Consider the following 55,979-nt stretch of genomic DNA (forward strand, 5'->3'; position numbering starts at 1 on the left):
CAAGCCGCCGTCCCACCGTCGAATTCAAATTCTGCGTAGTGAATCACTTCCGAACCCATCTCTCTTTCTTCTCCATCCTGCGCCGAATTCCACGGCAGGTCACTGCAAGTCACTTCAACAACCTCGCCAGTATGTTCAACTTTGATCTGCGCTGTCTGGTGACTCTGGATGCTCGCCATGCCACGCCTTCCTATGTGTTCGCTCCACGTTCGGCATGCTCGCTGACGCAAGCATGCTGCATGTTCGTTATAATCGAGTGGCGTCCGTTGTAATCACGTCTTCGTCGCGCTCGTAATCGGCTTTGCGGAGCGACTATCGTCCACCACGAGGCTGCGGGAGAGAACCTCGCCTGCCTCTACGCCATGGTGGCTACCTGCGAGGCCAACGGCGTTAATCCCGAGGACTCCCTGTCCGACGTGCTTCTGCGCGTGCAGACGCATCCCCACTCGCGCATTGGTGAGCTGCTACCCCACGAGTGGATGCGGCGACGCGCCGCCGTTCCGCCCGATTCGCCCCTCCAGCCCAGTCTCTGAACAGCTCGCTCCTCGCGGTGCTCGACGAGCACGGTCCACGTCTGTCATCAAGCCTCCCGGCACGTCATTGGCCGGACAGTTACGCCCGAGGTGTTGCTCAATGCGTGCCTACTGCTCATCGTGCGCTATCGCGTGCGTAGCAAGCGGCAGTTCTGCGAGCGGCTGGAGTACGACCTGCTCTTTCGCTTCTTCTTGGACATGAGCCTGGATGAGCCGAGCTTCGATGCGTCGAGCTTCGCGAAGAACAAGCAGCGGCTCTCGGAGGCCGACGTGGCTCGGCACTTCTTCGAGGGGGGCCAGACCCGAGGGCAGGGGCTGATGTCGGCGGAGCACTTCACGGTGAATGGCACGCTCATCAAGGCGTGGGCGGGCGTGAAGTCCTTCAAGAAGAAGGGCGGCAAGGACGAGGGGCCACCGGACGACAAGGGCAACCCCACTGTCAACTTCCATGGGCAGAAGCGCGGCAACGCCACGCACGAGTCGACAGCGGACCCGGAGTCGAGGCTGGCGCGCAAAGGCGGCAATGGCGCGAGGCTCTCCTACTCGGCCAGCGTGCTGATGGAGAATCGCAGCGGGCTGGTGGCGGATGTGGCGGTGGAGCTGGCGACGGGCGAAGCGGAGTGGGTGGGGGCTCTGCGGATGCTCGACCGTCAGAAAGACAGGGGGCGGGTGCCCACGACGCTGGGGGCGGATGCCGGGTACGACGTGCAGCGCTTCGTCGAGGCCACGCGCGAGCGCGGGGTGACACCCCATGCGCCCAGACGCGCGACGTGCGCCACGCCAGCCGAGTCGGCGCACGCTACCGCAGCCAGGCGAGGACGGGCCTCTGCGCCTGCTTCGTCGCCGCCTACAACCTGACACGCATGGCCCGAGTCGGGCCCACCTGACACGTCGCACGCCCCGCCGGGCAGCAGCTCGCCCCGGAGGAGGCTTGGGGGACACGGTCGCAGCCGCCGCAGGGTGCCTGCCCAGTCGTCAGAAACCTCTCGTAAACCTCGCATTGACGTGCCGGGCACGCTCGGAGCAGCGCGCCCGGCCCGAAACCGACCTCTTCAGCAGCCTGCTAGGCTCCGCTGGTCCCGGCGGCTAGCCCTTTTAGTAGGTGCCCCACCGCGAAGGAAGCGGCCCGCTCCACTGCGTCTGGCTCCCCGGGGTCGTCAACGGCGCGGTGCCGCTGATGCGCATGACGCTGGAGCTCGCGTTGAGGTCGGACCAGTTCACGGCGATGTTCCGGCAGTAGCGGTCCTTCGCGAAGCCGGTGGTCATGTCGTGGATGCAGGGCGTGGCATCCCAGACGCGGTCCGCTTGCAGGCGCTGGACGGCGGTGACGACGCTGGCGGGCATCTCGCCGGAGGCCCGGACGAAGGGAACGCCATCGACAGGCACGCCCTTCGACGACAGCAGCTCGAACACCTTGCCGGAGTAGCTCAGCGTGCCCGCCATGCTGAAGTCCCAGGCGCTGGCGCTGAAGGGCTGCGCCTGCCCACAGGAGGCCGGGTCGCCGGGCGCGTCCGTGCAGGCGCCGCCGAGGTGCAGCACCAGCACGGCGCCCGTCTCCACCGTGTAGCCCTGGGGGAAGGTGAAGGCGAAGTCGGAGTTGGTGAGCTCCTGGAGGGAGATGCCGCTCAGCGTCCCGCCGGAGACGGCCACCAGCTCGATGAGGTCCTGAGGGGCGTCAGGGTTGATCTCGGTGATGCGGAGCGAGGCCTCCGGCGGAGGCTCCCCCGCATCCGGGGAACCCGCGTCGCCGGAGCCCGCGTCGGGAGTGCTGGCGTCCACACCCGAGTCACCCGTACCCGCGTCCCCGGCCCCCGCGTCTGGCGAGGGTCCCTGGACGCAGCGCTCTTCCACGCAGACGATGGCGGGGCCCCGGGACGCACAATCCGCCGTGTCCGTGCACTCGGGGTCGGAGCAGGCGGAGACGAGCGGGAGCAGGGCAAGGGCTGCGAGTCGCGAGTGGAGCATGAGGCGGACCTGGAGGCGCGGTGGGGGAGCGCCCTGAAACATAGGAGAAATGGGCGCGCGGGTGAGGAGCAGAGCGCTGGCCCGGCTCCTGGCCGCCCGTCACCTGGAGATGGAAAGTGGCGTCGCGGCCCGCCGAAGTACAATGAGACACTGGTTTCGACTCGCCTCACCTTCCTTCGACCTGCCCCCTGGAGCCCGTGCGAGCCGCCCCCCGCATGACTTCCGTGTGATGTCACGACGCATGACATTGGCGCTGGGCCTGTGCGCCCTGGCGTTCCTGGGGGCGCTCCTGCTCATCCGGTGGCACGGCGGACGCGGAGCCCCGGCCTTGGCCCGGCCGGGAGCGGCTGTCCCACCGGAGGTCGTACCGCGTGTGGTGCCGCCGGCATCACCGCGCGAGGGCTTCCTGGGCGTCATCGTCGCCAGCGGCAGCGTGGACGTGGCCGCCCGGATGGAGGGCACCCTCGAGCGCATGAACGCGCAGGTCGGAGACACCGTGCGCCAGGGCGCGGTGCTCGCCCAACTGGACACGCGGGCCCTCCAGCGCGAGCTGGCGGTGGCGCAGGCGTCGCTCCAGGCGGGGGAGGCGGAGCAGCACATCGCCACCATCGCGCTCACGGAGATGCAGGAGCGGCTCCAGCGCCGCTCCGACCCGAAGCAGCGGGCCCTGGGCGCCCTCTCCGAGGAGGAGCTGGCCACCGCGCGCTTCCAGGAACAGACCGCCGTGGCCCGCCTGCGCGCGGCGGAGGCGATGGTGGCCGAGCGCAAGGCGCGCGTGGCGCAGATCGCCCAGAAGATCTCCGATGCCTCCGTGCTCGCGCCCTTCGACGGACAGGTGGCGAACCGCTACCTGGACACCGGCGCGATGGTGGCCCCCGGCCGCGCCGTCTTCCACCTCATCCGCTCCGGCTCGCAGCAGGTGCGCTTCGCCGTCCCGGAGGACCAGTCGGCGGGCCTCACGGTGGGCACGCGGCTGTCCGTGGAGCTGCCGTCCCTGGGGCAGGTCCTGGAGGGCAGGGTGGAGAACCTGGCGCCGGAGGTGGACGCGGCCTCGCGCATGGTCCTGGCCATCGCGAGCGTGCCCCGAGAGGGCCATGCGCCGGTTCCCTCGGGGGCCGTGGTGCGGGTGTTCGTCCAGAAGGACGCCGCTTCCCAGGCGGTCACGCCATGACGCCCAGGCCGAGCCCGTACCGCAAGGAGGCGCTGGAGTACCGGCAGCAGGCCCACGTGGAGTCCGGAGGGGACGTCCTGCGCATCAGCCCCGGGTGGACCCGGTGGGCCTACTGGGTGCTGCTGGGTGCGCTGGCCTGTGCGCTGCTCTTCTTCTGCGTGGGCACGCTCTTCGAATACGCGGCGGGTCCCGCGCTCATCCGCGTGGAGGGCAAGACGGACCTGACGGTCGCGTTCTCCGGCGTGGTGCTGAGCGTGGACGTGCAGCCTGGCCAGCGCGTCGTCGCGGGCCAGCCGCTGGTGCGCTTCGCGTCCGAACAGGAGCAGGGGACCCTGGCGCGCATCTCCCGCGAGTTCGAGCTGCAGCTCGTCCGCTACCTGCGAGACCCCTCGGACGAAGGGGCCCGCCAGGCGCTCACGGGCCTCAGGGCCGAGCGCGAGCTGGCGCAGGCCCGGCTGGAGGAGCGCACGCTGCGGGCGCCCCACGCGGGCGTCGTCGGGGACCTTCGCTTGCAGCCCGGCCAGTACATCTCCTCCGGCATGCGCGCGCTGTCGCTTTGGGGAGACGACGCGACGGTGGCGGTGCTGGCGTTCCTGCCGGGCCAGTACCGGCCGCTGCTCGTGCCGGGCATGGACCTGCGCCTGGAGCTCCAGGGCTTCGCCTACGAGTACCGCGACCTCGTCATCGAGTCCGTGGGTGATCAGATCATCGGGCCCGGCGAGGCGCGGCGCTACCTGGGGCAGGAGCTGGGGGACGCCATCCCCCTGGAGGGAGCGCTGGTGCTCGTGCGCGCGCGGCTGCCGCTGCGGACGTTCGTCCGCGAGGGGCGGACCTTCAACTACTACGACGGCATGCCGGCGCGGGCGGAGGCGCGGGTGAAGTCGGAGAGCATCCTGCTCACGCTCGTCCCCGGACTGAAGGAGCTGCTCCCCCATGGCGGATGAATCCGGGCGGGGGCTGGTGGAGCGCTTCCCCGCGCTCAGGAGGCTCCAGGAGGCGGTGCGCGGCCAGCGCATCCCGGAAGTGCGGCAGATGACGCCGGCGGAGTGCGGCCTCGCCTGTCTGGCCATGGTGCTGGGCTTCCACGGCCGGGGCGTGGGCCTGGACGACCTGCGGCGCGTGATGGGGACCGCCCAGGACGGGCTCGCGGCGGCGCACCTGCTGACCGCGGGGCGCGCCTTCGGCCTGCGGGGACGGGGCGTCTCCGTGGACCTGGACGGCGTGCCCCTCCTGCCGGAGGCGTCCGTCCTCCACTGGAAGTTCACCCACTACGTCGTCCTGGAGCGGTGGGCCCCCGACGGCGTGCACATCGTCGACCCGGCGCAGGGCCGCCGCTTCGTGTCCATGGAGCAGTTCCGGCAGTTCTTCACCGGCGTGGCGCTGCTCTTCGAGCCCGGCGAGGGCTTCGTGCGGGCCCCGGGCAAGCCCCGGCGCAGGTCGCGCTACGTGGAGAAGTTCGCGCGCCAATCCCAGACGCTCACGCGGGTGTTCGTCCTGTCGTTGATGTTGCAGGTGCTGACGCTCTCCATCCCCTTGCTGACCGGCCTGGTGGTGGACCGCGTCGTCCCCCGGGGGGACTACCACCTGCTGCTGGTCCTGGGGGTGGGCCTGGGCGCGCTGGTGTGCTTCCACCTGCTGACCTCGCTGGTGCGCAGCCACCTGCTGCTGGAGCTGCGCACGCGGGTGGACTCGGACATGACGCTCGGCTTCCTCGAGCACCTGGTGTCGCTGGCGTACCCCTTCTTCCAGGTGCGCGCCGCGGGCGACCTGATGGCGCGCCTCAACGTCACCGCCACCGTGCGCGAGGTGCTCTCCTCCAGCCTCGTGTCCACGCTGCTGGATGGCGTGCTGGTGGTGCTCTACTTCGCCATCCTGACCGTGGCGAGCCCCGGCACGGCCCTGCTGGTGGGCGCCCTGGGCGCGTTGCAGGTCCTGGTGTTCGAGGTGTCCCGGCGCCAGCAGCGCAGCCTGCTCGCGCGCAACCTGGAGCTGGAGGCGCGCAACCAGAGCTACCAGATTGAAATGCTGACGGGGATGCAGACCCTGAAGGCCTTCGGCGCGGAGCACCGCGCGGTCCAGCACTACTCCGGCCTCTTCGTGGACGTGCTCAACGTCTCCCTGGCCCGGGGCCGGCTGACCGCCTGGGTGGACGCGCTCACCGGCACGCTGAAGCTGAGCGCGCCCCTGCTGCTGCTCTGCCTGGGCTCGCTCCAGGTCCTGGAGGGGCGGATGAGCCTGGGGACGATGCTGAGCCTCAACGCGCTGGCCGTGGCCCTGCTCACGCCCCTGGCGAGCCTGGTGGCCACGATGGGCCAGTTGCAACTGGTGGGCAGCTACATCGAGCGCATCGACGACGTGCTGGACACCCCGGTGGAGCGCGAGCCGGCGCGGCCGGAGGCGAGCGCCCCGTTACAGGGGCGCATCGAGATGGAGCGCGTGTCGTTCCGGTTCGGTCCCCTGGCGCCGATGATCGTCCAGGACGTGTCCGTGCGCATCGAGCCCGGGCAGCTCGTGGCCATCGTGGGGCGCTCCGGCGCGGGGAAGAGCACGCTCGCGAACCTGCTCCTGGGGCTCTACCTGCCCACGGGGGGCCGGGTGCTCTACGACGGCGTCGACCTGGAGCAACTGTCCTTGAGCGCGGTGCGGGAGCAGGTGGGCATCGTCCTGCAGGAGGCCTCCTTCTTCGGGGCGACGCTGCGCGCGAACATCGCGCTCGGCGCCCCCTCGGCGCCCCCGGAGCGCATCGTCGCCGCGGCGAAGCAGGCGCAGATCCACGACGAGATCATGGCCATGCCGCTCCAGTACGACACGCCGCTGGCGGACCGGGGGATGTCCCTGTCCGGAGGCCAGCGGCAGCGGCTGGCCCTGGCCCGCGCCCTGGTCCGCGACCCGAAGATCCTCCTCTTGGATGAAGCGACGAGCGCCCTGGACTCCGTCACGGAGCACCGGGTCCAGGACGCGCTGGCCTCGCTGAACTGCACCCGCATCGTCATCGCGCACCGGTTGAGCACCATCCGCAAGGCGGACCTCATCCTGGTGATGGAGAACGGGCACATCGTCGAGCAGGGGAGTCATGAGACGCTCCTGCGAACGGACGGGGCCTACGCCCGGCTGGTGTCCGCCCAGCTCTAGCGTCCGCGCGTCATGACGCCGCCCTGCTCCAGCAGCCCGAAGAGCTCCAGCAGGGCCTCCACGGGAAAGACATGGCCGTACTCCGCGTGGGCCGCGTCGCGGATGTCCGCCACGGAGCGCTTGCCGTCGGCGTAGCTCGCGAGCGCATCCGCCAGTTGGTAGAAGCGCAGCTCGCTCTCCCCCTGCTCGCGCAGGGCCGTGGCCGCGGCGCCCATGGCGGCCTTCACCGCGTCCACCCGGGGCTGTGCACCGGGCATCGCGCGGCGCTCCAGCTCGTCGAACGACGCCAGCTCCTGGCCCTTCACGCGACGCGGAACGAAGGCCCGCGCCTTGCGCTCGGCTTCGCCCGGCGCGGGCTCCTTCAGGGACACCCCGCGCGCCTTGCCGTCCGCCTCCAGGCGCTTCAGGGCCTGGGACTCGGCGGTCTCCAGCGCCTGGACCATCGCCTTCACCGGCTCCGCGGGCGCGCCCAGGGCCAGGCAGGAGCGCAGGGCGTCGCGTTCACGCTGGTAGCCCGCGCGCACCCCGGCGCGGGCCAGCCGCGCGAAGCCGGGCACCTGCGCGGCGGGCGTCGCGGCCAGCTCGCGGCGGGCCCGGAACTCGTCCTCCGCCACGCGCTTCGCGCCGTGCACCGCCACCAGGCGCGCGAGCTCCAGGGCGCCCGTGCCTTCGGTCCACGCGGCGACGGTGATGCCCGCCAGCCCCGCGAAGGCGGCGCGGTGCAACTGGGTGGGGTCCACGTTCTCCGGCCGGTCTCCGCTGGTGTGGTAGCCGTCATCCGGCCACGTGGAGTAGGCGACGCCAGGGATGCCGTGGTCGTTGAAGAGCTGGTGATCCGAACCCCGGCTGTAGCGGTCCATGTGCGCGTCCATCGGGTCCTGCGAGCCGGTGACGGACCCGATGCGGAAGTCCTTCCTCCGCGGGTAGGCCACCCCGTTGAAGCGGTTCATGAAGGCCACCGTGGACTCGGACACGGCGTTCACGAAGCTGCCGTTCCAGTCCGGCGTGTACGAGACCTGGAAGCGCGAATGGGCGTGGGTCATGCTGGCGCCGAGCATGTCGAAGTTGAACTGCGCCACCCGCCGCACCGGGTCCGCGCCGTGATGCGCGAACCACTCGCGGGTGCCCTCGAACTCCGGCAGCCACAGCACGCGCAACGTGCGCACCGGCGGGGGCAGCACGCCCCGGCGGATGAGCATGGTGTACGTGCGCACCAGCTCCAGCAGCGTGGCGGAGCCGGAGGCGTTGTCGTCGGCGCCGGGCTTGTAGTGGTCCAGGTGGGCGGTGAGGACGATCTCCTCTGCGGCGAGCGTCCCGGGGATGACGCCGCTGACGATGCTGAGGTGGCCCGTGGGCGCTTGCGTGGCGACGCTCACGTCCACCTTCACCGGCCCTTCCTGCAACTGGGCGCGCAGCTCGCGCCCCTGGCGGTCGGACACCATGAACAGGAAGGGCGTGCGTGCGCCCTGCGGCATCAGGCTCCGGGGGACCAGGGCCCAGCCCACCTGATCCGGGAAGTCGCCGTCCATGCGGTGGGGCGCGTTCCACGGCGGCGTCGTATAGGACGACACCACGCCCACGGCGCCCAGCTTCACCACGGCGGTGCGCAGCGCGGGCACGGGGTGCCCCCGGGTGAGCACCACCTTGCCCTTCAGGTCCTTGCCCGCGAACTCCGCGTCCTGGGTGCCCGTGCCCACGTCGACGAGCTCCAGGTCCTTGCCCTCGAAGCTGCCGCTGCCGATCGCCAGGGACATGGGCAGGTCGGCGTAGGACGTCACGCGGTGCCGGTGGGGACCGGCCACCCACAGCTCGCCGTGCGTGGCCCGCCACTGGGGCCCATCCTTCATCGCCTCCAGGCGGACGTCCTGGAGCCCCGCGGCCTCGGCGGCGGCCTTCGTCCAGGCGGCCGCCTCCGAGTAGCCATCCACGCTGTCGCGCGCGAGCAGGGACAGGCGCTGCACGCCGTCATGGATCCGGTCTCCCGAGCTCTCCTGGATGAGGGCGCGCACCACGTCGTCCCGGAGCACCATCCCGGTGGTGGGCGAGATGGGCCCCAGAGGGGACACGGGGGCCTGGGCGGAGGCGCCGAGCGATGCGAGCACGGCGAGGAGGGCGAAGGGCAACGGGCGGAGGGGCATGGCTTCGCCGTTCTATACCGTGCCCCGCGTGCTCCCCGTCAGCCCAGCGTCAGCAGCGCGCCGCAGACCATCATCCCCACGCCCACGACGAGCTTCCAGGACAGGGGCTCTCCCAGCAGGCCCCACGCCAGGACGAGCGTGAGGGCCAGGCTGAGCTTGTCGATGGGCGCCACCCGCGAGGCGGGTGCGAGCTGGAGCGCCCGGAAGTAGGCCAGCCAGGACAGGCCCGTGGCCACGCCGGAGAGCGCGAGGAAGAGGAGCGTGCGGCGGCTGAGGTGGGGGAGCGCGGCCCCCTCTCCCCGGGCCAGCGCGAGCGTCCAGGCGAAGATGAGCACCACCGCGGTGCGCAGGGCGGTGGCGAGCGTGGACGGCACGCCCTCCACCCCCACCTTCGCGAGAATGGCGGTCAGCGCGGCGAAACCCGCGGAGGCCAGGGCGTAGATCCACCACGTCATGTGCGCGACTCCAGGGACGGAGGACAGTGGACACCCAAAACAGAAGCCCAGCAACCCGGTGGGGTTGCTGGGCCTCTGAGCACCGGACTTCCGTGAGGACTACCGGACGACGGTCAGCGCCGTGTCGTCGATGAAGAAGCTCGTCTGCAGCGACGAGTCCTCCGTGCCGTTGAAGTAGATGCGGACGGTCTGGCCCTTGTACGCGGCCAGGTCGAACGTCCGCTGGACGTAGGCGGTGCCCTTGTCCAGGTTGCTGTACGTGGCCAGCGTGGCCAGCACCGTGCCCGCGCTGTTGCGGACCTGGACGGCCAGCTTGTCGTAGGCCGTCGTGGTCGTCGTCTCGGACGTGGTGATGCGCGCCCAGAAGGTGAACGTGGCGCTGCACGCCGTGGCGGGGATGGTGACGTCCTGGTAGGCGAACTCGGTGCGCGTGGCGCCGTAGCCGTTCAGGTAGGCCTTGTACGTGCCCGTGCGCGGCGCGCTGCCGGACGTGGTGCCGTCGATGACGCCGGACGACGTGGTCCAGCCCGTGTTGCCGCTCTCGAAGCCCGCGTTGGCGAGGAGCTGCTCGGTGATGGAGCAACTGCCCGTGCCGTTGTTCACCGTCACCGACACCGTGGAGGACGTGCCCACGTTGTTCGCCGCGTCATACGCCTTCGTGGTCAGCGCGTAGGTGCCGTTGGCCACCGTCGCCGTGTTCCAGGAGATGCTGTAGGGCGAGGCCGTCGCCGTGCCCAGGAGCGTGGTGCCCGCGTAGAACTCCACGCGCGACACGCCGACGTTGTCGGTGGCGCTGGCGCTCAGGCTCGCGGTGCCGCTCAGCGTGGCGCCGCCCGCGGGCGAGGTGATGGACGTCGTGGGCGGGGTGGTGTCACTGCCGCCGCCTCCGGTGATGAAGAGCGTGTAGAGCAGCTTGTTGGGCGAGCCCGTCCCCGGGCTGGTGACCTTGTTCGGCGTGGCGTTGTCCACCAGCGCGTCGCGCACCTGCGCGGGCGTCGCGGTGGGGTTGGCGCTCAGGTAGAGCGCCGCGGCGCCGGCCACGTGCGGCGACGCCATGGACGTGCCGCTCATGGACGTGCTCGACGAGTTGCCGGAGTTCGACGCGGACGTGATGCTCGAGCCCGGTGCGAAGATGTCCACGCACGTCCCGTAGTTGGAGAACGACGAGCGGGCGTCGCTGCTGGTGGTGGAGCCCACGGTGATGGCGTTGGGCGCGCGGGCCGGCGAGTAGTTGCAGGCGTTCGCGCTGTCGTTGCCGGCGGCGACCACCGTGGTGACGCCCGCGGCGATCAGCCGCTCCGTCGCGTCGTCGATGGCCTGGATGCCCACGTCGCCCAGGCTCATGTTGGCGACCGCGGGCTTGACGTGGTTGGCCGCCACCCAGTCGATACCGCCGATGACCTGCGCGTCGTTGCCGTAGCCTGTGCAGTCCAGCACGCGCACGCCGTGGAGGGTGACCTTCTTCGCCACGCCCCAGGTCGTGCCGCCCACCGTGCCCGACACGTGCGTGCCGTGGCCATGGCAGTCGGACGGGTCGCTGTCGTTGTCGATGAAGTCGTAGCCGTTGCCGATGCGGCCGGTGAACTCGGTGTGGGTCTGCCGGATGCCGGTGTCGATGACGTACGCGTGCACCCCGGTGCCGTCGACGTTGTACGTGTAGGAGCTGTTGCGCGGCAGGTCCCGCTGGTCGATGCGGTCGATGCCCCAGGTCGCGTTGGTCTGCGTCGCGGACACGTGGATGAGGCCGTTCTCCTGCACGTACGCCACGCGCGGGTCGGACAGGAGGCGCCGGGCCTCCGCCTCGCTCATGTTCGCCAGGAAGCCGCGGATGGAGTGCTCATACGTCCGCAGCACCCGGCCGCTGGTGAGGGACGTCAGCTCCCGGGCGATGTCCGCCGCCCCCTGCTGCCGGACCTCCTGCGCCGAATCGCGCAGGACCACGATGTACTCGTTGGGGATGGCCCGCTCGCGGCGGATCATCTGTGCCGTTTGACCGATCTGCTCGCTGTCGGACTCCGGGCCCTCCGGCATCGGGCCGCACGCCGCGGCCAGCAGGGAGATGGCGCTCACCGCCTGGGTCAGTTTCAGTTTCATTCGGCCTCTCAGGGAACGTGCGGGCACCGGGACGGATGCCCTCGCACAAACAGCGAAATTATATTTTCGAGAATAAGCGGTCAATCAAGGTGGGCGCGTCTTCCCTGCCGGCATGACACTCCGGCTTGAGGCGCTTTACATTGAGCGAACGTTCACTCAATGATGCGGGCATGCCTCGTACGGCTGACGCCAATGCGGTCCTCCGGGAGAAGACGCGGGAGCGCGTGCTCCAGGCCGCGGTGCGGCTCTTCTCCCGGCACGGCTTCGACGGGACCAGCGTCCGCGCGCTCGCGCAGGAGGCGGACATCGCCGTGGGGCTGCTCTATTCGCACTTCGAGTCGAAGGAGGCGGTGCTCCTGGCGCTGATGCAGTCGTCGATGCTGGACGTCGCGCGGACGCTGGAGGTGGCGGACCTGGAGCCCACCGCGCGAGGGTTCGTCACGGCGCTGCTCACGTCCGCCGTGGAGATGATGGACGCGCACCGGGAGCTCTGGCGGCTGAGCCAGGGCCTGCGTCACCAGCCGGAGGTGCTGGCGCGGCTGAAGCTGCCGCTGGAGCACTTCCTGGGGGCCACGCACCAGCGGCTGAAAGAGGCGCTGGCCGCGCGCGGCGTGCCCGAGGCTGACATTGAAGCGCGGGTGCTCTTCGCCATGGTGGAGGGCCTCTCCCAGCAATACGTGCAGCACGAAGGCGACTACCCCGCCGCCGCGGTGATCCGGGCCGCGGCCCGGCGGTGGCCCGCGACCTCCTCACGCAAGCGAAAGGCAGACACCCCATGAAGCGGTTGACGGTTCCCGGCGGTGAGATGGCGTGGTGGGAGGAAGGGCAGGGCACGCCGGTGGTGCTGGTGCACGGGACGCCTTCGTCGTCGCGCGAGTGGCGGGACGTGGCCCGGCGGCTCTCACCGTCCTACCGCGTGCTCGCGCCGGAGCACCTGGGCTTCGGTGACAGCGAGCGGCCCGGGGACTGGCGCACCTATTCGCTGCCGTGGCACGTGGAGAACCTGCGCGCGTGGTTCGACCAGATGTCGCTGGGGCCCTTCCACCTGGTGGTGCATGACTTTGGCGGGCCCATCGCGTTGCCGCTCGCCATCGCGGCGCCGGAGCGGGTGCTGAGCCTCACCGTGGTGCAGAGCTGGCTGTGGGACCTGAAGGGCCCCAATGTCGACAACGCGCTGATGCGGTGGCTGTACCTGTCCTGGAACTTCTCCGCGCGGACGCTGGTGAAGATGTCCTGGGGGCGCCGCGCGAAGCTGACGCGGGAGCTGCACCAGTCCTTCATGTCTCAATTCCCGGACCGGGCGTCACGGATGGGCACGTGGGGCTTCGCGCGCTCCATCTCCCACGAAGGCCCGTGGATGGAGGAGCAGGGGCAGGGCCTGGGCCGGCTCGCGGACCTCCCGTCGCTGATCATCTGGGGCAAGGCGGACAAGGTCGTGAAGCCCGAGCACCTGTCTCGGTGGCGGCAGGCGCTGCCCCGGGCGCGGGTGCTGGAACTGGAGGACGTGGGCCACTTCCCGCAGCTCGAAGCGCCTGACGCGGTGGGGGCCGCGCTGATGGATCAGTTGGCCCGTGTGGGTCAGCCCCGCTCCATTGACGACGTGTCGCCGGCGCCCGTTTGATTCACGGCGTCCGCTGCTGCTCCCCAGGAGTCACCCCGTGCCTCATCCCAATGCCGAGACGGCGCTGGACATGCTGGAGTACTGCCGCTTCGCCTACAAGGCGTACGCCCAGGGGTGTGTCTACCCGATGGATCCGTTCTACGAATCTCACGGGGCCGGGATGTGGCAGGGCGCGCGGGACCGGGTGCTGGCCCAGGTGCACAAGCTGCTCGGCAGCGAAGCGGACATCCACAAGTTCGACCCCATTGAATACGACTTGAAGACCCCGCCGAACCCCCGGGACGGGGTCGTGTACCGGGGCGGCACGGGAGACGCTCCGTACATCCTGTTCCAACCCCGGGAGCTGGACCGCTCCATCTCCTTCTCCAAGGGCGTGGACCTGGAAGGGGAGGACATTCCCATCAAGGTCCAGGACTTCTTCGGGGAGAAGACGCTGCTGGGCCTGGAGCACTCCGAGGCGAGCGGTACGAAGCGCTGCTGCTACTTCCAGGGCAAGACGGGGATGACGCAGACGCACCCGAAGGCGGGCTGGCCCAGTTGGATGGGCGCCGCCATCTACGACCCCGACCTCCAGCGGCTGACGGTCGTCTTCCGCGGCAGCCGGAGCGGGGCCGGCGGACGCGCGCTGGGGCAGGCGCTGGTCAGCAGCGTGGGGAGCCCGGACTGGGTCACCGACATGAACCACCTGAAGGAGGTGAGGGTCGGCCGGTTCAGCAACGCGAAGCTGTCCGCCGGCTTCTGGTACGCCTACAAGAGCTGCCAGGAGTCCCTGGCGGCGGCCTGCCTGGAGGCGATGCACGGCCGCGTTCCCCGGGAGATCATCTTCACCGGACACAGCCTGGGTGGCGCGCTCGCGCAGTGCGCCTATCTGGACCTGGCGGGCGGCACGCTGCTGGAGAAGGTCTACGCGAAGATCAAGAGCCGGGTGAGCGTCTGCTGTTACGCCATCTCCGCGCCGCCCGTCGTGCTCGGGGCGGACTCGAAGGCCAAGCTGGAGCTGCACATCGGCGGGGACGCGCAGGTGTTCCACTACTTCTCGCCGTACGACGCCGTGCACAACAGCAAGAAGGTGAAGACCTCCGCGGTGACGGCCGTGAACTCGGTGGTGGGCCTGTTCACGCATCCGCTCACGTCGCCGTGTCACCTGGGCGTGGAGATTCCCCTGAAGGACTGCACGCGGGCCTTCCCGGACGCGCATGAGCCCGAGGAGGTGCGCACGGGGCTCGTCGGGCTCATCCGGAAGGAGAGCCGGATGGGCCTGCCCGCGGACCCGGGCTTCTGGCCCACGTTCTCCTTCAACCCCACCGGCCCGTGGGGGGCGTCGGTGCGGCCGGGTGGGGACTGGGCCGCGGAGGCGCTCGCGGCGCACCTGAAGATCGCGCTCATCACCAGCGTCTCGGAGTCGCGCGCGCGGGTGCGCGCGCAGCTCTGGGCGGACGTGGTCAAGGGCAGTGGGAAGAAGAAGGGCGACTACGAGGTCGTGGACGACACGGATGGGGCCTCGTTCGACGCCTTCTCCGATGCGTGTGGCCTGGTGGCGGAGCTGAGCAATCCCTTCACGGACAACCGCTCACGGAACAAGACGCAGCTACGGGCCCTGCGCAACGAGATGATCAAGTCCTACCAGGGGGCCTCGGGGCACAAGGCCTCCTCCAGCGTCTACTTCGTCATGCTCCAGTACCTGACCGCCGCGCAGTACGGGCTCGACATCGTTTGAGCCAGACGGCGGATGCGGGGGCGCTGGGAGGCCTCACTTCCGGTTCGCGCAGAAGGGGGCGTCGAAGGTCCCCGACAGGTCCGTCTTCGTTCCGGTGGACTTCTCCTGGACCTGGACCTCGAAGCTGCCAACGAGCCGGTCCGTCGTGGCGGTCGTCAGTTTGATGCTCCCGCTGGTGGCCACCGCGACGGTCTCCGGTTCTCCGTCCGCGAGGCTCTGCTGGATCTGGACGAACCCGGGACTGCTGGCGGTGCCGACCTCGAAGGTCCCTGCCGCAGGGGGGCCGATGACCGAGACCATCACGTAGCGGGCCGGCGGAAGGACATAGCCGGCGTCCGCGGCGCTCGTGCAGAAGCCGGAGAAGTCGCTGTCGGCCAGCACGGCAATCGAGAGCGAGGTCCCGCCGTCGGGGCTGCGCGGGAGCAGCTCGCCGGACCAGGTCACCGGGAAGGCCTTGTCGCCCTGCAGGGACCCTACGCCCTCCGGCTGCTCCGTCTTGGAGTCACAGGCAGGGAGGAAGAGCAGTCCGATGATGGGAAGGAGGCTCAAGCGCATGGGGCGTCCTTGATGATCGGGGCAGGTGCTCCGGGGATCCTATGCGAACAGGGGGCGGGACGCGGGTGCGCGCGTCGCGACGATGAACAGCCGGGGGAAGGGCAGCAGGACCGTCCCGTCGGGCAGGGCCGGGTAGTCCCGGGCAATCCCTTCCAGATAGCGTCCGAGGAAGTCTGTCTTCTCGCCTGCGTCGAGCGGTTCGAGGAAGGGCCGGAGACCCGAGCCCTTGAACCACTCCACCACCGCGCTGGCGCCTCCGGTCAGCGGGTGGAAGTAGGTCGTGCGCCAGACATCCACCGTGGCTCCGGCGTCGCGCAGCACGCGGAAGTACCAGTCTGCATCGTGGCGCTCCGTCCGGGCGCTCGCGGCTCCCTTCAGTGTGTCCGCCCAGGGACCGGCGCTGGCGGTCTCCCGCATCAGCCGGTGGGACGGCTCCTCCAGGTTGTCCGGGATCTGCACGGCGAGGCTTCCACCCTCCGCCAGCTTGTGGAGGAGCGCGGGCAGCAGCGTGGCGTGGTCCGGCACCCACTGGAGCACCGCGTTCGCCAGGATGACGTCGTAGGGGCCCGGGTCGCTCCAGGTCGCGATGTCTCCCCGGTCGAAGCGCACGTCCGGCAGGCGCTTGCGCGCCGCGGTGAGCATGTCCGGTGAGCTGTCCATTCCGGTGATGGCGGCCTCGGGGAAGCGGGCGCGCAGCAGCTCCGTGGAGTTGCCGGGGCCACAGCCGATGTCCGCCGCGCGCTTCACGCCGGCCGAGGAGACCCGTGCGAGCAGGTCCCGGATGGGGCGGTTCCGTTCGTCCTCGAAGCGCGTGTACTGCGCCGCTGACCAGTCCATGGGCGTCCCCTTTTTCGGGAACCTATCGCGTCATGGCGGTGTCATGAGGGGGCCATGTCTTGGCGGGCATGAGCTCGCCATTCGCGGATGGGTTAGCGTTCAATCATGCGCCTCTTTCGTGCTTCCGCCGTCGTGTTGCTGATGGGCGTCCTCGCCTCGGGGTGCAAACGGGACGCGGACGCGCCTCCCAGGGCCGCCGCTCCGAGCGCGCCGCCAGCGCCCTTCATCCAGGCGGGGCTGGTGGCGCCCGTCACCGTCGCGGGACAGCCGGACACGGGAGAGGTGGACCTCGCGGCGCTGCGCGACTCCGTGGCGGATCCCAAGGTGCTCTCCGAAGCCGAGGTCGCGGCGCTCTCGCCGGCCGGCAACCGTCCACCCGGGGCTCCGGGGCCCGCGGGTGCGCCCGTTCCGCCGAGACCGCGCGCCGTCGAGGCCCCCGGACTCGGGGAGACGGAGGCGTTGCCGGCCGCGGCGAACGAGGAGCTGGCACGCTCCGAGATGCGGGAGCGCGAGGCGCGTGCACGTGAAGAGCTCCGGGCCGCGGCCGACACCCAGGCGCGCGCCGAGCCGGAATCGGATGGCGTCGAGGGCGGTGTCGTCGGAGGCGTCATTGGCGGCATGTCTGGAGTGCCAGCTCCTTCCGCCGCGCCCCCTCCTTCGGAGCAGCGCCGCAATCAGTTCATGCAGGTCATCAGGGGTGGCGGTGGCGCAGGCGCTGGAGGTTTTGGCTCCGGCTCCGGGCCGATGCCCGCGAAGAAGCAGGCCGCCAGGGCGGAGGATGCCCCGAAGCCGCTGCTGCCTCGTGTGGAGGCCGCGCCTCGCGCCGCCAAGGTGCTGGTGATGGGGGATGACGGCCGCTACCAGCCCCTCAAGGCCCGCGCAGTGCGCGTCGTGACGTACATCCAGGGCGCCCGGGCGCGGACCGTGGTCGATCACCTCTTCGAGAACGACTCCGGCCGCAACCTGGAGGGCACGTTCTATTACCCGCTGCCCGGCGGCGCGACGGTGGCGGGCTTCGCGCTGTACTCGGGGGCGGTGGCGGTGGACACGCCCTCGCTGTTCCAGTCGCCGGACCTGCTGCCTCCCCTGGGGGAGGACTCGGCGGAGCCGGAGCGGCTCTCGGCCTCCGCGCCGCCCTCGGCCCGGGGCGCGAAGCGCTCCTGGGGTGACATCCAGGAGGCCCGCGTCGTGGAGCAGAAGCGCGCGCGGGAGGTGTACGAGGACGTCGTGCGCCGCAACGTGGACCCCGCGCTGCTCGAATGGTCGGGCGCGTCCACGTTCAGTGCCCGCGTCTTCCCCCTGCCGCCCAGGTCCCTCAAGCGCGTCGTCATCGCGTATGAGCAGACGCTCCTCTTCGACGGAACCCACCTGCGCTACACGTGGCCGCTGCCTCCTGACGCGGGCAAGGAGTTGCGTGTCACCGCTCGGGTCCACGTGGATCCCCGCCAGGTCTCGCAGGTCCTCGTGCAGCCGGAGGCGGTGGTCACGAAGCGCGGCAAGCTGGACGCCTGGTGGGTCTACGACCTTCCCAAGCTCGCCGGGGACGGAGCGCTGAGCGTGGCCCTGAAGCCCCAGGGCGCGGACGCGGACGTGCTGGTGGGCTCGGACGACGCGGGGCTTCCGGGCCGCGCCTTCCACGCGCGGGTGCGGCTGCCGGAGCGGCTCACCTCGGGCGCGGAGGGGCCTCCCACGGGCCGCGCGGTGCTGGTGGTGGACACGTCCCTGTCCGCCGAGGACGGCAACGCGTGGGCCATCCAGGCGGCCACGCTGCGCGCCCTCCTGGAGAAGGACGCGACGCTGAAGGAGTACGCGGTGCTCCTCTTCGACGTGCGTCCGCGCTGGCTGCACGGGCCGGGCTTCCGCCCGAACGACGCGGCGAACCGGCAGGCCAGCTTCGCGGAGCTGGAGCGCGTCTTCCTGGAGGGCGCGTCCCATGTGGACGGCGCGCTGGAGGAGCTGGACCGCGCCGGGCGTGAGTGGCTCAAGCCCTCCGCGCCGGGAGAGCGGGTGACGGCCTTCCTCCTCTCCGACGGCAACATCACGTGGGGGCAGAGCCGCGTGGACGCGCTGCTGTCCCGGCACCCGTGCGTGGAGTCGCTGCGCTGGGTGACGTACCGCTTTGGCGAGGCGGCGGTGAACACGGAGCTCTTCGACGCGATGGCCCGCTCCAGCGGCGGGCGTGTCGTGAACGTCCTGTCCGCGGCGGAGGTGGACGCCGCCGCGAAGGCGCACCGCGCGGCGTCCGTGGTGCTGTCCCGCGTGTCGGTGGTGGGCGCGGACGTGAAGGACCTGGTGGTGGCGGGCCGGCCCCGGCTCGTCTTCCCCGGGCAGGAGCTGCAGGTGGCGGGGCGGCTGCCGGGCAAGGGGGAGGCGGCGTTGGAGGTGGTGACCCAGGCCGGCACCGGGCCCGAGCGCACGCTGCGCATCGACCTGCCGGCGGATGCCCACAGCACGTTCGCGCCCCGGGCGTGGGCGGAGCTCTTCGTGTCCCAATTGGTGTCCCTGGATGACGAGCGCCTGGACCGGATGGTGGTGGCGCTCAGCCAGCACTACCGGCTGGCCAACGCCCGCGCGTCCATGCTCGTGCTGGAGTCCGAGGGCGATTACACGCGCTACGCCATCCGCGACGAGCAGGTGGACCTGGCGAACCTGGAGTCGCTGCGGCGCATGGAGGAGGACCAGCGCCGGGACAAGCTGCTGGGCATCGCGCTGGACGACGTGCCCGCCGAAGGCCGCGCGGTGGTGGCCGGGCTCGCCGGTCAGAAGGGGATGCCCGCGCTCCTGCGGCGCCAGCCGCTGCGGGACGCGCCCTACGCGGGCGGTGACGAGCGGATCGCGGCCGAGCTGGCCTACCGCAAGGCGCGGCGGGAGAACCGCGACGACGTGATGATCTACGAGGCCGTGGCGCGCCGCCGCGCCTTCTCCGGGGACACCTGGGGCGCGGTGCGTGCGCTGTCGTCTCCCGTGGAGCTGCGGCCCCGCGACGCGGAGGCGCTGCGGCTGGTGGGCTACGGCCTGCTGGCGCTGGGGCAGTACCCGGCGGCGGCGGAGCTCTTCGAGCACGTGCGCCTGAGCCGCCCCTTCGAGGCGCAGGCCTTCCTGGAGGAGGCGCTCGCGCTGGACGCGGCCGGGCGCTACTCGGAGGCCGCCCGGAACTACGAGATCGTCCTGGCGCGGCCCTGGAGGCGCCATGGCGACGAGCTGCGGACGGTGGCGGCCTTCCACTACGCCCGGATGCTGGCGGGGCTGGAGCGGCAGCCCCGGCTCGCGGAGGTGGCGCCGGTCCTCAAGGCGCGCCGCGCCGGGCTGCGGGGGCCCGGCGGTGAGGGGATGTTCGCGGACGTCCGGCCCATCGACTACCAGCTCACCACGCACTGGAACTCGGACAGCACGGACATCGACCTGTGGGTCATCGAGCCGGACGGGGAGAAGTGCTTCTACCAGCACAAGCAGACGTCGCTGGGCGGGCAGTTGTACTGGGACATCACGGATGGCCTGGGGCCGGAGCTGTACCACGCGCGGAAGGCAGCGCCGGGGCCGTACCACGTGCTGGTGCACTACTACGGCAACCGCTCGTCGCGGTACGTGGTGCCCACCGCGCTGCTGCTCGTGAGCGACCGGAACGTCTTCACGGCCGACGACGCGGCCCAGCGGCGCTTCCAGGTGCGCATCCTGCCCAACACGAACGCGCGTCTGTTGTTGCGGCGCGAGGAACTGGTGGCGTCGAAGGACCGCGTAGCGGCGCAGCCCTCACCGTGAGGTCCGCTCGCGCGGGGGCTCCGCCTCCTGCGCTAGCAGCCATGCGGCGATGGCCTGCTCACAGGCCTCGGGCTGGTCCAGGAAGGCGAAGTGCCCACTGTCCACCTCGAACCAGGTCGCGCGCCGTCCCAGGCGCGTGGCTACGTCCCTCATGATGCGCGTGGGCATCATCGTGTCGCGCGTGCCCTGCACGAGCAGGACGGGGGCCCGTGGCGCTGGCGCCCGCGCCTCGGCGCCGGAGATCAGCACCAGCCCGCGCAGCTCGATGCCAGCAGGCAGGGGCCGGCCGCCGAGTACGTGCGCGCCCACCGCGCCGTTGGACAGCCCCGCGAGGTACACGCGGCGGATGCCCTGGTCCCGGAGCCAGACCAGGGTGCGCTCGAGCGTCCTCGCGCCGTCCGCGCTCCACCAGTCACCCCGGGGACCCACGGACGGGCAGACGGTCCTCGCGGAGATGGCCCGGGCGGCCCGGGCCAGTTGCCAGCAATACACGGTGAAGTTTCCGGCGTAGCCGTGGAGCATCACCACGGCCGTGTCGGGGCTCGGCGTCTCGGGCGTGATGACCACCGTGTCGAAGGCCTCCGGTGACTGGCGTCCCAGCCACGTGGAGATGGCGGGCGTCGCCACCAGCCCCTCCTCCCGGGCGAGCCGGTCGAACGCGGACTCCAGCGCGGGAATGAACCGCGCCGCGTCCGAGGCGGGGACCCGCCGCGTGCGCCAGAGGACATGGGCCGCGAGGAGCGTGCCGTCGCGCTCGTCCACCAGCCGGTTGAGGTAGCGCGTCCCCGGCGAGGGCAGGAGCCCGGTGCGCACCCGCGGGCCCTCCGCGCCCACGAGCCGGACCGCCGCGACCGCGACGAGGAGCCCCAGGCCCGCGCGCGTCAGGCCACCGCGCGTTCGCCAGGGCTTCGTGAGGAGCCCCAGCGAAAGCACCACGCCTCCCACCGCATAACCCCAGCCTGACGCAGACGCGCCGATGCAGGCGGCCAGGACGAAGAGCGCGACGGCGGGAGGGCCCACGAAGAGCCCGAGGACGAAGGCCGCCCTCGCGCGCGGATGCCTTGATGCGTTCATGCCGCGAGCATCGCGGCGGGCGCCGCCGGGAGGTCCTTCCCGCTCCCGGACGGCTCCAGGTCACGGGTGAGCGGTCGTTTCCCCGGGCCCTGCCGTCACGGGCACTGCGAGATGCAGTACGCGCGGTAGCTGTTGCAGTAGTAGGGGTCGCCGCCGCCAAAGTAACACTGGTAATACTTCTGGTCGCACGCGTCGGTACAGGCGCTCGGGACCGCCATCTCGACGACGCGGTTCGCCTCCTCGGGGCTCATGGGCTCCAGCTCCTCGGCGCCGCCGCAGCCCGCGAGCAGTCCAACGGCCATCAGTCCGGCAATGATTGCCACGCGCATTCACATCTCCTGGTCTTTTGGGGGAAGGGGTGCTGCCCCGCCAGGATAGCGCTGTCTTCCAATTCCGGACAATGGGCAGACGTCCCCAGGAAATCCTCGCGGGGCCGGGCGGTTGCTATCCTCCAGTGCCCCGCGACAGGAAGGATGCAACCCCATGACGAGGACCCCCGCCACCCGGACTGACTTGAAGGACGCCCTGCGGCGCCTGGGCGTGGAGGAGGGCGACCTCGTGATGGTCCATGCCGGCCTCCGGAGCCTGGGGCCCGTGCTGGGCGGGGTGAACGCCGTGGTGCTGGCGCTGCAAGACGCGGTGGGCTCCCAGGGCACGCTCATGGCCTACGTGGACTGGGAGCTGGGCGTGGAGCCGGAGGACTTCGAGGACGCGCGCCTCCGCGACGAGATCCCCACCTTCGACAAGCGCACCGCGCGGGCCATGCGAGACCACGGCATCCTCGCGGAGACGCTCAGGACCTGGCCCGGCGCGATCCGCAGCGACCATCCAGACGCGGGCATGGTCGCCATCGGCCCGAGGGCGGAGTGGCTCTGCGCGGACCACCCGTTCCGCTATGGCTATGGCCCCGGCTCGCCGCTGGCCCGGCTGGTGGAGGCGCGGGGCAAGGTGCTGATGCTCGGGGCGCCGCTGGAGACGCTCACGCTCCTGCACCACGCGGAGCACCTGGCGGACCTCCCCGGCAAGCGCGTGGTCCGCTACCAGCGGCCGCTCCAGGTCGACGGCGAGCGGCGCTGGGTGGACTTCGAGGAGTTCGACACCAGCGAGCCGGTGACCGACGCCCTGCGAGCGTCCAGCGTGGACGCCTTCACGCGCATTGGCGAGCAATGCCTGGCGGAGGGAATCGGCCGCTCCGGAGACGTCGCCCGGGCCGTGTCGCATCTCTTCGACGCCCGCGGGCTCCTGCGCCGGGGCGTCGCGTGGTTGGAGGCGTTCCACGGCTCGAAGGCGCCGTGACTCTTGGGCAGCCGTAGCTTCTGGAGTTGGACGTCGCGCACGCAGCGTGCGTTCAGCGATTGTTCCGGGCGGGGAACGCCAGGGCGTGGAGGTGCTCCGGCAGCCGCTGGTGCTGCCAGTCGCGTTCCCGGGCGGTGGCTTCGGCGGCGTCCGAGCCTTCGGCGGCGCCGTGGGCCGCGGCGGTGGCCGCGAAGGTGGCGGCCTGGGAGGCGTGGCTGGCGACGTGGGCGGTGGCGGCGGCGTGTCCGGCGGCGCGGGCCGCGGCGCAGGCGGCGGCGTGCGGGGTGGCATCCGAGGCCGCGGCGTGCGCGGCGAAGGCGGCGGCGTTTGCGTCGGTCATCGCCAGCGCTCCCCGCTGCCAGGCTCGCGCTGCTTCGATGGCGTGACGGGGGCGGTGGTCCTCCGGGAACTTCTGTTCGAAGAGGGGGAGGACGCGCTCGGCGCAGTCGGCGGCCCAGCGGGCCAGGCATTCGTGGTCGGACCTGTCGAGCGCCATGCTCCGCCCCTCCCGGTGTCACAATCGTTGCGTATTCACTGCCATCCCGCCTGACAGGTCAATGTTTGGCTAGACTGTCTTCCATGGTCAGGGACGCGTGGTGGAGCGCGGTGCTGGTGGGATGGCTGGTGATGCCAGTCACCGGATGGGCCTGTTCCTGTTCCTTTGCCTCGCAAGGGCTGGCCAGCACGTTGGAGGGAGCCCGCGACAGTGCCGGCTTCATCTATCTGGGGCGGGTGCGTGACTCGGAGGACCCGTCCGAACGCTTCGCCACCGTGGACGTCCTGGAGGCGTTCAAGGGCAGCGTCAAGGCAGGCGCCGTCTTGCGGCTCCCCTATGGAGGGGGAGGAGACTGCGTCCTGAACGTGACCCCGGGCCGGACGTGGTTGATCCATGCCGGCAAGACAGGCCCGGAGGAGGTCTGGATGTGCTCGCGAAGCCGGCGCGTGCTTTTGGATGACAGCGAGCTGACCTGGCTCCGCACGGGCGTCCTGCCGCCGGTGCCCGTGGCGCTCCACCGGGAGACCGTGAGCTGCGAGGGATGCGAGATCGAAGTGGAAGCCAGGCGCCTGCTGGCGCATGCGGGCACGCCGCCCGTTGGGTGGAGGGAAGCGGAGGCGCGATGGAAGGCGGGCCAACCGTTCATCACCTCCGCGGGCATGACCCAGGGCAGGGTGCTGGGGGTGTCCCGGGACGGGCGTGCCTTCGAGCTGTCTGACTCCTCGCCTGAGACCTCCGCGCGATGGGCCTGCGAGCGGAGGCTCCAGTTGCGTTGGTGCAAGCGATTGGAGCTCCAGGAGGGGCGGTACGCGTCTGACTTCCGCTGTGTCGACCCTGGCGAGCCCCAGGAGGTCTGCGACGAGCGCCGGAGCCGGAAGTCGGAGTGGCTCCCGATGGAGCGCCTGCCGCCCGGTGCGTGCAGTGGGTTCAACCCCTCCGCTCCCTCGTGTGATCTGGCCTCGGACCGCTTCCCCTTTCCCGCGGGTGCCCCGCCGTTGCCCTTCCTCGCCTGCCATCCCCAGACACCGGGAGCCCGTTCCGGCGGTTACGCCTGCGAGGTGAAGACGGCGCCGGAGCCCGTGCCACCCGCGCCGTGAGGCTTCAGCGCTCCGGCTCCTCGCCTTCGCCCAGGAGGCCGTGCTTGCGCAGCTTGTCGTGCAGCGTGGCGCGGCCGATGCCCAGCGCCTTCGCGGCCTCCGTGCGCTGGCCCTTGGAGGCCGCGAGCGCGGCGAGGATGAGCTCGCGCTCGTGTGCGTCCAGCTTCTCCCGCAGGGTGTTGCCGGTGTTGGAGGGGGCCGGGGGCGTGGGCGCGCTGGCGCCTCCGGGCAGCAGCTCCAGGTCCAGGGTGCCGTCGGCGGACAGCACCACGGCGCTCTCCAGGGCGTTCTCCAGCTCGCGCACGTTCCCGGGCCAGGGGTGGGCCGTGAGGCGCTCCAGGATGGCGGGCGTCAGGGCCACCGGTGGCATGTGGAAGCGCTCGGTGTGGCGGGCGAGGAAGTGCCTCGCGAGCGCGGCGATGTCCTCCGGACGGCTTCGCAGCGGGGGCACCTGGAGCGTCACGACCTTGAGCCGGTAGTAGAGGTCCTCGCGGAAGCGGCCCTCCGCCACGCGCTGGGGCAGGTCGCGGTGGGTGGCGGCCAGGACGCGGACGTCCACCGGGAGGGAGCGGTCCTCGCCCACGGGCCGCACTTCGCCCTCCTGCAAGACGCGCAGGAGCTTCGCCTGGAGGGGCAGGGCGAGCTCTCCCACCTCGTCCAGGAGCAGCGTGCCACCGGAGGCCTCGCGGAAGAGGCCGGGCCTCGCGCGCACGGCGCCGGTGAACGCGCCCCTCGCGTGGCCAAAGAGCTCCGCCTCCGCGAGCTCCGGCGTGAGGGCGGCGCAGTTGAAGCGCACATAGGGCTTGTCCGCGCGCGGGGAGGCGCGCACCAGGGCCTCCGCGACGCGCTCCTTGCCGGTGCCGCTCTCTCCCGTGATGAGCACGGTGACGTCGCGGGGGCCCACGCGCTGGATGCGCAGCGCCAGCCTCGCCATCGACGGTGACACGAAGACCAGCGAGCGCAGCAGGTTCACCTCGCCGGACAGCCGCTCGTTCTCCGCCTCCAGGCGGACCATCCCGAGCGCCCGGCGCACCACCGCCAGCACGTCGTCCACGTCGAAGGGTTTGCGGAAGTAGTCCAGCGCGCCCAGCTTCATGGCCTCCACGGCGTGACGCTCGGAGCCATGCGCGGTGATGAGGATGACCCGGGGCGCATGAGGGCGCGCGGCGACGCGGCGGAGCAGCTCCATGCCGTCCACGCGCGGCATGCGCAGGTCGCTGAGGACCAGGTCCACGGGCGGCTCGGAGTCCAGGCGCGCGAGCGCGGCCTCTCCGTCCACGGCTTCTTCCACCGTGAGCCCGTCATCCTCCAGCAACCCGCGCAGCGTGTAGCGCACGCCCGCGTCGTCATCCGCCACCAGCACGCGGGCCTTCATGGCAGGGCCTCCATTCGCGGCGCTTCGGCCGGTTGGGGCGCGGCCGGCAGGCTCAGCTCCGCCACGCAGCCGCCACCCTCGCGGGCGCGCAGGCTCAGCTCTCCGCCGTGCTGGCGCATCAGCGCTCGCGACAGGGCGAGCCCCAGGCCGGAGCCGTGGGGCTTCGTGGTGATGCCCGGCTCGAAGACGCGCTCGCGCACCTCCGCGGCGAGCCCGGGGCCCCGGTCCCGCACCTCCACGCGGCCCCCGCCTTCTGGGGCCGTCCAGGCCTGGAGCTCCACGGTGCTTCCCCGGGGCGCGGCGTCCAGCGCGTTCTGCACCACGTCGATCAACACCTGCCGCACCTTGCGCGCGTCGCACCACGCCTCCACCGGCGGTCCCTCCGCGACCCGCAGCCCCACGCCCCGTTCCCCCGCCATGCCCTCGTGCAGCTCCGCCACCTGCCGGCACAGGCCATCCAGCGGCACGTGCGCTTCGTTGAGCGGGAGCAACGGCCGGGAGAAGTTGAGGAAGCCTTCGAGGATCTCCTGCATCCGGTCCACCTCCCGCCGCAGCACCGCGAGCCGCTCCGCGGGCCGGCCCTCCACTTCGCGGGCAATCATCGCGGCCAGGCCCTTCACGCTCGCCAGCGGGTTCTTCAGCTCGTGGGCAATCTCTCCCGACAGCGTGGTGAGCGAGCGCACCCGCTCCTCATGCGCCTTCAGTGCGTCATCCCGCGCGTCCAGCGCCGTGCGCACCATGCCGCGGTACGTGCGCCGCAGTTGGGCGCCGATGAAGTTCGTCCACAGGACGAGGAACACCAGCACCGCGAGCATCGTCAGGAGCAGCGCGTCGTTGTGCCCCGCGCGCGGGCCTCCGCCGAAGAGCACGGGCACCAGGTCCCCCACCGCGCCCGTCAGCGTCACCGCCGCCTGCACGCCCACCAGCGCGAGCAGGGAGCCCGCCCACCTGCGAGCCCGCGCGGGCGGGAAGAGGATGGCCGTGGCCAGCGACGCCGGGAGCACCAGCGGAATGAGCGGGCTCTCCAGTCCCCCCAGCGCCAGGTTCACCACCGTGAACAGGGGAAACGCCACCGCCGGCAACAGCCTGCCCGGCTCGTGCGACACCACCGGCTGACGCCGCCACACCAGGACGGCCACCACCCCCATCACCACGAACGCCAGCGCCAACGCCACGCACACCCTGCGCCACGCGGCCGTGTCGCCGATGAGCCCCAGCGACACCATCACCACCGGCAGGGGGCTCAGGAACGACAGCACCTTCGTCACCTGCCGGAACATCCGCGAGAACGCCTCGCGTTGGACCTGCTCGACTCCGGCGGCCGTGGGCTGGGGTGGGGAATGCAAGGCGCGTCCTCCTGGACCGTGGGCGCTACCCTATGCCCAAGCAAGGCGGATGCCCCAGCCCGCGTCCCCTGGGGTCTCTGGCTCACGGCCCCCCGCGTGTCCGGAGACCCGGCGTCCGGCGCCGGAAATCCGAACAGGAGAGGGCCTGCCCCCGGGGGCTCCCCTGGCGTTCAGTGCTGGCACGTCCAGTGCTCAAGGTGACGCCAGGACACGGGTTCGGGACCTGCCCGTGAGCCAGACGCGGACCCCCCGGGCAGGGCAGGCGTAGCGTGGACTTCGCCGCGCTCGGGGGGCGCTCCATTCGCGGCGAGGCCGCGCCAGGAGGCACGGGTGTCGGGACCGGGCAGGAAGTCGAAGCACTCGAAGCGGGGCATCGTCACGGGGGCGGTGCTGGTCGCCGTCATCGTCGGCGGCATCCTGTGGTTGCGGCGGCCGGCCCCGGAACCGCCGCCGCGCTTCACCGGCTTCGTCGTCAGCGACAACGTCTACCTGTCCTCGCCGGTGGCCGGCATGGTGGCGTCCGTGGCGGTGGTGCGCGGACAGCGCGTGGAGGTGGGCACGCCGCTGTTCCGCATGGAGCCCACGTCGCTGGTGGCGAGGGCCGACCAGGCCCGGGCGCAGGTGGGGCAGATCGAAGCGCAGTTGCTCGCGCGCCAGTCGGACGTGGCCCGCGCTCGCGCGTCCCTCATCGCCGCGCAGGCGGAGGCGGACCGCGCGGACGCGGAGCTGGCCCGGCTCGTCGCCGTCCAGAAGGCCATGGAGGGCGCCGTGACGCCCCAGCAACTGGACCTGCTGCGTGCGACGGCGACGCGCGCGCATGCCCAGCGCGACGCGGCCCGCACGGACGTGGCGGCGGCGGGCGCGCAGTGGGAGGTCGTCCGCGCCCAGCTCGCCAGCGGGCGCGCGGGCGTCACCGCCGCGGAGCAGCAGGTCGTGGAGCTGGCGCCCGTGTCTCCCGTCGTGGGCCGCGTGGAGGACGTCCTCTTCCAGCAGGGCGAGTGGGCCATGCCCAACGCCCCCGTCATCAGCATCATCCCGGACGCGAAGCTGAAGGTGCGCTTCTACGTGCCGCAGGGGAGGGTGGCGTCCTTCCCGCCAGGCACCACCGTGGCCATCGCCTGCGACGGCTGCGACACCGGGATGACGGCGCGCGTGGACTACGTCGCCCCGCGCCCGGAGTACACGCCGCCCATCATCTACAGCCTGGAGACGCGGCAGAAGCTGGTGTTCCTGCTGGAGGCGGTGCCCTCCGCGCCCACGCGGCTGCTGCCCGGACAGCCCATCGACGTGACGCCGCTGAAGCAGGCCCCCGTGGAGGCGGACCGATGAGCGAGCAGGCCATCGACGTGCGCGGGCTCAACAAGTCCTTTGGCGACCGGCACGTCGTGCGGGACGTCTCCATCGCCGTGGGGACCGGACGCATCACCGGCTTCCTGGGCCCCAACGGCTCCGGCAAGACGACGACGCTGCGGCTCCTGTGCGGCCTGCTCACGCCCGACAGCGGCGAGGGCACCGTGCTGGGCCTGGACTTCCGCGCCCGCGGCGACGCCATCAAGCGCCAGACGGGCTACATGACGCAGAGGTTCTCCCTCTACGAGGACATGACCCTGGAGGAGAACCTGGCCTTCGTCGCGCGCGTCCACGGCCTGGACCGGCGGCGCGAGCGGGTGGAGGACACGCTCCACCGGCTGGGCCTCTTCGACCGGCGCCGCCAGCTCGCGGGCGCGCTCTCCGGCGGCTGGAAGCAGCGCCTGGCCCTGGCCGCCGCGACGCTGCACGAGCCCCGCCTGCTGCTGCTGGACGAGCCCACCGCGGGCGTGGACCCCAAGGCCCGCCGTGAGTTCTGGGACGAAATCCACACGCTCGCCGCGGGCGGGCTCACGGTGCTGGTGTCCACGCACTACATGGACGAGGCGGAGCGCTGCCACGACATCGGCTACATCCTGTATGGGCGCCTCATCGCGCGGGGCACGGCGGACGCGCTCATCCGCGACTCCGGGCTGGTGACGTTCCTGGGCGAGGGGCCCGGCATCGACCGCGCGGCGCACGTGCTGGCCCGGGCGGACGGCGTGCTCAGCGCCTCCGCGTTCGGCGCCGCCGTGCACGTCAGCGGGCTGAAGCGTGAGGCCCTGGAGGCCGCGCTCGGCCCCTGGCGCAGGGAGCCCTACCGGTGGAGCGAGGTGACACCCTCCCTGGAGGACGTCTTCATCCAGCTCATGGGTCGCGAGCGCGACGAACGGTACTCGTCATGACGGGCTCGCTTCCGCGCATCCTGGCCGTGCTGCTCAAGGAGTTCACGCAGCTTCGGCGCGACCGCATCACCTACGCGATGATCCTCCTCATGCCGGTGATGCAGTTGCTCATCTTCGGCTACGCCATCAACATGGACCCCCGGCACCTGCCCGCCGCGGTGCTGTCCCACGACACCAGCACCCTGGCCAACTCCGTCGTCGCCGCGCTGGAGCGCACCGGCTACGTGGACGTGCGCTACCTGCCCCGGTCCGACGAGGAGCTGGATCAGCTCATCCGCCGGGGACAGGTGATGCTCGGCATCACCATCCCGCCGGACTTCACCCGGCGGCTGCTCAAGGGCGAGCGGGCGCAGATCCTCGCGGAGGCGGACGCGTCCGACCCGCAGGCCGCGGCGGGGGCGCTCGCCGCGGTGAGCGTGCTGCCCACGGAGGCGCTGCGGAACGAACGCGTGGGGCTGGGGACGCCGCGCTCCACCGCGCCCGCCTTCGAGGTGGTGGTGCACCGGCGCTACAACCCGGAGGGCCGCTCCCCGGTCCACATCGTGCCGGGCCTGCTGGGCATCATCCTGTCCATGACGCTGGTGATGATGACCGCCATGGCCGTCACCCGCGAGCGCGAGCGCGGCACCATGGAGACGCTCCTGTCCACGCCCGCCACCCCGGCGGAGATCATGGTGGGCAAGCTCACGCCGTACGTCGTCGTGGGGCTGGTGCAGACCGTCGTCGTGCTGGGCATGGCGCGGGGGTTGTTCTCCGTGCCCATGGCGCGCACGCCCGCGGGGTGGCTGGCGCTGGCGTGCGGCATCGTGCTGTTCATCGTGGGCAACCTGTCGCTGGGCTACCTCATCTCCACCGTGGCGCGCAGCCAACTGCAGGCGATGCAGATGTCCATGTTCTACATGCTGCCGTCCATCTTCCTCTCCGGCTTCGCCTTCCCCTTCCTGGGGCTGCCGCCGTGGGCGCGGGTGCTGGGCGAAGTCATCCCCGTCACGCACTTCCTGCGCATCGTCCGGGGCGCGCTGCTCAAGGACCAGGTGCTCGCGGACATGGGGAACGACCTGCTCGCGTTGGGACTCTTCGTGCTCGCCGTGGCCGGTGCGGCACTCGCGAGGTCACGCACGACGTTGGATTGATTGACGCCACACGTCGAGCATGACGCAGCCGCGAAAGTGGAGGGCTTGGACGGCCGGACGATCCAAACGGACCACCCTTTGCAACCTTCCTTCCGCACCGGAGCCACGCCCCACGTGGTTTCGCGGGGTTCCCTCCCGCGTCCGGTCTGGAGATGCCCATGTCCCGTGACAACTCCTTCGCGGTGGGTGCGGTGCGGACTTCGCGCCTGCTCGTGGTCCTGTTCGCGGCGACCTTCGCCGCCGGCTGTGGAGACGATGAGGATGACTGTGTGCCCCGGACGTGCGAGTCGCGGGGCTTCAACTGCGGCGAGGCGACGGACGGCTGTGGCCACACGCTCGACTGCGGCACCTGCGCGGCGCCCTCCACCTGCGGCGGCGGCGGCGCGGACAACGTCTGCGGGTGCCCCGACCTCAAGACGGCCTGCAGCCCCGGGGTCGAGTGCGGCACCGAACCGGATGGCTGCGGTGGCACCGTCACCTGCGGCACGTGCGCGGCGCCGGAGGTGTGCGGCGGGCGCGGCGTGGAGAAGACCTGCGGCGTCCCCGCCGAAAACCGCGAGTGCAGCGACGGCTGGTGCTGGGAGTATCCGCTGCCCCACGGCTACGGCTTCAAGGGCGCGCACTTCAGCTCGGCCAACGACGGCTGGGCCGTGGGCGAGGACGGCTTCATCCAGCACTGGGATGGAGCGCGCTGGACGCGCGTGGCCAGCGGGACGCTGACCCCCCTGCACGACGTGCACGCCCTCTCCGCGACGGACGTGTGGGCCGTGGGCGCGGGCGGCACCGTGCTCCACTCCACGACGGGCGGGGCCTTCTCCCCGGTGAGCTCCGGGACGACGCGCGACCTGAACTCCGTGTGGGCCGCCGGTCCGGGGGACATCTGGGCGGTGGGCGCTGGCGGCACCGTGCGGCGCGACCGGGGCAGCGGCTTCCAGGGCGTGGACGCGGCCACGACCAAGGACCTCAACGGCGTGTGGGGCAGCGGGCCTTCGGACGTCTGGATGGTGGGGCGGTCCGGGACGCTGCGCCGGTACGACGGCAGCGCGGTCGCCGGCATCGACGCGGGCACCACGGACATCGACTTCCATGAGGTGACGGGCACCGGCCCGAACGACGTCTGGACCGTCGCCTCGGATGACCCGTGCATCCTCTGCGACGACTACGGCCAGGTGTTCCGCACCACGCCCGCGGGCATCGAGCAGTCCCTGCGCTCGTCGGACCAGTTGTTCTCCGTGTACGCCGCGTCGCCCTCGCTGGTGCTCGCGGGCGGAGAGGACTTCGGCTACGTCTACAACGGCACGAAGTGGACGGACACGGATGAGGACGCCGTGGGGCCCATCACCGGCAGCGGGCCTGACAACGTGTGGTCCTTCGGTCCGGGCGGGCAGGTGCAGAAGTGGAGCGGGCAGGCGTGGACCTCCCAGGCGCCGCTGCGCACGCTGAGGGTGGCGCGGGCCATCCATGGCACGGGGCCGTCGGACGTGTGGGCGGTGGGGGACCCGGGCCGCGTGCTGCACTGGAACGGCGGCGGTTGGATCGAGCCGCCGCTGGACTTCTCCCCCTTCGACGACGTGACGGGCGTCTACGCGGCCTCCACGGCGGACGTCTGGCTGACGTCCTCGTTCCATGACCGCATCTACCGGTTCGACGGGGCCCGCTTCATCACGCAGTACACCGCGGAGTCGTCACAGGCGCTGTACGCCATCCACGGCGCTTCCGCGACGGACATCTGGGCGGTGGGCGCGTCCGGCCAGGCCGTCCACTTCGACGGCACCTCCTGGACGCGCAAGGCCACGGAGGTCCAGGTGACGCTCAACGCCGTGTGGGTGCAGGGGGCCTCGCTGGCCATCGCGGTGGGCGACGCCGGCACCATCCTGCGCTGGGACGGCGCCGCCTGGAGCGCGATGACCTCCGGCACCAACAAGGCCCTGAAGGCCGTGTGGGGCAGCGGTCCCTCGGACTTCTGGGCGGCGGGCGCGGACGGCGCGCTGCTGCGTTACACCGGTGGGGCGTGGCTCCCCGTGGCCAGCGGCACGTCGTCCCAGCTCAACGGGTTGATGGGGCGCTCCGCCACCGAGGTCTGGGCGGTGGGCGACAACGGCACGCTGCTGCGCTTCGACGGCGCCAGGTGGACCGCGGAGACCACCGGCACCCGCCGCGTCCTGCGGGCCGTGTGGGCGCCGTCCTCGTCGGAGCTGTGGCTGGTGGGGGACTCGGCCGTCCTGCACAAGCCCTGACCCCACGCGAGCAGGCCTGAGCGCGTGGCGCCGCATGGGTTCCCTGGCGACCGGGGAGCCCATGCCGTGCCGTGTCCCGAGCGCGGCCCGCCGTCATCACCATCGTCTTCTGGTACCCCCATCAGAAGGAGACTGGTGATGTGTTGCAACACCCGAATCTGGCATTCCCACCACTGCATCCTGCCGCCGTACGTCAGCCGTCAGATCGCGCAGAACGGCTCACCGCAGCAGCGGGCGCGGGCGCTGCGGACGCTCTCCATCGACAACACCCTGCGCGCCCTCCGCCTGTCCACCAGCGGCGCGCCCCAGGCGGCGAAGCGGCTCATCCCCGGCCCCATGGTCGTGGAGAGCCAGAAGCAGCGCACCATCTACGACGTGAAGAACACCGAAGCCCTCCCGGGAATGGTGGCCCGCACGGAGGGCTCGGACGATACCGGCGACCCGGCGGTCGACGAGGCCTACGTCGGCCTGGGCGCGACGTACGACCTCTACTGGGACGTCTACGGGCGCAACTCCATTGACGGCAACGGCATGCCGCTGAACGGTCACGTCCACTATGGCAGCGGCTACGACAACGCCTTCTGGGACGGCGAGCGCATGGTGTTCGGCGACGGCGACGGCGAGCTCTTCAACCGCTTCACCATCTCCGTGGACGTCATCGGGCACGAGCTGACCCATGGCGTGACGGAGCACGAGGGGCCTCTTGCCTACTTCCTCCAGGCCGGCGCGCTCAACGAGTCCCTGTCGGACTGCTTCGGTTCGATCGTGAAGCAGCGCTTGTTGAACCAGACGGCGGAGCAGGCCGACTGGCTCATCGGCGCGGGGCTCCTCACGGACAAGGTCCAGGGCAAGGCCCTGCGCTCCATGAAGGACCCGGGCACCGCGTTCGACGATCCCGTGCTGGGCAAGGACCCGCAGCCGGCCCATATGAAGGACTTCGTGAAGACGACGGAGGACAACGGCGGCGTGCACATCAACTCCGGCATTCCCAACAAGGCCTTCTGCGTCGCGGCCATGAACCTCAAGGGCTACACGTGGGAGAAGGCCGGCCTCATCTGGCTGGAGGCGCTGCGCGACCCGAGGCTGAAGTACAACGCCTCGTTCCTGTCCTTCGCCCGGCTCACCGTGCTGGTGGCCGCCAAGCTCTACGGCAGCGGCGACGAAGAGCAGATCGTCCGCGACGCCTGGGGGCAGGTGGGCATCAAGATCGCCAAGGAGCGGGCGGGCGAGGTGGCCTGGATGCCGCAGGTGCAGAAGCAGGCCGCGCAGCCGGTGCAGCGCAAGCACTAGGTCCTGGAGCGGATGGAATGCGAATCGAGCTCAAACGGGAGGGAGGCCTCGCCTTCTTCCCGGGCCTCGCCAGGCCCCGCACCGTGGACCTGGCGGCCCTGCCTCCCGCCACGGCGGAGGCGCTCCAGCGGGAGGTGCGAGAGGCCCGCTTCTTCGAACAGCCCGCCACCGTGGGCGGTGGCCCCACGGCGGGCGCGGACCGGACCAGCTACGCCGTCACCATCGAGGACGACGGCGGACGGAGGCACTCGGTCCGGCTGGTGGAGCCGGTGACGGAGCCGCACCTGCGCTCCCTGCTGGCGCTCATCCAGAAGGCCGAGCGGGAGCAGCGCGCTCCCTAGCTCCCGGGCGTGCGGACGGGGGGACGTCCTCGCCGGGGGCGGCGGGCCATGTCACGAACGTGTGACGCGGCTCGCTCGTTCGTGTGACAGGACGGCGTCGCCGGTAACGGTGTGGCAACAACGGGGGGCGGTGCGTGGCGGAAGGCTGCGCCATTCGGTAACGGGAGCGCCACATCGGGACCAGGCGGGTCCCTCCTTGTTCCCCGCCCGGCTCTCACGCACCCATGACCTTCGCCTCGTCCCACCGCTCCGTCCTTCAGGCCCTGCTGGCTGGTACCGCGCTCCTCTTCTCCTCGTCCGCCGTGGCCCAGGCCCAGGAGACCCCGCCCGCGCCCGCTCCCACTGGCGAGGTCGCGCCCCCCGCGGAGCCCTCCGCGCCCGTGCCTCCCGCCGCCCTGCCTCCTCCCGTGGCGCCGAAGGAGAAGGAGCCGGAGAAGACGAAGCCCTGGTACGAGACCATCCGCCTCCGGGGCTACACGCAGGTCCGCTACAACCGGCTGCCCAGCTTCCGGGTGAACGACTCGCTCATCAACGAGCAGGGCGACCGCTTCATGGGCAAGGACACCGGCTTCGGCATCCGCCGCGCGCGGCTCGTCATCTTCGGGGACGTGCACCCGCACGTGTCCATCTACCTGCAGCCGGACTTCGCCTCCGTCATCGGTGACCAGTACAACGTGGCCGTCATGCGGGACTGGTACGCGGACATCTTCGTGGACGCGAAGAAGGAGTTCCGCTTCCGGGTGGGCCAGTCCAAGGTGCCCTTCGGCTTCGAGAACCTCCAGTCCAGCCAGAACCGCCTGGCGTTGGATCGCAACGACGCCATCAACAGCGCGCTGAAGGACGAGCGCGACCTGGGCGTCTTCTTCTACTGGGCGCCCGAGCACATCCGCGCGCGCTTCAAGCTCCTGGTGGACAGCGGCCTCAAGGGCTCCGGCGACTACGGCGTGGTGGGCCTGGGCGTCTTCAACGGCCAGGCGGCCAACCGCGCCGAGCGCAACAACAGCCCCCACGCGATCGCACGCGTCAGCTATCCCTTCCTCTTCGGCTCCCAGTACGTGGAGGTCGGGGCGGGCGGCTACTACGGCCGCTTCAACCTCAGCGCGTCCCCGCGCGACGACGCGGCCTATGCGCTCGCGCGCGGCCCCAACATGGTGGATGCCCGCGCCATCGTCAGCCTGACGGTCTACCCGCAGCCCCTGGGCTTCCAGGCGGAGTACAACATCGGGCGGGGGCCGTCGCAGGGCTCGGGCCCGGACGACGCGCTGCTCATCGACAGCCGGAACCTCCAGGGTGGCTACGCGCAGCTCATGTACAAGCTGGACGGCGTGGGCGGCGTGTCGCTCATCCCCTACGTGCGCGGCACGCTCTACAAGGGCGGCAAGAAGGCGGAGACCAACGCCCCCCGCTACGACGTGCGCGAGCTGGAGCTGGGCGCGGAGTGGCAGATCTGGAAGGCGCTGGAGCTGACGGCCGCCTACGTCATCGCCAACCGCACCTCGTCGCGCTACCCGTATGAACAGGAGCAGGGGCACGTGACGCGCCTCCAGCTCCAGTTCAACTACTGAGTCAGCCGACCGTCTGGTCGATGGCCCCGAAGATGCTGGCGCCCGCGTCGTCCCGCATCTCGATGCGCACGCGGTTGCCGCGCTTCAGGAACGGCGTCTTCGGCGCGCCGTCCCGGAGCGTCTCCACCACGCGCACCTCCGCGATGCACGAGTAGCCCGCGCCGCCGTCCTTCACGGGCTTGCCGGGGCCGCCGTCCGGGCCCCGGTTGGACACCGTGCCGGAGCCCACGATGCTGCCCGCGCACAGCGAGCGCGTCTTCGCCGCGTGGGCCACCAGCGTGCCGAAGTCGAACGTCATGTCCACGCCCGCGTCCGCGCGGCCGAAGGGCTCACCGTCGAGGAAGACCTCCAGCCGGCGGTGCAGCTTGCCCTCCCGCCACGCGTCGCCCAGCTCGTCCGGCGTGACGAACACCGGGGAGAACGCCGACGCGGGCTTGGACTGGAAGAAGCCGAAGCCCTTCGCCAGCTCCGCCGGAATCAGGTTGCGCAGCGACACGTCATTGACCAGCCCCACCAGCGCCACCGCGCCCAGGGCCTGCTCGCGCGCGGCGCCGAGCGGCACGTCGCGCGTCACCACCACGACCTCGCCCTCCATGTCGCAGCCCCACGCCTCGTCGGCGAGCGGGATGGGCTGGCGCGGCCCGAGGAAGCCGTCGGAGCCGCCCTGGTACATCAAGGGGTCGGTCCAGAAGGAGGGCGGCAGCTCCGCGCCGCGCGCCTTGCGCACCAGCTCCACGTGGTTCACGTACGCGGAGCCGTCCGCCCACTGGTAGGCGCGCGGAAGGGGCGCCGCGCACCGGGCAGGGTCGAAGGGCGCACCCGGGACCTCTCCGCGCTCCAGCCGCTCCGACAGCGCGCGCAGGGCCGGCGCATGGCGGTCCCAGTCATCCAGCGCGGCCTGGAGCGTGGGCGCGATGGCGGACGCATCCACCTGCCGGGACAGGTCCTTCGTCACGACGACGAGCCGGCCGTCCCGTCCTTCATCGAGCGAGGCGAGCTTCACGGCTGACCGCCTCCCGGGGAGGACAGCTTCGCCTTGGGCAGGTCCGCCCAGCAGGCGTCGTAGTCCTTCTGGAGGACGGGGCTCTCCATCGCCTGCCGCGTGGGCGCGATGACCCAGCGGGTCTCGAACATGAAGGCGAGCGTGTTGTCGATCTTCTTCGGCGTCAGCTCCGCGGCGACGGCCGCCTCGTACGTCTTGCGGTCCGGGCCGTGGGCGCTCATGCAGTTGTGGAGCGACGCGCCGCCGGGCAGGAACGCGTCCGCCTTGGCGTCGTAGACGCCGTGGACCAGGCCCATCAGCTCGCTCATCACGTTGCGGTGGAACCAGGGCGGCCGGAAGGTGTTCTCCGCCACCATCCACCGGGGCGGGAAGATGACGAAGTCGCAGTTCGCCGTCCCCGGCGTGTCACTGGGCGACGTGAGCACCGTGAAGATGGACGGATCCGGGTGGTCGTAGCTCACCGTGTTGATGGTGTTGAAGCGCGCCAGGTCGTACGTGTACGGCGCGTAGTTGCCGTGCCACGCCACGACGTCGAACGGCGAGTGGTCCAGCGTCGTCTCCCAGAGGTTCCCCTGGAACTTCTGCACCACGCGCGTGGGGCGCTCCACGTCTTCATACGCCGCGTGCGGCGCCACGAAGTCGCGCGGGTTCGCCAGGCCGTTGGACCCGATGGGCCCCAGCTCCGGGAGCCGGAACTGCGCGCCGTAGTTCTCGCAGATGTAGCCGCGCGCGGGGCCGCCGGGCAGCTCCACCCGCATGCGCATGCCGCGCGGGATGAGCGCGACGTGGCCGGGCGGGACCTCCAGCACGCCCAGCTCCGTGACGATGCGCAGCGTCCCGGACTGGGGGACGATGAGCAGCTCACCGTCCGCGTTGAAGAACGCCGTGTCCGTCATGGACGTGTTCGCCGCGTAGAGGTGCACCGCCGCGCCCGCGCCCTCTGACGGGGAGCCGTTGCCGCCCAGCGTGAAGAGGCCCTCCAGGAAGGTGGTGGGCGTGGTGGGCATGGGCGCCGGGCTCCAGCGCAGCCGGTTGGGGGAGGGCGGCACCTCCCGGAACGGTCCGCTCTTCAGCGCGCGGGCCTCCACGGGCCGGTACGCCGGGTGGCCCGCGCTGGGCCGCAGCCGGTACATCCACGTGCGCCGGTTCACGCCCCGAGGCGCGGTGAACGCGGTGCCGGAGAGCTGCTCAGCGTAGAGGCCGAACGCGACGCGCTGGGGCGTGTTCTGGCCCACGGGGAGCGCACCGGCGACAGCCTCCGATGCGTGCTCGTTTCCAAAGCCTGTCAGGTGGCGGACGTTTTCCATGGCGTCCGAAATAGTAACAGATGTAACCAAACCGGCAAGGCTCAGGGGCCGGGCTTGAGGGCGCGGATGGCGGCGCGCTCCACGCGCTCCAGCAGCGAGCGGAGCACCTCGCGTTCAGAGGACGACAGCTCCGCGAGCACCTCCGCCTCCGCGTCGAGCGCGGCGGGGGCCACCCGCTGGTAGAGCCTGCGTCCCGCGGCGGTCAGCGTCAGGCGCCGGGAGCGGGCGTCGCTCTGGCTCGTGGCGCGCCGCACCAATCCGCGCTCCTCCAGGGAGCGCGCGGCGCGGCTCACCGGGACCTTGTCCATGCGCGTGCGGCGGACGAGCTCCAACTGCGAGCGCTCCCCGTCCTCGCCCAGCACGGCGATGAGCCGCCACTCCTGGGTGGAGAGGCCGTCCTCGGCCGCGTACACGCGGGCGATGCGCTGGCTCACGACGTTGTCCGCGACCGACAGGCGATAGGGGAGGAACTCATCGAGGGTGAGGCTCGCGGCGCGTGCTTTCTTCATCGGGCGTCCGACTATAGCCAGCCATCCAGGCGGGCGGACGCGGTGGGCGCGTTGCGCGAGGGGGCGGTGGCGCGGACCTTCCTGGGCAGGGAGGCCCTTCATGGCCACGAGCAAGCAGCGCGCCGCCGGGCGCAAGAACATCAAGAAGGCCGCGACCGCGGCGAAGCGGAAGGGCACGCTCAAGAAGCTGCCCAGGCGCACGCGCACCGCGCTGGGCAAGCAGGCCAACAAGGTGAAGCGCTCGAAGGCCCGGGCGCGCTGAAGTCCGGGATGGGAATGCCGCTCTGGCTCCAGGCGGGTTTGTGGGGGTTTGCTCCCGAAGTCGTCGCGGGGACCACCGCCGTGGCGGCGGGCGCCATCCTCGCCATGCTCGCGGACACGATGATGCCGGAGGCCATGGAGGGAGCCCACGACCTCACCGGCCTCATCACGGTCGCCGGCTTCCTCGCCGCGTTCGTGCTCAGCAAGCTGGGGGGATGAGCGGGAGGGGCTTGCAGGCAGGGCTGTCTCCGCCAACTCGCGGTAGCGCGGCACCCCCTCTACCGCGAGCAGGCCCTGCATCACCTTCCGAGCGCCTGCGGTGTCTCCTGCCTGCCGGAGCCGAAGCACCTCGGACCGCGCAGCCCTCATGCGCATGGAGCCGCTTCGGATTCGCCCTCGCTCATCGACGTGGACGTCTAGTAGGCGCACGCGCGGTTGTTGCACCACCCTTGCGTCGTGCCGCAGACGCAATCCGAGTCGTCGATGCAGCGGGTGGACGGGCACGTCGGACCGCCACCTCCGCCGCCGCCTCCGCCCGAGATCTCGTAGGAGCAGGCGTTGCGCGTACACGTCACGGACAGCGCGTTGGGACACGCGTTCTAGCAATCGTCCTCGGAGGAGCACCGCACGGAGATGCACAGCAGGCCCGCGGCCTCCTCGGGCGTGGGCTCGGAGGTCAGGGCCTCGGAGGACTCGGTGGAGGCGCACACGGCTCGCGTCGCCAGTTCCATGGCTGGCGCGGACGGCTCCGCGAAGGACGCGGTGGCCGCGAAGGACAGCAGGACGGCGACACTCCAGGACAGGCTTCGGCGAGACGACATGGCGGCGGGCACTTTCTCCCAGTAAGGCCATGCGGCGCTGCATGGGGATTCCTGGGAGGGCCATTTTAACACGTCTGTCATGACTGACGCTGGCGCCGCCGGACGTGCCCCGGGCAAGGAGTTCGCCGGTCGGAATGGCACCCCGCCTGGAGTCGATTGCCGCGTGCGCGGAGTCCTCCCACCGTTCCTGGGAGACCGTGGGCCCGGGGGGACGTCATGCGTGCGCAATTCCTGTTCATCCTCATCCCGGCCTTGATCGCGCCGGGCACGTACGCCGGGGCGCGGGACCCCCGCCCGCAGGATGCTGGCGCGGCCTCACATGGGGCGCATGGCAAGCCTTCCGCGCTGTCGAGCCTGACGTCGCTCGCCCAGGGCGCGGTGCTCTTCGACGACCTGGGGAACTTCCAGCGGAAGGTGACGACCCGCTCGCCCGAAGCGCAGGCCTTCTTCGACCAGGGGATGCGGCTCACGTATGCCTTCAACCACGACGAGGCCGCGCGCTCGTTCGCCCGCGCCGCGCAGTTGGACCCCTCCTGCGCCAGTTGCTTCTGGGGCGTCGCCCTGGTGCTCGGGCCCAACTACAACGTGCCCATGCTGCCGGACCGGGCCGCGACCGCGTGGACGGCCCTTCAGAAGGCGCAGGCGCTCGCCCCCACGGCGACCCCCACGGAGCAGGCGCTCATCGGCGCGCTGTCCCAGCGCTACGGAGGACCGGAGCCCCGCACGCCCGAGGAGATGAAGCCCTTCTCCCAGGCCTACGCCAACGCCATGCGCGACGTGGCGAAGCGCTTCCCGGAGGACAATGACGTACAGGTGCTCTTCGCCGAGTCCCTGATGGACCTCAACCCGTGGAAGCTGTGGACGCTGGAGGGCAAGCCGGCGCCGGGGACGGGAGAGATTGTCTCGCGGCTGGAGTCGGTGCTCGCGCGCGCGCCGGACCACCCGGGCGCCAATCACTATTACATCCACGCCGTCGAGGCCTCGGAGCACCCCGAGCGCGCGTTGCCCTCCGCGGACCGGCTGCCAGGGCTGATGCCCGGCGCGGGCCACGTCGTCCACATGCCGGCGCACATCTACCAGCGGGTGGGCCGGTACGCGGACGCCTCGGAGAGCAACCGCCGCGCGGTCCAGGCGGACAACGCCTACCTGCGTCAGGTGGAGCCCATCGGCTACTACCCGATGTATCTGGCCCACAACTGGGGCTTCCTGTCGTTCTCCGCCTCCATGGAGGGGCGCGCGGGCGAGTCCATCCGCGCCGCGCGCGAGTCCGCGAACGCCCTGCCGCCGGAGATGCTGACGGAGATGCCGGGCATGGACTTCTTCGCCTCCGAGCCCCTGCTCGCGATGGTGCGCTTCGGGCGCTACGACGCGCTGCTCAAGGAGCCTCGGCCGGACCCGAAGTACCCGGTGCTCACGGGGCTGTGGCTGCACGCGCACGGGCTGGCGCTCGCGGCGAAGGGAGACTTCGACAGGGCCCGCGCGGAGCACGCGGAGCTGGTGAAGCTGGCCGCCAGCGTCCCCGACACGATGACCGCCGGAAACAACTCAGCGAAGGACGTGCTGGACGTGGCGGCCCGCGTGCTCGACGCCTCCATCGCCGAGCGCCAGGGCCGCGCCGACGCGCTGACCCGCTGGGAGGACGCGGTGCGCGCCGCGGATCAACTGGCCTACTCGGAGCCCAGCGACTGGTTCTACCCCGTGCGCCACTTCCAGGGCGCGGCGCTGCTGGACGCGAAGCAGTACAAGGCCGCGGAGGCCGTCTACCGGGAGGACCTGCGCCGCAACCCCGGCAACGGCTGGGCCCTCTTCGGGCTCGCCATGTCGTTGAAGGGGCAGGGACGCACGGCCGAGGCCAACGCCGTGCAGCAGCGCTTCAAGACGGCCTGGGCGGGCTCCGACTTCGCGCTCACCCGCACGGCCTTCTGACGTCAGCGCGCTCCGGCGCGGCGGAAGCCGTACACCCACGCGCCCGCGGCGACGAGCGCGGGCAGCACCACGGACACCGTGAGCGCGCCGAACACGGCGTCGTTCACGGGCTGCCCGATGAAGTCCACGCCGGACACGCGCAGCCACGCCTTCACGCAGGTGATGCCCCAGTTGGCCCAGTTGGCGGCGATGACCGCCCAGGCCAGCCGCCGCTGTCCCAGGGGGCCGTAGCGCAGCATGGGCAGCGTCCACGCGACGCCCAGGAGGAAGAACGTGCCCATGAGCGCGTTCAGGTGCGCGGCGAGCGCCATCCGCGGATCCGCTGGCACCTTGCCCGTCATCGCCGCGGAGACGTAGCCGCCGGTGAGCAGGCCCACCAGCATCAGCCACGCCGCCGCGTGGGCCATCAGCCGGGCGGCGGGCTGGACGAGCGGGACGACGGTGGACTCGGTGACGACGGCCTCGGACAGGGGACGGGCGGAAGCAGGGCGCATGGTGGGCGGAGCGCCATCCTCGCACCCGGCCGCGCGCGGACGCCAATCGCGGGGCCTGACTCCCAGCGTCAGAAGCGGGCCTGGAGCAGCACGTTGACGCCCACGGCGTTCGCGGGCTGGAGGACGGGCCTGGAGACCCCCGTCTCGTCATCCTCGAAGCGGGTCCGGTTCGGGTCGTGCGTGTAGGAGACCTCCGCCAGCACGCCAGCGATGGCCCCCAGGTCCCAGCGGGCCGTGGCCTTCACCGTCACCACCAGCCCCGGGTCCACGCCCTCGGGCAGGACGCCGAGGATGTTGGGCCCCTGGAACACGATGACGGTGTCGCCGAACAGCGGGTTCGCCGTTGCGTACCGCAGCGAGGCGGGGCGGGTGACGCGCACGAGCAGCCCGGGCGTCAGCCCCCAGTCCTGGAGGTGGTAGTCACTGCTCAGCGTGCCGGAGACCTCCGCGCGGGTCTCCGCGTCGCTCAGGAAGTCCTGGTACGGAGGAAACCCGGGCACGTCTGTCTGGATGAAGGAGAGCGTTCGGACGTAGGCCAGCGCGTGCGCGCGCCAGAAGCCCTGCTTCACCCGCGCCTCCAGGGCCCCCGCCCCCGCGGTCTGCGTGCTCCGTCGGGGAGCGTCCGCCTCTGGATCCACCAGCCCCTGGGACACGAGGCTGCCCTCCAGCGACACCGACGCGGCGAAGCCTCCCGGGTACGTCTCCGGCTGGAAGAAGCGCTCGAAGAAGGTCGGGTCGCCCTGGTACAGCGCCAGGTCGACGTTGTTCCCCACGGGGGCGCCGCGGTGCCAGACCGCGCCCAGCGAGGCCCCCTTCACGGGGACGTGCAGCTCGACGCCCCGGATCGCGACGCCGGGGATCTGCCCCCGGTTGAGCACGGTGCCCTTCGCGGCCAGCCGCAGCTCGGGCGTGACGTCCAGGAAGCCGCCCGCGAGCAAGGCGTAGCGGCGCGAGGACTCCAGCCGCAGGTCATCGGCGACGTTGGCGGACTTGAGCGCCACGAAGGCGTCCCAGCGCATCCGGGACAAGCGCAGCTCCAGCGCGGACTCGTTCCCCGCGCGGCGGGGGAAGGCCTGGCGCTCCCAGGTGACCGGCCACGTGAAGCCCATGTGGAGCCGCGACGTGTTCACCGGGTGCACCGCCACGGCGAGTCCCTCTCCGGACTCCCAGCCCGAGGGCCGGTAGCGCAGCCGCACGTTGCTGCCGAAGTCCTGCAAGGTGATGCCCTGGGTGCCCGGCGTGCTCAGGAAGAGCGACAGCGTGGCCTCCGCGCGCAGGCCCGACGCGAGCTCCGGCGTATGGCCTTCCAGCGCCGCGTGGAAGGCCGTGCCCGAGCCCTCCGCGTCGATGTTCTCGTCGACCCCCTGGAAGGACAGCCGCGCGTCGAAGGGCGGTTCGGTGACGGCGGGAGCGGGGGCCTGTCCCAGACAGAGCAGCAGGGGAAGCGTCAGGAGTGGAGATGCCATGGGGGCGCGCGTCTAGCACGTCTCAGGGCGCGGTGTCGGGGACGGCGTCGATGCGGCTGTGACGCCGGGTGTCTGGCATCACCGTGTAGACGAGCAGCGAGCAGAAGATGCACGCCGTGACGTACCAGAAGAACCACGCCTCGTACCCGGCCAGCTTCAGGCGCGTGCCCACGTACTCCGCGGTGCCGCCGAAGAGGGACACCGTCAGCGCGTAGGGCAGCCCCACGCCCAGGGCGCGGATGCGCGCGGGGAACAGCTCCGCCTTCACCACCGCGTTGATGGACGTGTAGCCGGAGAGGATGACCAGCGCGGCCATCACCAGCATGAACGCGGTGAAGGCGTCCCGCGTCCGCGTCAGCGCCGTGAGCAGCGGCACCGTGAACAGCGTCCCCAGGATGCCGAACCCCATCAGCACCGGCCGGCGCCCCACCTTGTCCGAGACGAAGCCGAGCACCGGCTGGAGGAACATGTAGAGGAACAGCGAGCCCGCGGAGATGAGCGTGGCCTCGTCCCGCGTCAGCCCCACGGAGTTCACCAGGAACTTCTGCATGTAGACGGTGTATGTGTAGAAGGCCAGCGTGCCGCCCATCGTGAGCCCCACCACGACGGCGATCTCCTTCGGGTGGCGCAGCAGCTCCCGCATGGGGTGGTGCTCGGACTGCTTCGCGGCCTCGCGGGTGAAGGCCTCCGTCTCCACCATGTTGCGGCGCATGTAGAAGCCGAAGATGGCCAGCGCCGCGCCAATGCCAAACGGGATGCGCCAGCCCCAGGCCTCCAGTTGCGGGCCCGTCAACACCAGGCGCTGCAACACCAGCAGCGTCAGCGTGGCCAGGAGCTGCCCCAGGATGAGCGTGACGTACTGGAAGGAGCTGTAGAAGCCCCGGTGGCGGGAGGTGGCCACCTCGCTCAGGTAGGTGGCGCTGGTGCCGTACTCGCCGCCCAGGGAGAGGCCCTGGAGCAGCCGCGCGAGCATCAGCACCACGGGCGCCGCCACGCCGATGCGCGCGTACGTGGGGCACACGGCGATGACCAGCGAGCCCAGGCACATCAGCGTGACGGACAACGTCAGCGCGGACCGGCGGCCCCGGAGGTCCGCGTAGAGCCCCATCACCCAGCCGCCCACCGGCCGGATGAGGAAGCCCAGCGCGAACACCCCGGCGGTGTTGAGCTGCCGCACCAGCGGGTCCGCGTCCGGGAAGAACGCCTGCGCGAAGTACAGCGAGAACGCCGAGTAGACGTAGAAGTCGTACCACTCGATGAGGTTGCCCACCGAGCCGCCGAAGATGGAGAGCAGCCGCTGCCGCAAGGGGGACATCGGGCGCGGGGGCTCAGGCCTTCAACGTGCGGCCGAACAGGTCCTCGAGCCGCTTCCAGTGCGTCTCCGCGACCTCCGCGTTGAACGCGGGCGTGCCCGCCACCGAATAGCCGTGCTGCGCGCCGGGGTAGAGCTCCGAGCGGTACTTCACGCCCGCGTCCTTCAGCGCCGCCTCCAGCGTGCGGATGGCGTCCGCGGGCATGGAGTTGTCGTTGTCCGCGTGGCCGAAGTACAGCTCCGCCTTCACCTGGTTCACCCTGCGGTGGGGGCTGTCGGGCGAGTCCGTGGCCAGCCGGCCGCCATGGGACGACGCCACCGCGCCGATGCGGTCCGGGAAGTCCGCGCCCATGCGCACGGCGAGGCCGCCGCTGAAGCAGTAGCCGGCCACGCCCGCCTTCGGGCCCTTCACGAAGGGCTGCCGCGCGAGGAAGTCCAGCACCGCGCCCGCGTCCAGCTTCAGGCGCTCCGGCGTCAGCGCTCCGGCGAGGCCGAAGAAGCGCTTGCGGAACGCCTCGTCCGCGAACGAGCCCCGGGCGAGGTCCAGCTTCGAGGTGGGCCCCTCCCGGTAGAACACGTTGGGCAGCAGCACGACGTAGCCGGACTTCGACAGGCGCCGGGCCATGTCCTCGAAGACGGGGCGGATGCCAAAGGCATCCGGAATCATGATGACCGCCGGCCACGGCCCGGAGCCCTCCGGCCGGGCCCACTTCGCGTCCATCACTCCGTCCGCGGTCTTGATGTCGACGTCCTGCATGGCGTGGGTGACCTCCCGCGCGGGCGGTGCATGCGCCCGGCAGGAGGGTGACACCACACGCGCGGGCGGCGCGCCATCCGTTTCGTGACGGGCCCCCTCCTCCCCGCGCGAAACGGACACTGGCCTGGACTACTTGACGCAGTTGCTCCAGCCGCGCTTGCTGTTGCTGACCGTCATCTCCCAGTAGCGGGTGCCGCTGTTGTAGTCGATGGAGACGCCGTCGTTGTAATCGCTGGTGTTGAAGTTGCCGCCGATGCCGGACAGCAGGCAGGCCACGCCACCCGGGTCGTAGGCCAGGTTGTGCGTGAAGGTGCCGGGGTTGCCCGCGATCCACAGCCAGCCGCCCGCGTCCGTGGGGACGTCCACGCAGATGGCGCGAGCGCCGCCGGACGCGCCCAGGTTGCCGCCCAGGTACCAGTTGTACCCGTCATTCCAGACCCGGGCGTAGTCGGAGTTGGACGTGAAGCCGCCCGCGGCCTCCACCTGCGTGAGGAAGCAGCGGCGCGACGCGGTGACCGCGCCCAGCAGCTTCGCCGCCTGGCCGTCGTACCAGGCCATCTCCGGGGTGCGGTTGGTGGCGGTGTTGAGGCATTGGACGGCCGTGCTCAGCGCCTTGCTGTTGGACTGGTTGATGAAGATCTGCCAGTTGCCCGCGTACTGGAACACGCCCGCGCCCGCCCAACTGGTGCCCTTCAGGTTGCCCTGGATGCCGCGCAGGAAGCAGGTCCGGTTCGTCGCGGTCCCGATGGCCGTGGAGGTCAGGCCGTTGGCGGAGGTGCCCCACCAGTACGAGCCGCCCAGGGACACCGCCTGCTCGCTCGTCCCGAGCGCCGCGTCCTCCGGGGCCACGGGGGCGGCCGTCTCGGTGACGGCGTCGCCCGGCGCGGCCTCGCCCATCATGGCTTCGTCCATCATCGGGTCGCCGCCGCAGCCCGCCGCGAAGAGGCAAAGGGGCGCCGCCAGGAACAGCTTCCGCGCGAAGTGATTCGTGTGCATGTCGCTTCTCCGTCGTTTGGAAATGCCGTGGCGGGCCATGAGCAACGGGGATGCCAGCGCCGCGTCCCTGGAGCGCGTGTCGACACTGGGCGTGGGGAACGGCAAGCCTTGCGCGTCCACGCCGCGTGCGGGACGGCAAGGCTTGCACGGACGGCAAGCCTTGCACGAGGTGTCCTCCGCGCGCGGCTCCTGGCAGGATCGCGCGCGATCCAAAGGAGCGGGAGGGCAAGGTGGGCATGCATCGCGAAGGCGCGGCCGGGGTCCGGATGCTGGTGCTGCTGGCCGCGTTGGCCGGGGCCGGCGCGCGGGCGGAGGTGACGCGCGCGGAGTTCCTGGTGCCGTCGGAGGAGGGCATCGAGGTGTCCGTGCGCGAGGTGAAGGACACGGGCATGCAGGTGGCCAACCTGCCGCCGCTCATCCTCCTGCACGGCGCGCGGGTGCCGGGGCGGGCCTCATTCGATTTGCCCGTCGAGGGCGGCTCCCTGGCGGCGGAGCTCGCCCGTGCGGGGCACGCGGTGTACCTCATGGATGCGCGCGGCTATGGCGGCTCCACGCGGCCCCTGGCCATGAGCACGCCCGCGAGGGGGCGGCCCCTGGTGGGCTCGCACGAGGTCGTCCAGGACGTGCGCGCGGTGGTGGGCTGGGTGAAGGCGCGCACGGGGCAGCGCCGCGTGGGGTTGGTGGGCTGGGCTACGGGAGGGCACTGGGCGGGCATGTACGCCAGCCTCCATCCGGACGACGTCAGCCACCTGGTGATGCTCAACGCGCTCTACGCGGGCAGCGCGGAGCACAAGATGCTGGGGAAGGGCACGGACTTCGAGGACCCGAAGCGGCCGGGGCACTTCAACGCGGAGGGCATGGGCGCCTACCGGTGGAACACGGGCGCGTCGCTGATGGCCGTGTGGGACCGGCAGCTCCCCGAGGCGGAAGAGGAGCGGGTGAAGTGGAGGGACCCGGAGGTGGCGGCGTCGTTCCAGCGCGAGGCGGTCACGAGTGATCCGCTGGGGCCGTCACGCACGCCGTTCGCCTTCCGGGCGCCGTCCGGGGCGTTGGAGGACAGCTTCTACCTGGCCACGGGACGGCAGTTGTGGGACGGGGCGTCCATCACCGCGAAGGTGCTCATCCTGCGCGCGGAGAACGACTTCTGGAGCCGGCCGGAGGACGTCACGCGCCTCCAGGAGCACCTGAACCACGCGGCCAGCGTGAAGGCCGTGGTGCTCCCGGGCGCGACGCACTTCGTGCACCTGGAGCGGCCGGAGCGGGGCCGCCGGCTCCTCATGGACGAGCTGCTGCGCTTCACCGGCGCCCGCGTCACCCCCGCGCCGAAGCCCCCGAAGCCGGCCCCGCCGTGAGCCGCTAGACTGGTGGGGATGATTTCCATCCGGAGACTCGAACAGGCGACCCCCGGGGAGCTGGAGGCGCTGGCCGAACTGCTCATCGACTCCGTCGAAGGAGGCGCGTCGGTGGGCTTCCTGCCGCCGCTCTCGCGGGACGCGGCGGAGGGGTACTGGCGGGGCGTGCTCGCGGCGCTGGGGCCGGGGCTGCTGCTCTGGGTCGCGGAGGTGGACGGGCGCATCGACGGCACCGTGCAGCTCGCGCCGTCGCTGCGTCCCAACGGGCTGCACCGCGCGGAGGTGCAGAAGCTGCTCGTGCACTCGCGGGCCCGAGGCCAGGGGCTCGCGTCGCGGCTGCTCCAGGAGGTCGAGCAGTACGCCCGGGGCGCGGGGCGCACGCTGCTGGTGCTCGACACGCTGGCGGGCTCGAAGGCGGAGGCCGTCTACCGGCACTTCCAGTGGCAGCGCGCCGGAGAGATTCCCGATTGGGCGCGGCACACCGATGGTGAGCTGCACCCCACGGTCCTCTTCTTCAAGCGCCTTGTCCCCTGACGCTCGCGCACGCGTGGGGCAGGGCGCTGGAACGCGGCGCGCATGAAACCCACTCCTGGTGGCAGGTCTCCCCTGGACCCTCAAGGATGATAGGGATAGCGCGCCAGGACCTTCCCGTCTGGCGACACGGCATACAGCTCGTACCAATGCGCGGAAGGGTTGAATCCAGGTGCCGCCCAGCCGCACTTCTCGACACGCCGGTTGATCTCCACGAAATACAAATCGCCGTGTCGGGCGACAGAGACCTCCATGGCCTTGGCGGTATACGAGCAGTCCTTCGCATACTCCTTGGGAAAACTCGCCAGCAGCCGCTGCAAGGCCGCATGCGCGGCGACAATCGCCGGGCCGTCCAACGTCGCCAGGGGCCGCAGGTCGTCAGGCCACTCGATTCCCTCCGCGATGAGGGGGACGCGGGGTTTGGTACCACCGTCGCCATTTGCTTCGCTGGAGGCCGTGGGTCTGCCCCCATCCCTTGGCGCGGTGCTGGAGGCAGGTGGCGGCATGCCTGCATCCAGCAGGAGCGTCATGATCAGGAGGTGGTGTGGGAGTTTCATCATGGGCACATGCTCCAGGGAGCTTCTACCACTTCAGCTCGGGTGAGCAGCGAGGCAGCAACATGCGGGGGCTGCGCATGCCGGAAGCCTCTTGCGGATGACACTTCGCTTGGAACTCCCAACGTGCGGAGCCCTCATTCCATTGGAAGACGTCTCCCGCCGGGTTCCACTTGTAGAAGCGGGGCTCGTCCTTGTGTCCCGTGGCGAGCCAGGCCCATGCGGGGATCAACCGGTTCCTGGAGTCACGCGCCAGCAGTCCATCCGGGCTCGCGGCATAGGACACCATCGTCCACAGTCCGTCCGCCATCCTCATCGCGGGGAACTGACCGAGGTCGTCACTGCTCATCCGCGTCGCGCACGGGTGGTTGTGGGCAAAGCCGATGACAGGCATGCCTCGGCCAAACGACTCATCGTCAACGCCACCGAATGGCGGCTGACATGAGCTGCGCTCTTTCAGCAGGTTGCGGATGGGCCATGAGACACGCCAGTCCTGCGGTGTCTTGTAGAGGGCGACGCAGTACTCCGCCGCATCCGGGCGAGGACCGCCAGTGTTCGGGTCGCAGGCGTCCGAAGCGCCTGGCAATGCCATCAGTGCTCTGAGTGTGGGCAGCACCAGGTCATCCGGGACCGTGTCCGTGTCCGCGATGACGCTTGGAATGTCCTGATGCGGCCACGGCCCGGGAGCTACCGCGAGGTCGACCCGCCCTTCCAGGATGGGGAGTTCGGAGCGCAGGTAGTAGAGGCGGGGGCCCGCGCATCCCAGGACCAGCACGAACATGAAGGCGCAGGTCCGCCGTTTATCAGTGCGCATTCCCAAAACACTCCTTGGATGATCTGTCGGGACCTGGGCTCAATCCGCCCGGAGCACGACCGCGGGGGGAACGTGCGCGACCCTTCGCGCGGGCATCAGCGCCGCGAGGAACGCCACCGCGCCGAGCACCGCCACCACCAGGCCATATGTGAGCGGATCCGTGGGGCCAACGCCGTTGAGCAGGTGGGACAGGGCGCGGCTGGCACCCCACGCGAGCCCCAACCCCAACACCAGCCCCACCGCCGTCAGCCGCAGGTAGTGGCTCAACACCATGCCCATCAACTGGCCCGCCCTCGCTCCCAATGCCATGCGGATGCCCAGCTCCCGCGTGCGCTGCACCACCGCGTAGGCCACCACCCCGTAGAGCCCCACCGCCGCCAGCACCAGCGCCACCCCCGCGAAGACGCTCGCCAAGAGGAGGTAGAAGCGCAGCGGCGCCACCGTTTCATCCACCACCGACGCCAACGGCCGCACGCTGCCCACCGCGCGGCTCGCGTCGAGCCCCCGGACCTCCGTCCGCACCGCCCTCGCCAGCGAGAGAGGTTCTCCCGTCGTGCGGACCACCAGCGTCATGTCCGTGCTCCGCGCCTGCTCATAAGGCACGTACACCTCCCGTCGCGGCTTCAGCGGGGAGTCAGCTCGCGCGCGACCGCTTGCGCCGGGTGGCCAGCGCGACGAGCGCCAGCCACGCGAGCGGCGCCATCGGGGCCGCGCCGCAGCCGCAGCCGGAGTCGTCCTCGGGCAGGGGATTGCCCGCGCCCGCATCCGGTCCGCCCGCCTCGCAGCTCCCGTCTCCAACACAGACCGTCACCGTGGCTTCGGCGGTCGCGCCCGCCGTGTCCGTCACCACGAAGCGCAGGGTGTGCGGGCCCGGCGATAGGCCCGTAGTGTCCCAGCGGCCCGGCGCGCCACCGAAGTAGAGGCGGGTGTCCGAACGGTCGTCCGTGTAGGCCAGCGTGCCGTCCACGTAGAAACCGGCGCCGGTGCAGCCCACGTCGTCCTCGCACTCGCCGAAGAACTCCGCCGTGGCGCCAGTCACGCGCTCGCCCTGCGTGGGACGGATGAGGACGGCGCGCGGCGGCTCATCCGCCTTCGCGGTGAGGCTGAAGGACTGCTCCGCGTCCGGCGACACGCCGTTGGCCGCCCGCACGCGCACGTCCACCGTCCCCGCCGCCGTCGGCGTCCAGGTGATGAGGCCGGTGGTCGCGTCGATGCTCATGCCCTGCGGCACCGTGCCCTCCAGCGAATACGTGGGCCGGGGCCGTCCCACCGCCTCCACGTCGTAGCGGTACTCGACGCCCACCAGGGCGGTGGTGGCCTGCGTGGAGGTGATGGTGGGCGGGAGCGGTTCGTCATCCGCCTCCACGGCCTCCAGCGTGCGCGCGTCCAGGCCCGGCATGGCGAGCGTGAGGGTGGCCGTGCCGTCCACGTTGTCCGCGTCCTGCGCCGCCTGGAGCGTCACGGTCTGGGGCGTGCTCCAGTTGGACGTCGTGAACGTGAGCGTGGACGCGGAGGCCACGCTGATGTCCGCGTCCCCCTGCGTGGGCGCCACGGTGACGGTGACGTTCGACGAGGGCCTCAGCGACAGCGACACGTCGAAGGTGGCGGTGCCGCCCTCGGGCACGGTGAGCCGGGTGGTGGACAGCACCAGCCGGGGCGAGTTGTTGTCGATGGTGGTGGCCACCACCGACTCGGTCGTCAGGCCCTCCGAGGCCACGGTGAAGGTGGCGACGTCCGCGTCCGCGTCCGCGTCCTCCACCGCCTCGAGCACCACGACCTGCGGCACGTTCCAGTTCGTGGGGGAGAAGGTCAGCGTTCCACCCCCCGACAGGCGCAGGTCCTCGGAGCCGCCCAGGGCCCGCGCCACGTCCACCGTCACGGGCGCGGTGGGCGCCTGGGCCAGCCGCACGGTGAAGGCCGCGCGCCCGCCCTCCATCAGGCGCAGGTTGAGCCCGGACACGACCAGCTTCTGGCCGGTGGCCGTGGGCATCACCCGGCGCACCACGCCGTTGGTGTACCCCAGCATGTAGAGCGCGCCGTCCGGTCCCACGCTCATGTCCACGTTGGCGGAGAAGCCCGTCCCCCACGCGTCCACCGTCGCCACCGAGTTGTCCGCCGTCAGCGTGGCGCGCGTCACCTGGGCGCTGTTGAAGTCGCCGAAGAAGTAGTTGCCGCGGTACTCCGGCGGGAAGAGGGTGGCGTCGTAGAAGACGCCGCCGGTGATGGAGCCTCCCAGCGCCTGCGTCATCGCGGATCCGCCGCCACTGGTGGCGTCCGGCAGGCCCGGCTGGGCCACGGTGAAGGTCGTCGTGGTGGGCGCGTTGTCGGCGCTGGCGACGTAGAAGTCGCCGTCGAAGCTCGCGTCGCCCACACCTTCAATCGTGAGCTTCTCCCCCTTGCGGAAGCCGTGCGGCGTGGCCGTGGTGAAGGTGGTGATGCCCCCGCTGCGCACCGCGCCCGTGGCGGTGAGGTTGCGCGTGTCCGTCCCGTTGGTGCGGTACTTGATGACGGGAGGGATGAAGTCGTTGGTGAGGGGCTGGTTGTTCTCGTAGTCGTTGTAGCCGGCGTGGGAGCGCCGGTTCACGACGAAGACCTGCTCGTAGTTCGTGCCCACGCCGTTGACCCACAGCAGGCCGGTGGTGGGCTGGAACGTGAAGGTGAACGGGTTTCGCAGGCCGCGCGCCCAGATGTATTCGTTGTTGGGGCCCACGCCGTCGTTGAACGGGTTGTCATTGACGGGCGTGCCGTCCAGGTTGGCGCGGCTCATCTTGGCCGCCAGCGACGTCAGGTCCGCGTCCACGCCGGTGCCGTTGCCCAGGTCTCCAATGGACCAGTAGAGCTTCCCATCCGGTCCGAAGCCCAGCCCGCCGCCGTCGTGGTTGTTGCCCGCCGTGGGCAGCCGGGTGACGACCTCCGTGCGCGCGATGCCCGTGCCGTGGGAGTCCGTGTAGCGGACGATGCGCTGCTCGGAGGCGGAGACGGTGACGAAGAAATAGACGTACCGGTTGACCACGTAGTTCGGGTCGAACGCGATGCCGATGAGGCCGCACTCGCTGTTGGTGTGGACCGCGGGCTCCGTGGCGAACGTGCGCGTCACCAGCGTGGAGGTGCCGGGCTGCGTCTCCAGCACACCGTCCTTCATGGCCACCGTCCGCACGACGCCGTTCTTCAGCGTGACGAACAGCCGCCCCGAGCCATCCGGCGCCCACGCCATGCCGGTGGCGGGCGTCAGGCTGCTGGACGAAAAGGCCGTCTCCACGAAGCCCGCCGGCACGGCGGCCCGGGCTGGCGCGGACATCATCAGGAACAACAGTGAGGCCATGAGGGGCGTGCGCATGGCCTCCAAGCCTACCGCACCCGGAGTGGGGCCCTACCGCGTCGCGGTGAAGTTCCGCTGGATGAGGCACTTCACGCTGCTGTCCTCGGTGGAGAAGAGCTTCAGCGTGTACTCACCCTCGATGCGCGAGCTGTCCGTGTCCGAGCGGGGCGCGGGCGCGGCCACCGTCGAGCGGATGTCCAGGGTGCGCCGGACCTTCTCCTCGGTGAGGATGCGGGCCGTGGAGAACTCGAGCCTCCGTGCGGGCTCGCCGGAGTAGTGGGTGGACAGCTCGTCGTCGCCGAACCGCGTGGTGATGTAGCTGCCGCCCGTCATCGTCAGCACGAGCGGGCCCTGGGGCAGGCGCTGGCCCAGGGCCTCGCATCCTTCACCAGGCGGCGATGTGTCCTCGAACTGGAGTGTGTAGGTGCCCGCGATGGCGCAGCCCTCCTCACAGTCGGGATAGGTGTTGCCGCCACAGCCCGGGTTCCCCATGCCGCTGCCCATCGTCATCATGCCCACGGCGAGCAGCACCGGGATGCGGAGGAACGTCACGGCCTTCGGGGAACGGGCGCTGCGCGGCGATTCGCTGTGCATGAAAGACTCCAGGTGCAACGGGAGGCATCAGCCTAGCCAATGCCTGCCCGGGTTCGCACCTGGGGTCCGGGGTGCTTCACACGACGACGGCGCGTGTCACAGCGTGACGTTGCCGGACACGACCTCGGTGAGCTTGCAGGGGATGTCGCTGGCGTGGGGACACACCCGGTGAAGTCAGGGCCTGCGGGACGCCACGGCGGGCGCGGCGCTCATCGCCTGGCTGAGCTTCCGGGCCCCTTCCGAGAAGGCGCCGCGCGCGAGCTCCTGACCGGAGGTGCCGAGCACCTGGGCGAACACCCGGTTGAAGCCCTTCTCCAGGCCCATGGACTTGTGGGGTTCCCCCTTGGAGTCCGCGACCATGTAGAGCGACGAGTCCAGCTCGGCGGGCGGTGCCTCGCCCTTCTGGCGGTACAGGTCCTTCATGGCGGCGAGCGACTCGTCGTGGCTCTTGCGGATCTCCCCTCGCGCCATGCCCTTGAAGAGGCCCGGGACGTCGCGCAGGTCCACGTGGATGACGACGATGGGCTTCTTCTCACGCACGTCGTAGATGAACTGGGAGGCGCGTTGGCGCAGCTCCTCCTTGGTTCCCTTGTTGGCATACAACACCAGCGTGGGCCGACCCTGCCCGATGGGGACCTCCTTGCCGAACACGTCCTTGAGTTCAGCGGCGCTGGCCGGGATGGCTCCCAGCAATCCGAGCAGGCAGGTCAGCAGGGCGGTCTTCTTCATGCAGTGGCTCCTAAGGGTGAAGAAACGCATTGGGTCCACCAACATCCCCATCCCCACCCTGAATCCCGAGCGGTGCATTCAGTCCGTCCCCGGCAATGAGGGGCCGGCTTGGCGAGCCCTGGCACGCAAAGGCTGGGTCGGGTGACAGATGTGAAGGCCAGGGGTGTTCGAGCCGCCAGCACTTCGCTGGAGGCCAGAGACCATGGGCATCACACTGGACCGTCGCTCCCTCATCCAAGCCAGTCTGGGATTGACCGGGGGGCTCGCGCTCCTCCGGGACACTCCCTCCGAGGCGGCCGGACGGCCGTCCACGACGTCCGCGTCCTCGGACGCGCCGCGGCCCTGGTGGGAGCTGGGGCTGATGGCGGACCCCATCATGGAGAGCCAGTTGCTGCACTTCCTGGCCGGGACCTACAGCGCCCAGTCGGACATCAGCGAGGTGCTGGACACCGCGACCCGCATCGTCGCGGGGGATGACTGGAGCTGGCCCAACGAATGGGTCGCCACCGCCGACCGCATCCGCGCCATGGGCGACGTGAGCCTGTCCCGCCGCCATCCCATCAGCGCGGGCCATGCCTACCTGCGCGCCGCCAACTACTACCGCGCCGCGCTCATCCACCACCCGGAGCCCGCCCACCCGAGCGTGGTCGCCACCGGGCGCAAGGCGGTGGACGCCTACAACAAGGCCCTCCACCTGCTGAAGATACCGGGCACGCCCGTGCGCATCCCGTACGAGGGCACCACGCTGCCCGGCTACTTCTTCCGCGCCCCGAGCGCCCGGAGCATCGCGCCGCTGCTCATCTTCCAGCAGGGCCGCGACGCGTGGCCGGAGGAGTCCAAGTACGTCATCGACGCGGCGCTCGCGCGGGGCTACCACTGCCTCATCGTGCACGCGCCCGGCCAGGGCATGGCCATCCGCGAGCAGGGGCTGCCCTTCCGCCACGACTGGGAGAACGTCATCCGGCCGGTGGTGGACTTCGCCCTGTGCATCGCGGGCGTGGACTCGCGGCGCATCGCCCTCCTGGGCTGGAGCATGGGCGGGGCGCTGGTGCCGCGCGCCGCCGCGTTCGAGCGGCGCATCAAGGTCCTCATCCCCAACCCCGGCGTCCTCAACTGGGGGGCGTCATCCTTCGAGCAGTTCCACATGTACTTCCCGGAGCTGATGCCGCTGCTGGACAGCGACCCCCAGGCCTTCGACGCGGCCATGGCCCGGCTGATGGAGCAGGTGTTCCTCTTCCGCTGGTACATGAAGGACGCGATGTCCAAGCACGGCGTGAGCACGCCGTCGGCCCTGCTCTTCGAGCTGCGCCGGTTCAACAACGAGCCCATCGTCCACCGCATCCGCTGCCGCACGCTGGTGATGGACGGCACCGCCGAGGCGTTCTCACAAGGCCAGGCCCGGCTGCTCTTCGACGCGCTGGAGTGCCCCAAGGACTACATGCTCTTCACCGCCCAGGACACGGGGCTGCTGCACTGCCAGGAGGGCGCGCAGGCCGTGGCCAACCACCGCATGTTCGACTGGCTGGACGAGTCCCTCTAGCGCCGCCTCAGCGCGGGCCGCCGCCCAGCACGACACGGAAGACGGCCTCCACCTCCTGCGCGTCCACGCCCAGCTCCCGGGCCCACGCCCGGCGCACGGCGAGCAGCGCCTCCGTGCGGGCCGGCTCGTTCCCGGCCTCCTGGGCCCGGCGCTGACGGCGGGCCAGCTCCTCCCGGCGGGCGAGCAGCTCCACCAGCTCGCGGTCGAGCGCGTCG

The 55,979-nt window shown here is 71.1% G+C and carries 51 protein-coding genes and 2 pseudogenes (2 of these 53 cut by a window edge); 24 read left to right on the forward strand and 29 right to left on the reverse strand.

The genetic code is table 11. The annotated features are described in order from the left end of the window. A protein-coding gene (locus K8556_RS19510; protein WP_223741580.1) for a hypothetical protein crosses the window boundary here: on the reverse strand, positions 1-179 show its 5' portion. It extends 100 nt beyond the left edge of the window; only the first 179 of its 279 coding nucleotides appear in the window; the start codon lies at positions 177-179; the stop codon falls past the left edge of the window. A gap of 147 nt (positions 180-326) precedes the next feature. On the opposite strand from K8556_RS19510, the pseudogene K8556_RS19515 reads away from it, so the two are divergent. Both K8556_RS19515 and K8556_RS19520 read left to right on the forward strand, forming a co-directional pair. Further along, a pseudogene (locus tag K8556_RS19515) lies at positions 327-533 on the forward strand (transposase domain-containing protein); the annotation flags it as partial. A 90-nt stretch (positions 534-623) separates the two neighbouring features. Then, complete coding sequence (locus tag K8556_RS19520) at positions 624-1,391, forward strand: transposase (protein ID WP_223741581.1); 768 nt, start codon at positions 624-626, stop codon at positions 1,389-1,391. A gap of 237 nt (positions 1,392-1,628) precedes the next feature. On the opposite strand, the gene K8556_RS19525 is transcribed toward K8556_RS19520, so the two are convergent. Continuing rightward, a complete protein-coding gene (locus tag K8556_RS19525) occupies positions 1,629-2,498 on the reverse strand; it encodes a hypothetical protein (protein ID WP_223741582.1) in 870 nt (289 codons plus the stop codon). 229 nt (positions 2,499-2,727) lie between these two features. Here K8556_RS19525 and K8556_RS19530 point away from each other — a divergent pair, with 229 nt between their 5' ends. The 3 genes from K8556_RS19530 to K8556_RS19540 are packed head-to-tail and all read left to right on the forward strand — an operon-like array spanning position 2,728 to position 6,801. Then, positions 2,728-3,669, forward strand: a complete 942-nt coding sequence (locus tag K8556_RS19530; protein ID WP_223741583.1) for an efflux RND transporter periplasmic adaptor subunit — start codon at positions 2,728-2,730, stop codon at positions 3,667-3,669. Further along, entirely contained in the window at positions 3,666-4,613 is a 948-nt protein-coding gene (locus K8556_RS19535) for an efflux RND transporter periplasmic adaptor subunit (protein WP_223741584.1), read from the forward strand. Before K8556_RS19530 ends, K8556_RS19535 begins: the two co-directional genes overlap by 4 nt. Next, positions 4,603-6,801: a peptidase domain-containing ABC transporter gene (locus K8556_RS19540; protein WP_223741585.1), complete on the forward strand. Its 2,199-nt coding sequence runs from the start codon at positions 4,603-4,605 to the stop codon at positions 6,799-6,801. Before K8556_RS19535 ends, K8556_RS19540 begins: the two co-directional genes overlap by 11 nt. On the opposite strand, the gene K8556_RS19545 is transcribed toward K8556_RS19540, so the two are convergent. From K8556_RS19545 to K8556_RS19555, 3 genes are all read right to left on the reverse strand, one after another. After that, a complete protein-coding gene (locus K8556_RS19545) occupies positions 6,798-8,939 on the reverse strand; it encodes a M28 family peptidase (RefSeq protein WP_223741586.1) in 2,142 nt (713 codons plus the stop codon). The two genes, K8556_RS19540 and K8556_RS19545, sit on opposite strands and share 4 nt — an antisense overlap. 38 nt (positions 8,940-8,977) lie before the next feature. Continuing rightward, positions 8,978-9,394, reverse strand: coding sequence for an EamA family transporter (locus K8556_RS19550; protein ID WP_223741587.1), 417 nt, complete (start codon positions 9,392-9,394; stop codon positions 8,978-8,980). Positions 9,395-9,493: 99 nt separating this feature from the next. After that, positions 9,494-11,488, reverse strand: a complete 1,995-nt coding sequence (locus tag K8556_RS19555; RefSeq protein ID WP_223741588.1) for a S8 family serine peptidase — start codon at positions 11,486-11,488, stop codon at positions 9,494-9,496. A 170-nt stretch (positions 11,489-11,658) separates the two neighbouring features. Between K8556_RS19555 and K8556_RS19560 the strand changes: the two genes are divergently transcribed. The 3 genes from K8556_RS19560 to K8556_RS19570 are packed head-to-tail and all read left to right on the forward strand — an operon-like array spanning position 11,659 to position 14,826. Then, positions 11,659-12,267 carry a TetR/AcrR family transcriptional regulator gene (locus tag K8556_RS19560; protein ID WP_223741589.1) on the forward strand — a complete coding sequence of 203 codons (609 nt, stop codon included), beginning with the start codon at positions 11,659-11,661 and terminating at the stop codon, positions 12,265-12,267. Beyond that, positions 12,264-13,109 carry an alpha/beta fold hydrolase gene (locus K8556_RS19565; protein ID WP_223741590.1) on the forward strand — a complete coding sequence of 282 codons (846 nt, stop codon included), beginning with the start codon at positions 12,264-12,266 and terminating at the stop codon, positions 13,107-13,109. The genes K8556_RS19560 and K8556_RS19565 overlap by 4 nt, the downstream gene beginning before the upstream one ends. Before the next feature lie 37 nt (positions 13,110-13,146). Next, on the forward strand, positions 13,147-14,826 hold the full coding sequence (locus K8556_RS19570) for a hypothetical protein (RefSeq protein WP_223741591.1): 1,680 nt from the start codon (positions 13,147-13,149) through the stop codon (positions 14,824-14,826). A gap of 33 nt (positions 14,827-14,859) precedes the next feature. Here the strand turns inward: K8556_RS19570 and K8556_RS19575 are convergent, their stop codons facing one another. Together K8556_RS19575 and tam are read right to left on the reverse strand one after the other, a co-directional pair. Further along, positions 14,860-15,381 (reverse strand): hypothetical protein, encoded by a 522-nt coding sequence (locus K8556_RS19575; RefSeq protein ID WP_223741592.1) that lies wholly within the window; start codon positions 15,379-15,381, stop codon positions 14,860-14,862. Between the two features lie 39 nt (positions 15,382-15,420). After that, a complete protein-coding gene (gene tam, locus K8556_RS19580; protein ID WP_223741593.1) occupies positions 15,421-16,218 on the reverse strand; it encodes a trans-aconitate 2-methyltransferase in 798 nt (265 codons plus the stop codon). A 105-nt stretch (positions 16,219-16,323) separates the two neighbouring features. On the opposite strand from tam, the gene K8556_RS19585 reads away from it, so the two are divergent. Further along, complete coding sequence (locus tag K8556_RS19585) at positions 16,324-19,977, forward strand: VIT domain-containing protein (RefSeq protein ID WP_223741594.1); 3,654 nt, start codon at positions 16,324-16,326, stop codon at positions 19,975-19,977. Here K8556_RS19585 and K8556_RS19590 read toward each other — a convergent pair. Continuing rightward, entirely contained in the window at positions 19,969-21,051 is a 1,083-nt protein-coding gene (locus K8556_RS19590) for an alpha/beta hydrolase (protein WP_223741595.1), read from the reverse strand. The genes K8556_RS19585 and K8556_RS19590 overlap by 9 nt on opposite strands. Positions 21,052-21,146: 95 nt before the next feature. Then, a complete protein-coding gene (locus K8556_RS19595; RefSeq protein WP_223741596.1) occupies positions 21,147-21,380 on the reverse strand; it encodes a hypothetical protein in 234 nt (77 codons plus the stop codon). 154 nt (positions 21,381-21,534) lie between these two features. Between K8556_RS19595 and aac(3) the strand changes: the two genes are divergently transcribed. Beyond that, positions 21,535-22,347 (forward strand): aminoglycoside 3-N-acetyltransferase, encoded by an 813-nt coding sequence (gene aac(3) / locus K8556_RS19600; protein ID WP_223741597.1) that lies wholly within the window; start codon positions 21,535-21,537, stop codon positions 22,345-22,347. Between the two features lie 52 nt (positions 22,348-22,399). Here aac(3) and K8556_RS19605 read toward each other — a convergent pair whose 3' ends face one another. Then, positions 22,400-22,843, reverse strand: coding sequence for a putative immunity protein (locus K8556_RS19605; protein WP_223741598.1), 444 nt, complete (start codon positions 22,841-22,843; stop codon positions 22,400-22,402). An 83-nt stretch (positions 22,844-22,926) separates the two neighbouring features. Here K8556_RS19605 and K8556_RS19610 point away from each other — a divergent pair, with 83 nt between their 5' ends. After that, positions 22,927-23,940 (forward strand): hypothetical protein, encoded by a 1,014-nt coding sequence (locus K8556_RS19610; RefSeq protein WP_223741599.1) that lies wholly within the window; start codon positions 22,927-22,929, stop codon positions 23,938-23,940. Positions 23,941-23,944: 4 nt separating this feature from the next. On the opposite strand, the gene K8556_RS19615 is transcribed toward K8556_RS19610, so the two are convergent. Together K8556_RS19615 and K8556_RS19620 are read right to left on the reverse strand one after the other, a co-directional pair. Next, positions 23,945-25,315, reverse strand: coding sequence for a sigma-54 dependent transcriptional regulator (locus K8556_RS19615; protein ID WP_223741600.1), 1,371 nt, complete (start codon positions 25,313-25,315; stop codon positions 23,945-23,947). Continuing rightward, entirely contained in the window at positions 25,312-26,661 is a 1,350-nt protein-coding gene (locus K8556_RS19620) for a HAMP domain-containing sensor histidine kinase (protein ID WP_223741601.1), read from the reverse strand. The genes K8556_RS19615 and K8556_RS19620 overlap by 4 nt, the downstream gene beginning before the upstream one ends. Before the next feature lie 330 nt (positions 26,662-26,991). Here K8556_RS19620 and K8556_RS19625 point away from each other — a divergent pair, with 330 nt between their 5' ends. The 7 genes from K8556_RS19625 to K8556_RS19655 all read left to right on the forward strand — a co-directional run bounded on the left by K8556_RS19625 (position 26,992) and on the right by K8556_RS19655 (position 35,479). Beyond that, positions 26,992-27,990: an HlyD family efflux transporter periplasmic adaptor subunit gene (locus K8556_RS19625; protein WP_223741602.1), complete on the forward strand. Its 999-nt coding sequence runs from the start codon at positions 26,992-26,994 to the stop codon at positions 27,988-27,990. After that, entirely contained in the window at positions 27,987-28,913 is a 927-nt protein-coding gene (locus K8556_RS19630; protein ID WP_223741603.1) for an ABC transporter ATP-binding protein, read from the forward strand. Before K8556_RS19625 ends, K8556_RS19630 begins: the two co-directional genes overlap by 4 nt. Further along, positions 28,910-30,046 (forward strand): ABC transporter permease, encoded by a 1,137-nt coding sequence (locus K8556_RS19635; protein WP_223741604.1) that lies wholly within the window; start codon positions 28,910-28,912, stop codon positions 30,044-30,046. Before K8556_RS19630 ends, K8556_RS19635 begins: the two co-directional genes overlap by 4 nt. A gap of 158 nt (positions 30,047-30,204) precedes the next feature. Further along, entirely contained in the window at positions 30,205-32,283 is a 2,079-nt protein-coding gene (locus K8556_RS19640) for a hypothetical protein (RefSeq protein ID WP_223741605.1), read from the forward strand. Positions 32,284-32,421: 138 nt separating this feature from the next. Next, on the forward strand, positions 32,422-33,573 hold the full coding sequence (locus K8556_RS19645; protein WP_223741606.1) for a M4 family metallopeptidase: 1,152 nt from the start codon (positions 32,422-32,424) through the stop codon (positions 33,571-33,573). A 17-nt stretch (positions 33,574-33,590) separates the two neighbouring features. Further along, the gene (locus tag K8556_RS19650; RefSeq protein WP_223741607.1) at positions 33,591-33,914 is read left to right on the forward strand and encodes a protealysin inhibitor emfourin; all 324 of its coding nucleotides are present in this window, start codon (positions 33,591-33,593) and stop codon (positions 33,912-33,914) included. A gap of 224 nt (positions 33,915-34,138) precedes the next feature. Then, positions 34,139-35,479: a porin gene (locus K8556_RS19655; protein WP_223741608.1), complete on the forward strand. Its 1,341-nt coding sequence runs from the start codon at positions 34,139-34,141 to the stop codon at positions 35,477-35,479. A gap of 1 nt (position 35,480) precedes the next feature. Here the strand turns inward: K8556_RS19655 and K8556_RS19660 are convergent, their stop codons facing one another. The 3 genes from K8556_RS19660 to K8556_RS19670 are packed head-to-tail and all read right to left on the reverse strand — an operon-like array spanning position 35,481 to position 38,298. Beyond that, positions 35,481-36,482, reverse strand: a complete 1,002-nt coding sequence (locus tag K8556_RS19660) for a fumarylacetoacetate hydrolase family protein (protein WP_223741609.1) — start codon at positions 36,480-36,482, stop codon at positions 35,481-35,483. Further along, positions 36,479-37,789: a homogentisate 1,2-dioxygenase gene (gene hmgA / locus K8556_RS19665; protein WP_223741610.1), complete on the reverse strand. Its 1,311-nt coding sequence runs from the start codon at positions 37,787-37,789 to the stop codon at positions 36,479-36,481. Before hmgA ends, K8556_RS19660 begins: the two co-directional genes overlap by 4 nt. 41 nt (positions 37,790-37,830) lie before the next feature. Then, positions 37,831-38,298 carry a MarR family winged helix-turn-helix transcriptional regulator gene (locus K8556_RS19670; RefSeq protein WP_223741713.1) on the reverse strand — a complete coding sequence of 156 codons (468 nt, stop codon included), beginning with the start codon at positions 38,296-38,298 and terminating at the stop codon, positions 37,831-37,833. Between the two features lie 100 nt (positions 38,299-38,398). Here K8556_RS19670 and K8556_RS19675 point away from each other — a divergent pair, with 100 nt between their 5' ends. Beyond that, complete coding sequence (locus tag K8556_RS19675) at positions 38,399-38,560, forward strand: hypothetical protein (protein WP_223741717.1); 162 nt, start codon at positions 38,399-38,401, stop codon at positions 38,558-38,560. An 8-nt stretch (positions 38,561-38,568) separates the two neighbouring features. Next, the gene (locus K8556_RS19680; protein WP_223741718.1) at positions 38,569-38,778 is read left to right on the forward strand and encodes a hypothetical protein; all 210 of its coding nucleotides are present in this window, start codon (positions 38,569-38,571) and stop codon (positions 38,776-38,778) included. Between the two features lie 30 nt (positions 38,779-38,808). Here K8556_RS19680 and K8556_RS19685 read toward each other — a convergent pair. Beyond that, positions 38,809-39,198 (reverse strand): annotated as a pseudogene (locus K8556_RS19685) (DUF2379 family protein); the annotation flags it as partial. Continuing rightward, positions 39,159-39,380, reverse strand: a complete 222-nt coding sequence (locus K8556_RS19690; RefSeq protein WP_223741611.1) for a hypothetical protein — start codon at positions 39,378-39,380, stop codon at positions 39,159-39,161. The gene K8556_RS19690 and the pseudogene K8556_RS19685, both read right to left, overlap by 40 nt. A gap of 216 nt (positions 39,381-39,596) precedes the next feature. Here K8556_RS19690 and K8556_RS19695 point away from each other — a divergent pair, with 216 nt between their 5' ends. Then, the gene (locus K8556_RS19695; RefSeq protein ID WP_223741612.1) at positions 39,597-41,306 is read left to right on the forward strand and encodes a hypothetical protein; all 1,710 of its coding nucleotides are present in this window, start codon (positions 39,597-39,599) and stop codon (positions 41,304-41,306) included. Between the two features lie 2 nt (positions 41,307-41,308). On the opposite strand, the gene K8556_RS19700 is transcribed toward K8556_RS19695, so the two are convergent. From K8556_RS19700 to K8556_RS19720, 5 genes are all read right to left on the reverse strand, one after another. Next, positions 41,309-41,800, reverse strand: a complete 492-nt coding sequence (locus tag K8556_RS19700; RefSeq protein ID WP_223741613.1) for a hypothetical protein — start codon at positions 41,798-41,800, stop codon at positions 41,309-41,311. A 68-nt stretch (positions 41,801-41,868) separates the two neighbouring features. After that, positions 41,869-43,266 (reverse strand): hypothetical protein, encoded by a 1,398-nt coding sequence (locus K8556_RS19705; protein WP_223741614.1) that lies wholly within the window; start codon positions 43,264-43,266, stop codon positions 41,869-41,871. A gap of 22 nt (positions 43,267-43,288) precedes the next feature. Continuing rightward, positions 43,289-44,581: an MFS transporter gene (locus tag K8556_RS19710; protein ID WP_223741615.1), complete on the reverse strand. Its 1,293-nt coding sequence runs from the start codon at positions 44,579-44,581 to the stop codon at positions 43,289-43,291. Positions 44,582-44,594: 13 nt separating this feature from the next. Continuing rightward, complete coding sequence (locus K8556_RS19715) at positions 44,595-45,335, reverse strand: dienelactone hydrolase family protein (protein ID WP_223741616.1); 741 nt, start codon at positions 45,333-45,335, stop codon at positions 44,595-44,597. 129 nt (positions 45,336-45,464) lie between these two features. Next, on the reverse strand, positions 45,465-46,331 hold the full coding sequence (locus tag K8556_RS19720; protein ID WP_223741617.1) for a hypothetical protein: 867 nt from the start codon (positions 46,329-46,331) through the stop codon (positions 45,465-45,467). 236 nt (positions 46,332-46,567) lie between these two features. Between K8556_RS19720 and K8556_RS19725 the strand changes: the two genes are divergently transcribed. Beyond that, the gene (locus K8556_RS19725) at positions 46,568-47,683 is read left to right on the forward strand and encodes an alpha/beta fold hydrolase (protein WP_223741618.1); all 1,116 of its coding nucleotides are present in this window, start codon (positions 46,568-46,570) and stop codon (positions 47,681-47,683) included. 18 nt (positions 47,684-47,701) lie between these two features. Beyond that, complete coding sequence (locus K8556_RS19730) at positions 47,702-48,217, forward strand: GNAT family N-acetyltransferase (protein ID WP_223741619.1); 516 nt, start codon at positions 47,702-47,704, stop codon at positions 48,215-48,217. An 80-nt stretch (positions 48,218-48,297) separates the two neighbouring features. Here K8556_RS19730 and K8556_RS19735 read toward each other — a convergent pair whose 3' ends face one another. The 6 genes from K8556_RS19735 to K8556_RS19760 all read right to left on the reverse strand — a co-directional run bounded on the left by K8556_RS19735 (position 48,298) and on the right by K8556_RS19760 (position 54,224). Beyond that, positions 48,298-48,774, reverse strand: coding sequence for a hypothetical protein (locus tag K8556_RS19735; RefSeq protein ID WP_223741620.1), 477 nt, complete (start codon positions 48,772-48,774; stop codon positions 48,298-48,300). 22 nt (positions 48,775-48,796) lie between these two features. Further along, complete coding sequence (locus K8556_RS19740; RefSeq protein ID WP_223741621.1) at positions 48,797-49,582, reverse strand: hypothetical protein; 786 nt, start codon at positions 49,580-49,582, stop codon at positions 48,797-48,799. A 39-nt stretch (positions 49,583-49,621) separates the two neighbouring features. Continuing rightward, positions 49,622-50,185, reverse strand: a complete 564-nt coding sequence (locus K8556_RS39505) for an FtsX-like permease family protein (RefSeq protein ID WP_370639946.1) — start codon at positions 50,183-50,185, stop codon at positions 49,622-49,624. Positions 50,186-50,216: 31 nt separating this feature from the next. Then, a complete protein-coding gene (locus K8556_RS19750) occupies positions 50,217-52,919 on the reverse strand; it encodes a PQQ-dependent sugar dehydrogenase (RefSeq protein WP_223741622.1) in 2,703 nt (900 codons plus the stop codon). Positions 52,920-52,952: 33 nt separating this feature from the next. After that, on the reverse strand, positions 52,953-53,495 hold the full coding sequence (locus K8556_RS19755) for a hypothetical protein (protein WP_223741623.1): 543 nt from the start codon (positions 53,493-53,495) through the stop codon (positions 52,953-52,955). Positions 53,496-53,669: 174 nt separating this feature from the next. Then, positions 53,670-54,224: a hypothetical protein gene (locus K8556_RS19760; RefSeq protein ID WP_223741624.1), complete on the reverse strand. Its 555-nt coding sequence runs from the start codon at positions 54,222-54,224 to the stop codon at positions 53,670-53,672. A gap of 202 nt (positions 54,225-54,426) precedes the next feature. Here K8556_RS19760 and K8556_RS19765 point away from each other — a divergent pair, with 202 nt between their 5' ends. After that, complete coding sequence (locus K8556_RS19765; RefSeq protein WP_223741625.1) at positions 54,427-55,764, forward strand: S9 family peptidase; 1,338 nt, start codon at positions 54,427-54,429, stop codon at positions 55,762-55,764. A gap of 7 nt (positions 55,765-55,771) precedes the next feature. Here K8556_RS19765 and K8556_RS19770 read toward each other — a convergent pair whose 3' ends face one another. Further along, positions 55,772-55,979, reverse strand: partial view of a prephenate dehydrogenase/arogenate dehydrogenase family protein gene (locus K8556_RS19770; RefSeq protein ID WP_223741626.1) — the 3' portion only. 821 nt of this gene lie beyond the right edge of the window; the window shows 208 of its 1,029 coding nt (coding positions 822-1,029); the start codon falls outside the window, past its right edge; the stop codon is at positions 55,772-55,774.

The organism is Corallococcus sp. AS-1-12, assembly GCF_020036995.1.
In the GTDB taxonomy this organism is placed as follows: domain Bacteria; phylum Myxococcota; class Myxococcia; order Myxococcales; family Myxococcaceae; genus Corallococcus.

Bases quoted from the DNA above. Each gene is read 5' to 3' on its own strand.
- K8556_RS19525 (WP_223741582.1), bottom strand. From the start codon at position 2,498: ATGCTCCACTCGCGACTCGCAGCCCTTGCCCTGCTCCCGCTCGTCTCC.
- K8556_RS19530 (WP_223741583.1), top strand. From the start codon at position 2,728: ATGTCACGACGCATGACATTGGCGCTGGGCCTGTGCGCCCTGGCGTTC.
- K8556_RS19535 (WP_223741584.1), top strand. From the start codon at position 3,666: ATGACGCCCAGGCCGAGCCCGTACCGCAAGGAGGCGCTGGAGTACCGG.
- K8556_RS19540 (WP_223741585.1), top strand. From the start codon at position 4,603: ATGGCGGATGAATCCGGGCGGGGGCTGGTGGAGCGCTTCCCCGCGCTC.
- K8556_RS19545 (WP_223741586.1), bottom strand. From the start codon at position 8,939: ATGCCCCTCCGCCCGTTGCCCTTCGCCCTCCTCGCCGTGCTCGCATCG.
- K8556_RS19550 (WP_223741587.1), bottom strand. From the start codon at position 9,394: ATGACGTGGTGGATCTACGCCCTGGCCTCCGCGGGTTTCGCCGCGCTG.
- K8556_RS19555 (WP_223741588.1), bottom strand. From the start codon at position 11,488: ATGAAACTGAAACTGACCCAGGCGGTGAGCGCCATCTCCCTGCTGGCC.
- K8556_RS19560 (WP_223741589.1), top strand. From the start codon at position 11,659: ATGCCTCGTACGGCTGACGCCAATGCGGTCCTCCGGGAGAAGACGCGG.
- K8556_RS19565 (WP_223741590.1), top strand. From the start codon at position 12,264: ATGAAGCGGTTGACGGTTCCCGGCGGTGAGATGGCGTGGTGGGAGGAA.
- K8556_RS19575 (WP_223741592.1), bottom strand. From the start codon at position 15,381: ATGCGCTTGAGCCTCCTTCCCATCATCGGACTGCTCTTCCTCCCTGCC.
- tam (WP_223741593.1), bottom strand. From the start codon at position 16,218: ATGGACTGGTCAGCGGCGCAGTACACGCGCTTCGAGGACGAACGGAAC.
- K8556_RS19585 (WP_223741594.1), top strand. From the start codon at position 16,324: ATGCGCCTCTTTCGTGCTTCCGCCGTCGTGTTGCTGATGGGCGTCCTC.
- K8556_RS19590 (WP_223741595.1), bottom strand. From the start codon at position 21,051: ATGAACGCATCAAGGCATCCGCGCGCGAGGGCGGCCTTCGTCCTCGGG.
- K8556_RS19595 (WP_223741596.1), bottom strand. From the start codon at position 21,380: ATGCGCGTGGCAATCATTGCCGGACTGATGGCCGTTGGACTGCTCGCG.
- K8556_RS19605 (WP_223741598.1), bottom strand. From the start codon at position 22,843: ATGGCGCTCGACAGGTCCGACCACGAATGCCTGGCCCGCTGGGCCGCC.
- K8556_RS19610 (WP_223741599.1), top strand. From the start codon at position 22,927: ATGGTCAGGGACGCGTGGTGGAGCGCGGTGCTGGTGGGATGGCTGGTG.
- K8556_RS19615 (WP_223741600.1), bottom strand. From the start codon at position 25,315: ATGAAGGCCCGCGTGCTGGTGGCGGATGACGACGCGGGCGTGCGCTAC.
- K8556_RS19630 (WP_223741603.1), top strand. From the start codon at position 27,987: ATGAGCGAGCAGGCCATCGACGTGCGCGGGCTCAACAAGTCCTTTGGC.
- K8556_RS19635 (WP_223741604.1), top strand. From the start codon at position 28,910: ATGACGGGCTCGCTTCCGCGCATCCTGGCCGTGCTGCTCAAGGAGTTC.
- K8556_RS19640 (WP_223741605.1), top strand. From the start codon at position 30,205: ATGTCCCGTGACAACTCCTTCGCGGTGGGTGCGGTGCGGACTTCGCGC.
- K8556_RS19645 (WP_223741606.1), top strand. From the start codon at position 32,422: ATGTGTTGCAACACCCGAATCTGGCATTCCCACCACTGCATCCTGCCG.
- K8556_RS19650 (WP_223741607.1), top strand. From the start codon at position 33,591: ATGCGAATCGAGCTCAAACGGGAGGGAGGCCTCGCCTTCTTCCCGGGC.
- K8556_RS19655 (WP_223741608.1), top strand. From the start codon at position 34,139: ATGACCTTCGCCTCGTCCCACCGCTCCGTCCTTCAGGCCCTGCTGGCT.
- hmgA (WP_223741610.1), bottom strand. From the start codon at position 37,789: ATGGAAAACGTCCGCCACCTGACAGGCTTTGGAAACGAGCACGCATCG.
- K8556_RS19670 (WP_223741713.1), bottom strand. From the start codon at position 38,298: ATGAAGAAAGCACGCGCCGCGAGCCTCACCCTCGATGAGTTCCTCCCC.
- K8556_RS19675 (WP_223741717.1), top strand. From the start codon at position 38,399: ATGGCCACGAGCAAGCAGCGCGCCGCCGGGCGCAAGAACATCAAGAAG.
- K8556_RS19680 (WP_223741718.1), top strand. From the start codon at position 38,569: ATGGGAATGCCGCTCTGGCTCCAGGCGGGTTTGTGGGGGTTTGCTCCC.
- K8556_RS19690 (WP_223741611.1), bottom strand. From the start codon at position 39,380: ATGTCGTCTCGCCGAAGCCTGTCCTGGAGTGTCGCCGTCCTGCTGTCC.
- K8556_RS19695 (WP_223741612.1), top strand. From the start codon at position 39,597: ATGCGTGCGCAATTCCTGTTCATCCTCATCCCGGCCTTGATCGCGCCG.
- K8556_RS19700 (WP_223741613.1), bottom strand. From the start codon at position 41,800: ATGCGCCCTGCTTCCGCCCGTCCCCTGTCCGAGGCCGTCGTCACCGAG.
- K8556_RS19705 (WP_223741614.1), bottom strand. From the start codon at position 43,266: ATGGCATCTCCACTCCTGACGCTTCCCCTGCTGCTCTGTCTGGGACAG.
- K8556_RS19710 (WP_223741615.1), bottom strand. From the start codon at position 44,581: ATGTCCCCCTTGCGGCAGCGGCTGCTCTCCATCTTCGGCGGCTCGGTG.
- K8556_RS19715 (WP_223741616.1), bottom strand. From the start codon at position 45,335: ATGCAGGACGTCGACATCAAGACCGCGGACGGAGTGATGGACGCGAAG.
- K8556_RS19720 (WP_223741617.1), bottom strand. From the start codon at position 46,331: ATGCACACGAATCACTTCGCGCGGAAGCTGTTCCTGGCGGCGCCCCTT.
- K8556_RS19725 (WP_223741618.1), top strand. From the start codon at position 46,568: ATGCATCGCGAAGGCGCGGCCGGGGTCCGGATGCTGGTGCTGCTGGCC.
- K8556_RS19730 (WP_223741619.1), top strand. From the start codon at position 47,702: ATGATTTCCATCCGGAGACTCGAACAGGCGACCCCCGGGGAGCTGGAG.
- K8556_RS19735 (WP_223741620.1), bottom strand. From the start codon at position 48,774: ATGATGAAACTCCCACACCACCTCCTGATCATGACGCTCCTGCTGGAT.
- K8556_RS19740 (WP_223741621.1), bottom strand. From the start codon at position 49,582: ATGCGCACTGATAAACGGCGGACCTGCGCCTTCATGTTCGTGCTGGTC.
- K8556_RS19750 (WP_223741622.1), bottom strand. From the start codon at position 52,919: ATGCGCACGCCCCTCATGGCCTCACTGTTGTTCCTGATGATGTCCGCG.
- K8556_RS19755 (WP_223741623.1), bottom strand. From the start codon at position 53,495: ATGCACAGCGAATCGCCGCGCAGCGCCCGTTCCCCGAAGGCCGTGACG.
- K8556_RS19760 (WP_223741624.1), bottom strand. From the start codon at position 54,224: ATGAAGAAGACCGCCCTGCTGACCTGCCTGCTCGGATTGCTGGGAGCC.
- K8556_RS19765 (WP_223741625.1), top strand. From the start codon at position 54,427: ATGGGCATCACACTGGACCGTCGCTCCCTCATCCAAGCCAGTCTGGGA.